We start from the raw sequence: 54784 nt of genomic DNA on the forward strand, positions 1-54784 counted from the left end.
GCGGGGATCCGGCAGCGTGTGCCACCGACGATGAGCGGTGGCGTGCGAGCTACCGTCTTGACCTCTCGACGTCACGACGGCGGCGGCGACCGACCATGGTGGAGTGAGCCGCCGCAAGACGACCGTGCACTTGAGCTCGGAGGTCCTGACCGCCACCAAGGCGCTGGCCGCTGCGCGTGGGTGCAGCGAGAGCCAGGTGGCCGAGGACGCGTTGCGGGCCTACCTGCGCGCCAGCGAAGCCGAGGCGGCGCGCGCCGACCTGCGCTCGCTGATGGATCGGCTCGCCCAGCGCACCGACCTCGACGACGACACGGCGGTGGCCGTCGCCGTCGAGGAGGTCCGGGCGGTTCGTCACGGCGGCTGACTGCCCGACCCAGGACGAGCTCGTCGTCGCCCTCGCCCGAGCCGCGGACGTCGCGCGCAGCCGACCCCGCGCCCGGCGGATCGGCGGACCGGCCCCGCGCCCGGCGGACCGGCACCCGTCCAGCACCGCCTAGGCTCGTGGTGCCGCCGTCCCCGACCGGAGAAGCTCCCCCCATGAGCACCATGCTGCAGAAGGCCGTCACGCCCCAGATGTCCGCCGCCTACCTCGAGCGCGGCCTGGACCGGGTCAGCGGCTACGTCGTGCCGGCGGCCGAGGCCGCCGCGGTGACCACGACGGAGGGCCTCTTCGAGCTGCACGGCCTCGGCTTCGACGGCACCCCGTTCGCCCCCGACAAGCCCATCGACGTCCTCCACCAGGCAACCTCCCCGACGGCGGTGGTCGTCCCCGCCGTCGGCGGCACCGACGAGGCCGGCCGACGGGCCACCGGCGGGCCGTTCCTGGAGCGCCCGCCCTTCGCCGGCACCGGGTTCGCCACCAGCGGCGAGGTCAGCGTGCCGCTGTTCTGGCTGGAGCACACCCGCCTGACCCCCGGCGCCCGGCTGTGGCGCTTCACCCCCGGCGCCGCCGAGCCGGAGCTGATCGGCACCTACCACGGGGTGGTCTTCGGCTGGCAGAACCACCTCGCCGGCGACACGTTCAAGGTCATCCCGGCGTCGAAGTTCGTCGGACCGGTCGCGAAGCTGGCGGACGGCACCTTCGCCGCGGACGTGCGCACCGACGACGACGGCGTGCCCACCGTGGTCACGATCGTCGCCCACGGCGCGGGCGCCGAGGAGCACGGCTTCACCCAGACCAAGGCCGGGACCTGGGCCAAGCAGCTGCCCGCCAGCCAGGTGCCCGAGCTGTTCGAGATCCACGCCGGGGCCCGCTGGCACGGCATCCCGGTCCGGGTGGTCGACCAGTGGCCCGGCCAGGACGGGGAGCAGTTCTGCCGGGTCTCCTCCCTCGCCCACGACGCCGACATCGCCGAGCGCCTGCACATGGACAAGCTCGACGCCGGGGTCTACGAGTCCACCGTCCCCCTCAAGGCCCTGACCGACGTCGTCTACGCCCAGCGCATCCCCAAGGCGTGGGCGAAGGAGGGGCAGCTGAGCAAGATCGCCGAGCAGCAGCAGCGCGCGGCCGCGGCGCAGACGGCTGCCCCGGCCGGAGCCCCCGCCGGCGCACCCGCGGCAGGCGCCCCCGCGCCCGGCGCCCCCGCCGGCGCGCCCGCGGCAGCCGCCCCCACGCCCGGTGCCCCCGCCGGCCCAGGCGGCAGCGGTGCCCCAGTGGTCCGCGTCGCGCCCGCCGGCGAGGCCGGCGCAGACCACCCGCTGAACCGGTTCGCCCCCGAGCTGCAGCGGGTGGCCCAGGGCCTCGTGCGGGTCGCCCCCACCGGCTGGACCCGGGCGCGGGTGCTGTGCCGGATGACCGGCAGCCGCGGGGAGATCCTCGCCGGCGCCACCCGGCCGGACGGGTCGGAGGTGGCGCTGCCGGCACTGCCGGGCGACGTCGGCAAGGCCCTGGCGGAGATGCGGCACAAGGGCTACGAGCCCGGCAAGGGTGCCTGGTTCGGCGCGCTCGTCACGCTGGAGTCCAGCGGCCGGCTGAGCGTGCGGCTGGACCACGAGCACGAGCAGCAGTGGGCCAAGCCGCTCGAGCCCGGCCAGTACACCGAGGACCTGCGCCGCTACCCCCGCGACCCTGAGCACATCCCCGACTGGCTGCGCCAGGCACTGGACCGGGAGGCGGCCAGCCAGCCGTCGGCCGGGCCCACCGCCGCGCAGCCCGATGGCACCGCCGGCGGCGCGCAGCCCGACGGCACCGCCGGCGCCTCCGAGTCCAGTACCGACAGCGCCCAGCAGCCCGACGGGACCCAGCGCAGCCAGCAGCCCGGCGACCCGGCCTGAGCCACCCGGGACGAACGTCCCGCCCGCGCGCGCCTCGCGACGGCGTAGCGTCCTCCTCGGAATACCCCCTACGGGTACTCTGTTGGCGCCGGTGGCGAGCGACCACCGACACCGAGGAGCAACCATGGCCGGCTACAGCGGCACCAAGGAGCAGTACCTCAACCGCATGCGGCGGGTCGAGGGCCAGGTCCGGGGCATCGCCCGGATGATCGACGAGGACACCTACTGCATCGACGTCCTCACCCAGATCTCGGCCGTCACCAAGGCCCTGCAGGCCGTCGGCATCGGCCTGGTCGAGGACCACCTCGGCCACTGCGTCGTCGACGCCGCCCGGTCCTCCGAGGAGGAGGGCCAGGCCAAGGTCACCGAGGCGGCCGACGCCATCGCGCGCCTGGTCAGGTCCTGAACCGGTCCCAGCCGTCACCCCCGCAGCCAATCCGGCAGCCAACCCCGCAGCACATCCCAAGGAGAAGCTCGATGAGCACCACCGACACCGCCCGCACCACCGTCCTCGACGTCGAGGGCATGACCTGCGGGCACTGCGTCCAGCACGTCACCACCGAGCTGACCGCGCTGCCGGACGTCCAGGACGTGGCCGTGGACCTGCACGCCGGCGGCCGCTCCCAGGTCACCGTGCACTCCGCCGTCGCCCTCGACGACGACGCCCTCCGCGCCGCCGTCGACGAGGCCGGCGGCTACACCGTGGCGGACATCCGCCGGGACTGACCGCCCGACGGCGCCGGCCCGGGTCCCGCCCGACGGCGCCGCCCCGGGTCCCGCCCGACGGCGCCGCTCGCGTCGCACCCACGAAGGCGCTCAGGTCCTTCGGCAGACGCCACGGACGGCCTGCACCCCCGCACGCTCTGGACCACCGGAAGAAGGCACCGTGCCCACCACCACCGAACCCACCGCCGCACCACTGGGTGAGGTCGACCTCAGCGTCGAGGGCATGACCTGCGCCTCGTGCGTGGCCCGGGTGGAGAAGAAGCTCAACCGGGTCCCCGGGGTCCGGGCGACGGTCAACCTGGCCACCGAGTCCGCGCACGTCGAGCTCGTCGACGCGGTCCCCGACGCGGACCTGGTCGCCGCGGTCGAGGCCGCCGGCTACGGCGCCACGGTCACCCGGCGCCGCGGCGCCGGGACGACGGCGGCCGCGCCAGTCGGCGGCACCACCGCGACCGCCGTCGGCACCGGCACCATCACCGGCACCCCGGGCGCCGCCACCACCGGCACCGCCACCGCCGGCGCCACAACCGCAGGCACCGCCGAGACCGACGCCACCGGCACAGCCAGCACCGCCGCAACCCCCACCCCTGACGCCCCCACGTCCGCCGAGCGGCGCACGGCCGACCTCCGCCGCCGCCTCGTCGTCTCCGCGGCGCTGACCGTCCCCGTGGCGGCGCTGTCGATGGTCCCGGCGCTGCAGCTGCCCGGCTGGCAGTGGCTGGTCGCCGCCCTGGCCCTGCCGGTCGTGACCTGGGGCGCCTGGCCCTTCCACACCTCCGCCGCCCGGGCCGCGCGGCACGGCGCCTCGACCATGGACACCCTGGTCTCCCTCGGCGTCGTCGCCGCCACCGCGTGGTCGCTGTGGGCGCTGCTGCTCGGCGGCGCCGGCGAGATCGGCATGCGGATGCAGCCCACCCTGATCCCGGCGGCCAGCCCGCACGGCGCGGCGCCCGAGCTGTACTTCGAGGTCGCCGCCGTCGTCACCACCTTCCTGCTCGCCGGCCGCTACGCCGAGTCCCGGTCCCGCCGCCGGGCCGGGGAGGCGCTGCGCGCGCTGCTGTCCCTCGGCGCCAAGGACGTCGCCCGGGTGCGCGTGGACGCCGCCGGGCACCGGATCGAGACCCGGGTGCCGATCGACGCGCTCGCCGTCGGCGACCTCTTCGCCGTGCGCCCCGGGGAGAAGGTGGCCACCGACGGCGTCGTCGTCGCGGGCACCTCGGCGCTGGACACCTCCCTGCTCACCGGCGAGCCGGTGCCGGTGGACGTCGGCGTGGGGGACGACGTCGTCGGCGCCACCGTCAGCACCGGCGGGTACCTGCTGGTGCGCGCCACCCGGGTCGGGGAGGAGACGACGCTGGCCCAGATCGGCCGGCTCGTCACCCAGGCCCAGACCGGCAAGGCGCCGGTCCAGCGCCTGGCCGACCGGATCTCGGCGGTCTTCGTCCCGGTCGTCATCGCGCTGGCGGTGGTGACCCTGGCCGCGTGGCTGGCGCTGGGCAACCCGGTGCAGGCCGCGTTCACCGCCGCCGTCGCCGTCCTCATCATCGCCTGCCCCTGCGCGCTCGGCCTGGCCACCCCCACCGCGCTGCTCGTGGGCACCGGCCGCGCCGCCCAGCTCGGCATCGTCATCAAGGGCCCGGAGATCCTGGAGTCCACCCGCACCGTGGACACCATGGTCCTGGACAAGACCGGGACCGTCACGGCCGGGCGGATGACGCTCGCCGACGTTTCCGTGCCGCTGGGTGTGACGGCGGGGGCCGGGGCGGCCGGGGCCGTGCCGACGGCGGCCGTGGTGTCCGAGGTCGGGGCGCCGGGAGCCGGGGTGGTCGGGGCGCACGACGGCGGCCGCTTCGCCGACGGCGACGGCGCGGCCTCCCTCGACGGCACCCGAGCCGAGGCCCTGCGGCTGGCCGGCGCCGCCGAGGCGGGCAGCGAGCACCCGATCGCCCGCGCCATCACCGAGGCCGCCGCGGCCGCTACCGCCGACGGCGCCGCACTGCCGCCGGCCACGACCTTCACCAACCACGCCGGCCGGGGCGTGGCCGCCACCGTGAGCGACGCCGGGTGCGAGATCACCGTCCTGGTCGGGCGGCCGTCCTGGCTCACCGAGGAAGGCGTGACCGGTGCCGGGCCGACCGACCCGGTGACCCAGGCGCACGCCCGGGCGCAGGACTCCGGCGCGACCGCCGTCGCCGTCGCCTGGGACGGGCAGGCCCGCGCAGTCCTCACGCTGCGGGACCAGGTCAAGCCCACCTCGGCCGAGGCGGTGGGCCAGCTGCGGGCGCTCGGGATCACCCCGTACCTGCTCACCGGGGACAACCGGGCCGCCGCCGAGCGGGTGGCCGCCGAGGTCGGCATCGACCCGGCGCACGTCGTCGCCGAGGTCCTGCCCGAGGACAAGCTCGCGGTGGTGCGCCGGCTGCAGGACGAGGGCCGGGTCGTCGGCATGGTCGGCGACGGCGTCAACGACGCGGCCGCCCTCGCCCAGGCCGGCCGGCGCGGCCTGGGCCTGGCGATGGGCACCGGCACCGACGTCGCGATCGAGGCCAGCGACATCACGCTCGTGCGCGGGGACCTGCGCGCGGCGCCGACGGCGATCCGGGTGGCCCGGCAGACCCTGCGGATCATCAAGCAGAACCTGTTCTGGGCCTTCGCCTACAACGTCGCCGCGCTCCCGCTCGCGGCGCTCGGGCTGCTCAACCCGATGATCGCCGGGGCGGCGATGGCGGCCAGCTCGGTCATCGTCGTGACGAACTCCCTCCGGCTGCGCCGGGCCGGCTGACCGGGCCGCGACCCCGGCGGCCGGGATCACCGCCGGCGGTGGGCGGGCTCGCCGTCCGGTCAGCGTCCGCCGAGCCCGGCGACGAGGTCGACGGTGACCTCGTCCAGGCTGCGGACCCGGGTGTCGGCGAGGGCCAGGGCGTCCTCCGCCACGGCGAAGGCGTCGTGCGGGACGACGATCACGTGCATGCCGGCGGCGGCCGCGGAGCGCACGCCGTTGGACGAGTCCTCGATCGCCACCGCCCGACCGGGCTCCACGCCGAGGAGCTCGCAGGCGCGGGCGTAGCCGTCGGGGGCGGGCTTGCCCGCGGCGACCTCCTCGGTGGAGACGGTGGCCCGGAAGCGGTCGGCAACCCCCAGCTCCGCCAGCACGGTGTCGATGAGCCGGCGCGGGGAGGAGGAGGCCAGGCCCAGGGGGAAGGCGGCGGCGAGCCGCTCGACCGCCGCCACGGCCCCCGGCATGAGCGGCAGGTGCTCGCGGTACCGCTCGGCCATGGCCTCGATGGTCCGCTCGGCGACCGCCGCCGGGTCCCCGCGCACGCCGACCGTCTCGGCCATGTACCGGGACCACTCGGGTGTGGACATGCCCATCATCGCCTCGGTCGCGCCGGCCGGCCACGGCACGCCGTCCTCGGCCGCCAGCCCGCGCCGGACGGCGTCCCACATGGTCTCGGTGTCGGTGAGCACGCCGTCGAGGTCGAAGACGACCGCGGCGATCGGGCCTGGTGCGGGCGGAGCGTCGGGCGCGGGCGGGCCGGCGGAGGCGTGGGAACTGTGGGGCGCGTGCGGGCTCATGCCGCCATCATGTCGCGCCCGGCGCAGCCCGCCGGCCGGGCGGTCGCATCCTCTGTGGTACTTGATCCGCAGATCCGGCCCGGGAAAGCGCTTCAACGACTACACAGGATGGGGCCGACCCGAGGCGGCTGCGGCTGGGGCTGGGGAGGAGGAGGTCGCCAGGGGACGCGCGCAGCGAGGCACACCGGGGTGCCACCGTCGGTAGACACTGTCCCGGTGACCAGCGAGCCCCGCCGCGCACCATCGGTCCCCGAGCCGCCGGCCGACACGCCGGCCGCCCCCACGCCGTCGGAGCCCGAATCGGCCGCCACCGAGCCGTCGGCCGACGTACCCGCCATGTCCCAGCCGTCCGGCCCCGGGACTGCCGCGCCCCTGCCCGCGGCCCCGGCCCCCGCCCAGCCGCGGGCCCGGCTGCGGGCCGAGGTCCTGATCGTCCTGGGCCTGTCGCTGGGCGCCTCGGCGGTGTACGCCGTCGTCAACATCGTCGCCCGCCTCACCGCCGGCACGCCGCTGTCCCAGCAATCCACCGCGCTGAACCCGTCCCGGTCCCCGCGGCCGTACCTGGACCTGACCTACCAGCTCCTCGAGATCGCCTTCGCGCTGGTGCCGGTGGCCCTCGCGCTGTACCTGCTCACCGAGCCCGGGCGGCGCGCGACCGACCGGATCGGCCTGACCCTGCGCCACCCCGGCCGGTCCCTCGCGGCCGGCGTCGGCCTGGCGGCCCTCATCGGGCTGCCCGGGCTCGGCCTCTACGCCGTCGGGCGCGCGCTCGGGGTGACCGTCGAGGTGCAGGCCGCCACGCTCAACGAGCACTGGTGGACCGTGCCGGTCCTGCTGCTGGCGGCCCTGAAGAACGCGCTGCTGGAGGAGGTCATCGTCGCCGGGTACCTGATTGAGCGCCTCGAGGAGCTCCGGTGGCGGCCGGCCGCCGTGGTCGCCGCGAGCGCCCTGGTCCGCGGGGCGTACCACCTCTACCAGGGCTTCGGGCCGTTCCTCGGCAACGTGGTCATGGGCGTCGTCTTCGCCGAGTACTACCGCCGCCGACGGCGGACCACGCCGCTCGTCGTCGCGCACACCCTGATCGACGTGGTGGCCTTCGTCGGGTACGCGCTCCTGCCCGCCGGGCTGCTGGACCTGCTGGGCGTGACCTGACCCAGGGGCCGAGCCGGAGCCTGGGCGAAACTCGCCATCGCCGTACTCCCCGGACGCACGACTCGGCCGCGAGCACCAGGCTGCAGCCTGGAAGCTGCCGCCGCGTGCCCGCACCTCCCGCGCGTGCCAACCCTCGACGACTACACCTCCACCCTCCGGCGCGGCGGGACCGCGCTGGCGGCCCAGGTGTTCGCCGAGCCGCCGCCGCGCACCGGAGCGGTGCAGGTCGATGCCGCGTTCGCGCCCTGGCCGACCACCTGGCTGAGCGCGACGGCTGGCAGGCACCCTCGTGGGTGCGCGACGTCACCCGCCGCACCAGTGGCTGGTACCCGGCGGTGCCGGACGTCTTCCGGGCAGAGGTGACCGGGAGAGCCCGCGCGCCTTCCGAGAGCGCGGCATTCTCATCACGGGACGGTCGCTGGATCGGGCATGAGCGCCCGCGGCGCGCCCCTCGACGCCGACGGCGTCCGCTCCGAGGAACAACCCGGCCGGCTGAGCGTGGGCGAAGCCGCTGAGCGCTTCGTCCGGCCGATGGGTCGCCAGTCCGCCAGGTCAGGCGGCGTCCACCCAGATCTCGATTCTCGTTCCGCACCTCGCCCGGCCGGTGCGTGGTTGGTAACCGGTGCTCCCCGGAGCCGGGTGGGCGGGCCCCACCCCCAACGATCTTGACCCCTAGTTCAAGTTGCCCTAGCCTTCTTGACCATGGCGTCAAATAGTGTGGTGAGCGACGGCCAGCCCGCTGTCGAGGCTCCTCGCAAGGACCGTGCCGACAGCGTCGAGGCAAGCCTGCCGTCGTTGCAGCTCCTTCCTGCGGGCGACGCGTTCGGCGTGTGCGATGTGAACGGAGAGTGCTCCTGATGACCGGTGAGACGTTCGAGCGGATCAGGGACCACCTGGTGGTGGATGTGTGGAGCGACGTGATGTGCCCGTTCTGCTACATGGGTGACGCGCTGCTCGCGCGGGCCCTGGAGCAGTTCCCTCACAAGGACGATGTCGAGGTGCATTACCACAGCTTCCTGCTCATGCCGGAGCTGTCCAGCGACACCCCGATCGACCTGAACGAGCTGCTGGCGGCCAAGCGCGGATTCCCGCGCGAGCAGGCCGCGGCGATGAACGAGCAGATCGCCGCCCGCGGACGCGAGGTCGGACTGGAGTACCGGTTCGACCGGGTGCTGGCGGTCAGTACGCGTACCGCGCACGAGCTCAGCCACTTCGCCGCGGCGCACGGAAAACAGCACGAGATGGTCCAGCGCCTGTTCCAGGCCTACTTCACAGACGGACTCAACGTTGCCGACCACCAGGTGCTCGCTGATCTGGCCACCGGGGTGGGCCTGGACCGGGACGCCACGCTGGCGGCGCTGGCCAGCGGCAGGTTTGCCGACGCCGTGGACGCGGACGTGGAGCAGGCGCGTCAGATGGGCATCTCGGGGGTGCCGTTCTTCGTGTTTGCCGGCAAGTATGCAGTCTCGGGTGCGCAACCGGTCGAGGTGTTCGGTCAAGCGCTCGAGACGAGCTGGAACGAGACAGTCGGGACCGCGGCCGGAGCAGGGCGATGACAGAGCCTGGCCCGCGGCTGCGAGCCGACGCGCAACGCAACGTCGAGGACATCCGCCGGGCCGCCCTCGACGTGTTCCGCATCGGTGGGCTGAGCAGCCCCCTCGGGGAGGTCGCGCGTGCGGCCGGGGTCAGCAAGGGCACCATCTACCACCGGTTCGGCGGCAGGCAAGGCTTGATCGATGCGGTGGTGGAAGACCTGGTTGCCGAGCGCATCACCGGGATCATCGCGACCGTGGACACGATCGCGGATCCAGTCGAACGGTTCGAGGAGTACCTCCGCCGGATCTGGCTGCTGCAGTACGACGAACCGGCCGCCAACGATGTGCTGCTACGCGCCCTGCCCGCATCGGAAGCTGTCAACTCGCTGTGTGAACACGCCAGCGAGGCTGCAGGTCGTCTCCTAGGAGATGCCCAGGCCACGGGTCGCATCCGGCACGACCTCACCCCGGACGACGTGTATCTGCTGATCTGGGAGCGCGGGATCATCGCCCGCGCCTGTGACCAGCAGCCGCGCGAGGGCTACCGCCGCCGCTTCGAATACACCCTCGCCGGGCTCCGCGCACCTGCTGAGCCGTCGCCATAGCTGCAGGCCCTCGGCGGCCCTCCACCCGCCGGCGCGGGGGCCGAGCTGGTGGCTCAGGCGTTCACCGAGCGGCCACCACGCACCGGAGCGGTGCAGCTCGATGCGGCGTTCGCCGCCGTGGCCGACCACCTGGCCGAGCGCGACGGCTGGCAGGCCCCCGCCTGGACGGTCGCTGGACCGGGCATGAGGGCCCGCGGCTTCACTTGAGAGCCCGGCGCCTCCGTGAGAACCCCCGGACCCAGCGTCTGACGGCGGACAGGTCGGTCCAGAGAACCCGCGAACCCGCCCGGGGCGGTCCCTCGGGCGTCGAGATCGCGCCCGTAGACTCGCCGCCATGGAGGAGGCGCCAGGCAGGACGGGCACGTCCGCGCCCGGCGGAGACGCCGCGGCGAACGGTGCCGGCGCGATGCACCAGGGCGGTGCGCCAGACGAGGCCGGCTCCGGCAAGGGCGGTGCGACGGCCGCGGCGCCGGCCACCGACGCCTCGCCGTCGGCCGCGCCCGACCACCACCGGACACCCTCGCGGCCGGACGTGGCCTCGCCGCGGCGGGAGGTCCTCCTCGTCGACCTGCCGCAGACCCGGGTGCGCCGGCCCGGGGACCTGCTCGCCCTGGTCCTGGCCGTGCTGGGCATCGGGGCCGTCCTGATCCTGGCCGTCTACGCCAACGCCACCACCCACGCCGTGACCGAGGACGTGCAGACCGCCGTCGCCGGCACGGTGCGCCAGGTTCTCCTGCTGCCGGTCACGGTGCTGGAGGGCCTGGTCACCTTCTTCCTGCCCATCGCCGTCCTGGCCGACCGCCTCCTGCGGCGCAGCTGGCGCTCCGCGGTGGAGGTGATCGTCGCCGGCGTCGGCGGCGCGCTGCTCACCGAGCTGGCGCTGCTGGGCCTGGACGCGCTGGGCCCGTCGAACCTGACCAACGGGCTGGCGGTGACCACCGAGGGCTCGCGCGTCATCGCGATGAACCCCTACGCCGCCGCTCTGGCCGGGCTGCTCACCGCCGTCGGGGACCGCTCCCGGCACCGGCTAGTGGGCTGGTCCTGGGGGCTGCTGTGGGTGGTGCTGGGCCTCGCCGTCGTGCAGGGCAACCAGACCCTGCCCGGGGTGCTCGTCACCGTGCTGCTGGGCCGCGTCGCCGGCCTGGGCGTGCGCTACGCCTCCGGCGTCCTGCACGACCGGGCCACCGGCATCTCCCTGGTCCGCGGGCTGCGCCGGGCCGGGGCGGACCCGGTCCGGGTGGTCCGGCTGGACCCACTCGGCCAGGCCGGGGCGCGGGCCTGGACGGTCACCACCGCCGCGCCGATCGGCTACACCGAACGCCTGCGGGAGCCGCAGCGCCCGGACCCCCGGGCGGGGCGGGAGCGGCCGGGAGCGCCGGACGAGCCGGCCCGCCGGGAGCGGACCGGCGCGACGGCCTACGCCGCAGCGGCGGCCGGCCGGGCGCCGTCGGCGGCGGCCGGCCGGGCGCCGTCGGCGGCGCCGGGCCTGACAACACCAACTCCGGCGACGGCGACCGCGGCGACGCCGACCTCGACCACCACCAGCCCCTCCCCCGCGGACCTGCTCGCCGCCGTCGACCAGGAGGCCGGCGACACCATCGTCCCCGACGCGCTGACCGACCCCGCCCAGGCGCTCGCCGAGGCCGCGCCCGCCGGGCTGCAGCACGAGGAGGACAGCCCGCACCGGGTCTACGCGGTGTGGGACGCCCAGGGCCGGCGGCTGTCCGTGTCCGTGCTCGACGGCGACCGGCACGTCGTCGGCATGCTCACCGGGCTGTGGGACTCCATCCGGCTGCGCGGGCACGACCGGCGACCGACGACCACCCTCCGGCAGGCCGCCAACCGGGCCGCGCTGCTGACGCTCGCCGCCCGGGCCGCCGGGGTCCGGACCCCTGAACTGGTTGGCATCACCGAGGCCCGCGACTCGGTCATCATCGTCACCGAGCACGTCCCGGACGCCCGCCGGCTGGACGAGCTGGCGCCGGCGGAGGTCGACGAGGACGTCCTGGACGACGTCTGGCGGCAGGTCACCGCCGCCCACGCCGCCGGCCTGGCGCACCGGGACCTGCAGGCCGCGGCGTTCTCGGTGGACCGGGCCGGCCGGGTGTGGCTGCGGGACTGGGAGAACGGGGAGATCATCTCCTCCGAGCTCTCCCGGCGGATCGACCTGGCCCAGCTCCTCGCCATGCTCGCCGTCCTCGTCGGCACCGACCGGGCGGTGGCTTCCGCGGCCCGGGTCCTCACCCGGGAGCAGCTGGCCTCGATCGCGCCGCTGCTGCAGCCGGTGGTCATGCCCTACCGCACCCGCGCGGCGAGCAGCGACCACCGCGCGCTGCTCGCCGCCCTGCGCGAGGAGCTGGTCGAGGAGGTGCCGCGGGCCGACGTCGCCCCGCTGCAGCTCAACCGGTTCTCGGTGCGCACGGTGGTCACCGTCACCCTCGCCGTGGTGGCGGTGTGGCTGCTGGTCAGCCGGTTCAACTTCGAGGAGGTCGCCTCCGCGGTGCGCGCGGCGAGCCCGGCGTGGATGGTGGTGGCCTTCGTCGCCGGGCTGCTGACCTACGTCGGCTCCGCCGTCGCCCTGGTCGCCTTCTCCCCGGAGCGGCTGGCGCTGTGGCGCACCGTCCTGGTCCAGATCGCCGCCTCGGTGGTCTCCCTGGTGGCCCCAGCCGGCATCGGGCCGGCGGCGCTGAACCTGCGGTACCTGAACACCCAGCGGATATCCACCCCGCTGGCGGTGGCGACCGTGGGGCTGGTCCAGGTCTCCCAGTTCGTCACCACGGTGCTGCTGCTCGTGGCCGTCGCGCTGGTCACCGGGTCCGTCGGCAGCCTCAGCGCCCCGAGCGGCTCGGTGCTCGCGGCCGTGGCGCTGGTGGTGGTGGTGCTCGGCGCCCTGCTGCTCGTGCCGCCGCTGCGGGCCTGGGTGTGGGCCAAGGTCGGCCCGACCCTGGAGCAGGTCTGGCCCCGGCTGGTGTGGGTCTCCACCAACCCGCGCCGGATCACCGCCGCCGTGCTCGGCAACCTGCTGATGACCGCCGGGTACGTCACCGCCTTCGGGGCCTCCCTGGCGGCGTTCGGGCAGTCCCTGCCGCTGACCTCGCTGGCCATCACCTACCTCGCGTCGAACTCGGTGGGCGCCGTCGTGCCCTCCCCCGGCGGCATCGGCCCGGTGGAGCTGGCGCTGACCACCGGGCTGAGCGTGGCCGGCATCCCCTACGCGACGGCGCTGTCCGTGGCGATCCTCTTCCGGCTGCTAACCTTCTGGGGCCGGGTGCCCATCGGCTGGGCGGCGCTGCGCCACCTGCAGAAGCGCGGGGTGCTGTGACCGCACCCGGCGAGGCTCGCGGTGGCGGGGCACGCACCGCCGGGCGCCACACCGCCGTCGGGAGTACCGCCGCCGGGAGCACCGCCGTCGGCAGCACCGCCGCCGGCCGGCCCCGGCCGCCGCGCACCGCCGCCGACCGGTGGGTGCCGTGGCTGGTGGCCGCCGCGGTCACCGCCGTCTACACCACGTTCGCCTGGACCCAGTGGCGGCTGCTGGAGTCGCCGTCGTGGGACCTGGGGATCTTCACCCAGCTCGCCAAGGCCTACGCCCACGGGCAGGCGCCGGTGGTGACCATCAAGGGCGAGGGGTTCAACCTCCTCGGCGACCACTTCCACCCCCTCCTGGTCCTGCTCGGCCCGCTCTACCGGCTCTTCCCCTCCGGGCTGACGCTGCTGGTCACCCAGGCCGTGCTGCTCGGCGTCTCGGCGGTGCCGCTCACCTCGGTCGCCCGGGACCTGCTCGGCCGGGCCCGCGGCACGGTGGCCGGCGCGGCGTACGGGCTGAGCTGGGGCCTGCAGGGGGCTGTGGCCGTGCAGTTCCACGAGATCGCCTTCGCGGTCCCGCTGCTCGCCGCCGCGCTGGCCGCGTTCCTGCGCGGGCGGTGGTGGGCGACGGCGCTCTGGGCGGCCCCGCTCGTCCTGGTCAAGGAGGACCTGGGCCTGACCGTGGCCGCCCTCGGCCTGGTGCTGGTGTGGCGGGGCTGGCGGGCCGGCGGCTGGCGCACCGCCCCGGCCCGCGCCGGCGCCGCCCTGACCGCCTGGGGCCTGGCGTGGACGGTGCTGGCGATCGGCGTCGTCCTGCCCGCGCTGAACCCCCGCGGCCGGTGGGACTACGCGGGCCGGCTGAGCGGGACGGACCAGGGCGGGGCGGACCAGGGCGGGCTGCTCGGGACGCTGCTCGGCGCGTTCGTGCCCGGGGAGAAGTGGGTCACCGTGCTCCTGCTGGTCGCCGCGGCCGGCGTGGTCGGGCTCCGCTCGCCGCTCGCCTGGCTGTGGCTGCCCACGCTGGCCTGGCGGTTCCTCGGCGACGTGGAGCACTACTGGGGCTGGGGCTGGCACTACTCCGCGGTCCTCATGCCGGTGGCCGCGGCGGCCCTGATCGACGCCGTCACCCCCGGGCCCGGGCGCCCGGCCCGGCCGGCGGGACGGGCGAGCCTCGCCGTCGTCGTCGCCGCGCTGACCACCGCCCTGATGACCCCGGCCCAGCCGCTAGCCCGGCTCGCCGACCCGCAGACCTACGCGCTGCCCGCCCGGCACGCGGCCCACACGGCCGCGCTCGACGCCGTCCGGCCCGGCGCCACCGTGGAGACGGACGTCTACCTGATGGCCTACCTGGTGCCGCGGGCGCAGGTGTACTGGGTCGGGAACGAGGGCAACCCCGCGCCGGACTACCTGGTCCTGGACACCTGGCGCGGCACCTGGCCGGGCCGCGACGCGGACCTGGCGGCGCTCGCGGAGGAGCGGCACCCGGGCACCCGGTACGAGGTCGTGCTCGACGACGACGGGTTCGTCGTGGCCCGCCGGGTCGGCTGACACGGGGCCGGGCCGGTTCGCCGGGTCGCTGACCGCAGGGAAAGACACCCGGAGGCGGGCCGGACCATCGGCTCGCGCCGGCAGGCGCAGGACAGCACCGGACGGGTGGTGTCGGCCCGTCCCTACACTGGCGGCATGCCCACCTCCTCGTCCGTCGGTTCCCGCGCGCCCGCTCCCCGGAGCGCGGCCTGGTCGGCGCTGCTGGCGGCGCTCCTCGGCGGCCTGCTGCTCCTGGCCGCCGCCGCGCCAGCGCGCGCCCACGACGTGCTCCTCGAGTCCTCCCCGGCCGACGGCGAGACCCTGCCGGCGGCCCCGGCCGAGATCGTCCTGACGTTCAACAACGAGCTGCTCGACGGCGGCCAGGCGATCGTCGTCGCCGACGCCAGCGGGGCGACGGTGGCGGAGGGGTCGCCGGTGCTCGCCGGCCGCACCGCGACCCTCGCCCTGCCCGACCTTCCCGGCGGGCAGTACGCGGTGACCTGGTCGGTGGTCTCCTCCGACGGGCACCGCATCGACGGCGAGCTCGGCTTCACCGTCGAGGGGACCGCCGCGACCGGGACGCCGGACACGGCAGGGACCACCGCGCCCGGGGCGGCCACCGCGGGGCCAACGGACCCGGGCACGGCAGCCCCGGCCGACACCGCCGACGGCGGCGCGGAGGCCGCCGGCGACGCCGCGGCGGGCGGCGTCCCGGGCTGGGTGTGGCTCGTGCTCGCGGTCGGCGCGCTGGGCGGCGTCGTCGCCCTCGCCGTCCGCCAGTGGCGCGGCTGAGCACTGGCCCGGCGGGCGCGCGCGCCGCTAGGTGAGGACGCGGAGAGCCCCCGTGGCGCGCGGGGCGAGCCGGCCCGGGTGCGGTCAGTCGGTCAGGGCTCAGTAGTCCTTGAGCTGGTCCAGCACCTCGGCCAGCACCTCGCGCGGGGAGCCGGTGTTGGTCACCTTGAACCCGTTCTCGTCCGGCTCGAGCTCCTCGAGCGTGGCGATCTGGGAGTCGAGCAGGCTGGGCGGCATGTAGTGGCCCTGCCGGTGCTTCATCCGGTCCAGGGTGAGGTCGGTGGGCGGGGCCATGTGGACGAAGACGGTGCGGCCCTCGGCGCCGCGGAGCACGTCGCGGTACTTCTTCTTCAGGGCCGAGCAGGTCACCACTGTGGAGTGCCCCACCCGCGCCTCCGCGGTCATCCACTTCTGGATCGACGCCAGCCACGGCGCCCGGTCGTCGTCGTCCAGCGGGGTGCCTGAGGCCATCTTGTCCCGGTTGGCCTGGGGGTGGAACTCGTCACCCTCGGCGAAGACGTAGCCGAGCTTGCCGGCGAGCATCATGGCCAGGGTCGTCTTGCCCCCGCCGGAGACGCCCATGACGACGAGGTGGCGCGGGCCGGCGGCCCGGCGCGGGACGGGGAACATGACTGTGGGTGCGGGCTGAGCCATCGGGACGCTCCGATCTGGGGACTCCTCCGAACGTACCGCGTCCCGCCGGTCCGGCCCGGCCCGGAGGTCTCATCGGGGCGTGGAAGCCGGGGCGTCGCGTCGACCACCGGGCGTGGAAGCCGCGCCAGGGCGTCGCCCTCCCGTAAGCCGGAACTCAGGTGCCGCCCTCCCGGGCGATCACCAGGGCCTCGGCCCGGGCGAGGTCGGGGTCCAGGTACCGGCCGCCGGGGACCAGCGGACGCAGCCGGTCGCCGTCGGCGAAGTCGTAGCGCAACGGCCGGGCGTTGGGGAGGTTGAGCTCGCGCAGCTGGGCGGGTGTGAGGTCGTCCAGCAGGGCGCACAGCGCCCGCAGAGAGTTGCCGTGGGCGACGACGAGCACGTCCCGGCCGGCGTGGACCAGCGCGGCCAGGTCCGCTATCCAGGGCCGCAGCCGGTGCACGACGTCGGCCAGCGACTCGGTGGCGGTCAGGGCCTCGGCGGGCAGCCGGTCGAACGGGCTCAGCCGTCGCCACAGGGCCAGCGTCTCCGCCGGCAGCGGGGGCGGCCGGCCGGTGTAGGAGCGGCGCCAGTGCAGGAACCGCTCGGGGCCGTACCGGGCCAGCACCTCGGCCTTGGGGTAGCCGGACAGCGCCCCGTAGCTGCGCTCGTTCAGCCGCCAGGTGCGCAGCACCGGCGCGTCGGTGCCCACCTGCGCGGCGACGAGCTCGGCGGTGCGCCACCCGCGGGAGAGCTCGGAGGTGACGATGAAGTCGGGGCGCCAGCCGGCGCCGGCCAGCCGCAAGCCCGCCTCGTGGCAGGCGGCCTCACCGGCCGGGGTGAGGTCGACGTCGAGCACGCCGGTGAACAGGCCGCGCGCGTTGCCCACCGACTCTCCGTGCCGGACGAGCACCACGGTGCCAAGACTGCCCACCGCACCACTGTGGCAGGACCGGGCGGGGTGCGGACGGGGACGTCCGTCACCCTGCCGTCATCGAGGTCGCCGCGTCGCCGAGGAGCCCGGGGCTACCCGACCCGGACGCGCGCGAGGTCGTCCGGGTCGGGGGTGAAGATCGCCTCGATCGGCGTTCCGAAGACCGCCGACAGGCGCATCGCGACCTTCAGGGTCGGCTCGTACCGGCCGTTCTCCAGGGACACGATCGTCTGGCGTGACACGTTGATCCGGTCCGCCAGCTCGGCCTGGCTCCAGCGCCGCTCGGCGCGCAGGACCGGAAGACGGTTCGCGATCACTCCGCCGCACCGCGATCCCGGGCCCACGCGAACGCGATCACCCAGACCAGCGCGGCGGCGGCAGCCGGCACCGCGGCCGTCACCCGCGGCAGCCCGGCGAATGCCTCCAGCAGCGCATACCCGAGCCCGGCGACCACGATCACCAGCACCGTGACCATGGACGCCCGCGCAGCGTCCTGACGCTCCACGCCCTCGGTGTCGCCGCGCAGCAGCGCCTTCACCGTCGTGGCCACCAGCAGGACCAGGCCGAGGACTGCGGCGACGGCCAGGGCCCAGCCCGCCCACGGCGGCAGCGCATCGCGCGCGTACAGCACGCCCGCCAGCACCGAACCAACGAGGAACACCACGGTCCCGGCGACCACCGCGACCCACTCACGAATGCTGAACGTCGTCACGGCCACGACCGTACAGTTTGCTTGTCTAGATGACAAGTGACCTTGTCACGAGCAGGGCGGGTGACGCCGTCGACCCCATGTCGTAGGTAGCGTCTGGAGGACGAGCCTCCACCCGCCAGCCGCCCACCGGTCGCCGGGGCGAGCCGGCCGCTCCCCACGAGGTCGACGCCGGCCCCTTATCACCGCCGCGCCGCCGATCGGCCAGCACGAGGCCCCGCCGCTACCCTGCGGCACATGGGAGCCGCAGCGCCGGGGCCGCCGGCCGCCCCCGGGCCAGTCCCCGCGCAGCTGCTCACCGTGGGCCACGGCGCCCTGCGCCGCGACGGGCTCGCCAGCCTGCTGCGCTCGGCCGGCGTCGCCGAGGTGGTGGACGTGCGCCGCTACCCCGCCTCCCGGTCCAACCCCGACGTCGCCCGGGAGGCGCTGGCGGGGTGGCTGCCGGCCGCCGGCGTCGACTACCGGTGGGAACCCCGGCTGGGCGGCCGTCGGCACCTCACCGCCGCCGACCGGGCGACGTCCCCGGACACCTGGTGGCAGGTGGAGGCCTTCCGGGCCTATGCCGGCTGGACCCGCACGCCCGACTTCCGCGCTGCGCTGGCGCAGGTGCTCGCCGGGTCGGCGGAGGCCCGGGTCGCGGTGATGTGCTCGGAGGGGGTGTGGTGGCGCTGCCACCGCCGGCTCATCGCCGACGTCGCCGCCCTGGCGCACGGGACCGCGGTCGTCCACCTCATGCCCGACGGTGCCCTGCGCCCGCACCAGGTGGCCACCGGCGCCCGGCTGCTCGCGCCAGGCCAGGTCGTCTGGGACGGGGCGACGGCGGGGGTCCAGAGCCGCTGACCGCCCCGCCCGTCCGGTCCGACGGCGGCCCCGCGGCTGCGCGCGCCCGCTCCCGTCCCCCGCCGGGCGTCCGGCGGCGACCACCGCGGCCGGGCGCCCCGGGAAGCTCCTGCGTAGGTGCCCGCTCAGCTCTCGGCGAGCGCGGCGTCGGAGGAGAAGACCATCCCCAGCGCCACGTCCCCGCCGGTGACCGCCTGCTTGGTCAGCGGGCCGCCGGCGTCGAGGGAGACGAACTCGGTGATCGTCAGCCCGTAGGTCTGCTCCAGGCCGGGCTGGCAGAACGGCCGGTCCGGGCACTCGACCGGGCCGCCCAGGGACACCCCGCCGTCGCAGGCCTCGGCGAGCTCGCTCAGGGTGCTGACGTCGTGCTCCTCGGCGAAGGCGGTGGTAACGGCGTAGGCGTTCTGGTCGGCGGCCTCGGCCGGGGCGCCGAAGACCAGCCCGACCTGCTCGCCGAGCGTGGTCAGGTTGGTCACGGTCTCCTGCAGGTCCGCGCTGGCCAGCGGCGCGTCGTCGGTCGCGTCGGGCCCGTTGACCTGCTTGTTGAGGTACTCGGTGAGCGTGCCGGCGTACTCGGGCACCACGGTCAGCTCCCCGGAGGTCAGGGCGGGCTCGTAGGTCTCGCGGTTGCCGATCGTGCGCACCTCCACCTCGTAGCCGGCGTCGGTCAGCGCCAGGGCGTAGAGCTCGGCCAGGGTGGCGGCCTCGGCGAAGTTCCCGGCGCCGACGACGACGCGGCCGCTGCCGGAGGTGTCGGGGACCTCGACGCCGGCCTGCTCGTAGAAGGCCTGCGCCGCCTGGCGGGAGGTCTCCCGCTCGACGTCGACCTGCTTGTTCAGGGCGATGAGGTCCCCGGTGGTCAGGACCGCCGAGACGGCGTCGAGCGCGGAGATCAGGGCCGGCTGCGCCGCGTCGGCATTGACCGCCGGGATGACGTTGTCGACGGTCTGCAGGCGCTGGTCGTCCTCCAGCACGACGAGCTCCTCGCCGGCGACCGGTTCGCAGACGACGCCCCCGCCGTCGCCGGTGGCACCGGTCTCCGGGGCGGAGCCGCCGCCGGCCGAGCCGGGCTCCCCGCAGGCAGCCAGGGTCAGGGCGGCTGCGGCGAGGACGAGGGTGAGCCGGGGCGTGCGCAAGGGTGACCTCCGAGGGTCGGACGGGCGCGCGGGCTGGACCATTCGACAGCGCTGGCGGGGCCGGCGCAACCGGCCGGCGTGGCGTGGCCGGCCGGGCAGCCGGTGGCGAGGCGCCCGGGCCGGGCAGCCGGACGTGTGGCGGGCTGCCCGGGGCTCGTCGGCCGCCTGCCGGCCCGGCCGCCGTCGACGGCCGGCCGCGGACGGCTACGCCGCCCGACCGGCGGCGGTGACCCGCAGTGGCGCCGGGGTCAGGGCCCGCTGGGCCAGCGCGAGCAGCCCCTCGACGGCCAGGCACACGACGACCACGAGCAGGGCGCCGGCCAGGGCCTGGCCGAACCGCTGGGTGAAGATCCCGTTGGTGATCACCAGCCCGAGCCCGCCGCCGCCGGCGAGCGCGGCGAGGGAGACGGTCGCGATCACCTGGACGACGGCGGTGCGCACCCCGGCGGCGACCAGCGGCAGCGCCAGCGGCAGCTCCACGGCGGTGAGCAGCCGCGCCGGTGACATCCCCATGCCCAGGCCGGCGTCCCGGGCGGCCGGGTCGACCGCGCGCAGCCCGGTGACCGTGTTGGCCAGGATGGGCGGTACGGCGAACACCGCGACGGCGAGGATCGTCGGGGTCTGCCCGACGCCGAGCCCGGCGGTGAAGATGTAGAGCAGGGCCAGGGTCGGCAGCGCCCGGGTGAGGTTCACCGCCCCCACCAGGGTGTCCCCGCGGCCGGTGCGGCCGAGCCACAGGCCCAGCGGCAGGGCCACGACGGCGGCCAGGACGACGGCGGCCAGGGTCATCCACAGGTGGTCGCCGAGGAGCTGCAGGATGCCGCCGGACCCGGTCCAGCTCAGCGGGTCGTTGAGGTAGGTGAAGGCGTCGCCGATGATCTCGCTCATGCCCGCCGCCACGGGGTGAGGGCCTTCTCCACGGCGAGCAGGACGACGTCGGCGAGCAGCGCGATGGCCAGGCACAGCAGGGTGGCGGTCATGATCTCGGCCCGGTAGGCGGAGGTGAAGCCCCGGAACATGAGCTGGCCGAGCCCGCCGTAGCCGACCACCACGCCGACGGTCACCAGGGCCACCGTCGTCACGGTCGCCAGCCGCACCCCGGTCAGCACTGCCGGCAGGGCCAGCGGCAGCTCGACGGTGAGGAAGCGCCGCGCCGGGGAGTACCCGAGGCCCCGGGCGGCGTCGACGACCGCCGGCGGCACCCCCCGCAGCCCGACCAGGATGTTGCGGACGAGGACGAGCAGGGCGTAGGCGACCAGGCCGATCAGGACGGTGGTGCGGCCGATGCCGGTGACCGGGGCGAGCAGCCCGAACAGGGCGAGGGAGGGGACGGTGTACAGGACGGCGGAGGTGCCGAGCAGCGCGCCGGACAGCGCCGGGCGGCTGCGGGCGAGGAGGGCGACCGGCACGGCGATGACCAGCGCGATGGCCACCGCCTGCAGGGTGAGGCTGACGTGCTGGCCGGTCAGCCGCACGAGGTCGGCCCAGTTGTCCTCCACGTACCGCCAGGACAGCCACGGGTTGTCGGCAGCCATCGGCATCACGGCGACGACGGTACCGGCGCGCCGCCGCCCCGGCCCCCCGGTACCGTCATCGGGTGCCGGACACCTCCCCGCCCACGGCCCACATCCGCTTCGACGGCGTCCGCAAGGCCTACGCCGACGGCACGGTCGCCGTCGCCGGGCTGGACCTGGACGTCGCCGCGCACGAGCTGCTCACCCTGGTGGGGCCGTCCGGGTCCGGGAAGTCGACCCTGCTGCGGATGGTCAACCGGCTGGTCGAGCCCACCGCCGGGCGGGTGCTCCTGGACGGCACCGACGTCGCGACCGCCGACGCGGTGCGGCTGCGCCGCGGCATCGGCTACGTCATCCAGGACGTGGGCCTCTTCCCGCACCGCACGGTCGCCGACAACGTCGGGACCGTCCCCGGGCTGCTCGGCTGGGACCGGGGGCGGACCCGGCGGCGGGTGGCCGAGCTGCTCGAGCTGGTCGGGCTCGACCCGGCGGTCTACGGCCCCCGCTACCCGCACGAGCTCTCCGGCGGGCAGCGCCAGCGGGTCGGCGTGGCCCGCGCGCTGGCCACCGACCCGCCGGTGATGCTCATGGACGAGCCGTTCGGCGCCGTCGACCCGGAGGGGCGGCGGTCCCTGCAGCACGAGTTCCGCCGCATCCACGACGAGCTGGGCACCACCGTCCTGATGGTCACCCACGACATCGACGAGGCGGTCGCGCTCGGGGACCGGGTGGCCGTGCTCAGCCAGGGCGGGCACCTGGAGCAGCTCGCGGACCCGGTCACGCTGCTGACCCGGCCGGCCAACGACGTGGTGACCGGCCTGGTCGGCGACGCGCGCGCGGTGCGGCTGCTGCCGATCACCGACCTCACCGCCGCGGACCTGGAGCCGGTGACGGGGCCGGGCGGTGGCGGGCCGCCGGGGCCGGCCGACAGCGGGGAGTCGAGGGGGCCCGACGGCGGGGAGCCGGGGGCGCCCGACGGCGGTTCGGCGACGGGGCCGGCGGACGGCAGGCCCGCGGCGGGGCCGGCGGGCGACACGCCCGGCCGCGTGCGGCTCGGGCAGAGCCTGGACGCCGCGCTCTCCGCCCTCGCCGTCGCCTCGGGCGGGGTGGCCACCGTGGTCGACGACGCCGACCGGCCGGTCGGCGCGCTCACCCCGGCCGGGCTCGTCCGGGCGCTGCGCCGCTCCGCGCTGGCCAGGCCCGGCCCGGCCCGGTCGACGGAGGAGGCAGGCCATGCCGAGCGCCACCGGGACGGACCCGGACGCGGATAACAACAGGGCGCTGACGCTCGGTGACGGCGCTGACGGCTCGGCGATGGCGCTGACGGCTCGGCGATGAGCCGATCCCGCTCGCCGGGCCGGGCGTCCCGAGTTGCAGCACGGGGGTGTGCGCGGACCACCACAAAGTCCCTTTCGGACCGAGTCCTGCCGCATCTTGGACTGCGGAATCTCGCCAGTCCGGCCGTCCCGGTCCGGGGCCCGCGCAGCGCTTTGTGGTCGTTCGCGAGCAGCTCGGCTGCCGGCCGAACCGGCCATGCGGGTGCGGGTCGCCGGAGGACGGGGTTCCATAGGTGGATGAAACGGACATTCGCTACCGCCACAGCGGTCGCGCTCGCCGTCGCGCTGGCCGGGTGCGGCGAAGACTCCCCGGACGACCCGGACGACGGCACCACCGCCACCGTCACCGCCACCACGGGCGGCGCCACGACGACGGCCGCCACCGAGACGCCGTCGCCGACCGGAACCGCCGACGGCACCGGGACCGGGACGGGCGAGACCGCCGGTGACGTCGCCGGCGCCGTCGCGGCCCTGCAGGCGGCGGCCGGCGCGGTGCCGGACGGCCAGCCGTTCGACATGGAGACCGAGAGCCACCAGGGTCAGCAGGTCTGGGAGATCCTGGTCGCCTCGGGCGGCCAGCAGCACGAGGTCTTCGTCGCCCTGGACGGCTCCGAGGTGGTCGACCAGCACGAAGAGGCCGAGCCCGACGACGACGTGCAGAAGGTCGAGGAGGCCCAGGTCGACGCCGTCCAGGCGCTGCAGACGGCGGCGGAGCAGAACGGCGGCACGCTGTCGGAGATGGAGATCGACTCCACCGAGGACGGCACGGTCGTGTGGCAGGTCGAGCTCCGCCAGGACGACGGCTCGACCGTCGAGACGCTGGTGGACGCCACCACCGGTGACCTCGTGCCCGCCCCGGCCGGGGACTGACCCGGCGACCCCAGCCGCGCGGCGTCAGCTCGCCGGGACGATGATGCCCTGGTACTCCTCCTCGATCCAGGCGCGCATCTCCTCGGAGGTGAGCAGCGTGAAGAGCTTCTTCACCCGCGCGTCCTCGGCCAGCTCGGGCGTGGTGGCCAGGACGTTGTAGTAGTCGGAGTCGGTGCCCTCGGCGAAGATCTGCTGGTCGACCGTCAGCCCGGCCGGCAGGGCGAAGGCGGCGGTGACGATGGCGGCGTCCTGGTCGGCCACCGCCTGCGGCAGCGAGGCGTTCTCCAACTCGGTGAATTCCAGGCCCTTGGGGTTGTCGGTGACGTCGGCGACCGTGACCGGCTCCTCGGTCACCTCGATCAGCCCGTGCTCGGCGAGCAGCTTCAGCGCCCGGCCCTCGTTCGTCGGGTCGTTGGGGACGGCGATGCTGGCCCCGTCCGGGATCTCCTCGACGCTGCCGAGGTCCTCCGAGTACAGCGCCATCGGCGGCAGGTAGACCGGTCCGAGGCTGACCAGGTCCTCGTCGTTGGCCTCGTTGAAGGTCTCCAGGAAGGTGGTGTTCTGGAAAAGGTTGGCGTCGACGTCGCCGTCGGCCAGCGCGGCGTTCGGCGTGTTGTAGTCGCTGAACTCCACGAACTCCAGGTCGATGCCGGCGTCCGGGGCGAGCTCTTCGTCGACGAACCGGAGCATGTCCCCGGCCGGGACGGCGAGCGCGCCCACCCGGAGCGGGGCCTCGGGGTCGGCCGCGCCGCCGCCGTCGGCGTCCCGGGCGCAGGCGCCCAGGGCCAGGGCGACGACGAGCGTGAGCGCGGCGGAGGCGAGGGAGGTGCGCATGCAGGCTTCCTTCAGCTGGTGGGACGGGACCGGGCCGGGGGCGGGTAGGTCGCTGGCCGGGGCGGACGAGACGGGACGAGACGGGACGGGATCAGGATCGGGGCAAGACGGGACGGGCGCAGGAGCGGGGCGGGACTGGGCGCCGACGCCCCGCGGCGGGGCGGCTCACCGGTGCGAGAACCGGCGGGCGGCGGCGTTGCCCAGGCTCTGGAACACCTGGACGATGACGACGAGCAGCACGACGACGACCACCATGTACTCCACCGAGTAGCGCTGGTAGCCGTACCGGAAGGCGACGTCGCCGAGCCCGCCGCCGCCCACGACGCCGACCATCGCGGAGTAGGCGACCAGGGACACCAGCGTCGTCGACAGCCCGAGCAGGAGCGCCGGCACCGCCTCGGCGACGAGCACCTTGGTCAGGATCGTCCAGCGCGACGCCCCGAGGGACTCCGCGGCCTCCACGACCCCGCCGGGCACCTCCCGGACCGCGATCTCCACCAGCCGGGCGAAGAACGGGACGCCGGCCACGGTGAGCGGCACGATGGCCGCCGTCGGGCCGATGAACGTGCCGACCAGCAGCCGGGTGAGCGGGATGAGCAGGATCATCAGGATGATGAACGGGACCGAGCGGCCCACGTTCACCACGACCTCCAGCCCGCGGTTGACCGCCCGGCCGAGCGCCCGGGAGCCCAGCGGCCGGGAGAGCAGCCCGCCCGGCTCGGTGGTCACCAGCAGCACGCCGACGGCGAGCCCGAGGACCACGGTGAGCAGCAGCGCGACGGCCACCATGTAGAACGTCTCGCCGGTGGCGCGCAGGACGACGGCGGCCAGGTCGGACCAGAAGGCGGGGTCGGACCTGTCGATCACCGGACCACCTCCACGAACAGGCCCTGGCCGCGCAGGTCCTCGACGGCGGCGCGCACCTGCTCGGGCGTGCCGGGGATCTCCAGCCGGGTCCGGCCGGTCTGGGCGCCGTCGTGGATGGTCTCGACGGCGGCGCCGAGGATCGTCACGTCCAGCCCGTGCCGGCGAGCGAGCTGGGCGACCACCGGCCGGGACGCCGTCGTCCGGGTGAAGGTGATGTCCACGATGGTGGTGCCCCGCTCGGGCGGCAGGGAGCCGAGCTGGAAGAGCTCGGCGGCCAGCCGGGAGCCGGGGGTGGTGAGCAGGGCGTCCACCGGCCCCTGCTCCAGGACGCGGCCGTCGGCCATCACCGCGGCGGAGTCGCAGACCCGCTTGATGACGTCCATCTCGTGGGTGATGAGCAGGACGGTCAGGCCGAGGCTGGCGCTGAGGGACTTGATCAGGTCGAGCACCGCGCGGGTGGTCTCCGGGTCCAGCGCCGAGGTGGCCTCGTCCGAGAGCAGCACCGCCGGCTCGGTGGCCAGCGCCCGGGCGATGCCCACCCGCTGCTTCTGCCCGCCGGAGAGCTGGGCGGGGTAGGCGCCGGCCTGCTCGGCCAGGCCGACCAGCTCGAGGATCTCCCCCGCCCGGCGGCGCCGGGCGCGCCGGTCCTGCCCGGCGATCTCCAGGGCCAGCTCGACGTTGCCGCGGACGGTGCGCGAGGCGAGCAGGTTGAAGTGCTGGAAGATCATCCCGGTACGCCGGCGGGCCCGGCGCAGCGCGGCGCCGTCCAGGGCGGAGATCTCCTCCCCGTCCACCGAGACGGTCCCGGTGTCGGGCCGCTCGAGGGCGTTGACGGTGCGGACCAGCGTGGACTTCCCGGCCCCGCTCTGGCCGACGATCCCAAACACCTCCCCGCGCGACACGTGCAGGTCGACCCGGTCCAGCGCTCGCACCTGGCGGCCGGGGGCGGCGAAGGTCTTGGAGACGTCGACGACGTCGATCATCTGCCTTCTCCTTCCGGTGCCGGTGGTCGGTGCGCTGGTAGCGCACTGGTGCGCCGGTGTCCCGGCACCCAGCCCGTGGCCGGGGCTGGCCCTGGCTGGGCGGTTCCCCGGGCGTCGCGCGTGCGCTGGCCGGCCGCAGTGGTGCCGCGGCGAGCCGGTCCAGGGTCGCCCGCGCGGCGCCGTCCCAGCCACTCGGTGGACGGTCATCTCAGATGCTGGCTAGAGGGCGTCGTCACACTCGGCGGGCCCCAGGCCGCGGGCCGCGGACCGCAGACCGGCGGACACGGTGCTCCGGTGCGGGCCGACCGGCCGTGGGTGGCGACCGAGGTGGCCCCGGGGGTGACGGAGGTACGGCACCGTAGCCGCATGACGAGCGGACCCGCCGTGCGGTGGAACAACAACATCCACTATCACCGGCGCATCCTCGACGCCGTGCCCGCGGGCGCCCGGACGGCTCTCGATGTCGGCACCGGCAACGGGCTCCTGGCGGCCGAGCTGCACCAGCGCGTGCCGGAGGTGACCGCCGTCGACCCGGACGCCACCGTCCTCGCATCCGCCCGCACAGAGGACGAGGGCGTGCGCTGGGTCCAGGGGGACGTGCTGACCTATCCGTTCCCGCCGGCCTCGTTCGACGTGGTGGCATCCGTGGCGGCACTCCATCACCTGCCCGACCTCGATCGAGCGCTCGCGCGCCTCGCGGAGCTGACCGCGCCGGGCGGGGTGGTCGCGGTGGTCGGCCTCGCCAGGTCCTCACGACCGCTCGACGCGCTGTACGACGTCGCCGGGCTCGTCCAGCAGCGCCGCTACCGGCGCCGCTACGGCATCTGGGAGCACTCGGCCCCGATGGTCTGGCCACCGCCGCACACCTACGCCGCCGTGCGGCGCAGCGCCGCGCGGGTGCTACCGGGAGCCGCGTGGTCCCGCCTGCCCATGTGGCGCTACTCCCTGGTCTGGCGGAAGCCGCCGCCCGCGTAGTGACGCACGGCTCGCCACGGGCCGGGCGGGTCAGGACGAGAGCGTGCGGCCGAGGGCATCGAGGAGCAGGCGGCTGCCGTGCTCGCGGCTCGCTCCGTCGTCGAGGCCGTCGAGATGGACGCCGTGCTCGGTGTGGGTCAGGCGAGCCTGGTCGCCGAGATCCTCGAACTCGAAGGATGCCACCGAGGTGGAGATGTGCCGGCCGTCGATCCACATGTCGTAGCTGGTCACGATCCGCGTGAGCTCGACGATGTCGGTGTAGCGCGCCTCGTAGCGCGAGAGCACGCCGTCGTGGAAGCGTGCCTCGTCGACGTCGAGCCCGCCGACCCGGAAGTCGAAGCGCCACTCGCCCGGTGTCCACTCGTCCCCGCCGCCGAACCAGGCACGCTTGCGCTCTTCGACGGCGAAGGCGGCCCAGAGCTCGGCGATCGGCACCGGGTAGTCGCGGGTCAGCGTGAACCCGGCGTGCGCGACGGTGATCATGAGCGGTCCTCGCGGCGGAAGGTGATATGCGTGACGCCATCCGGTGCCGCCTCTGACATGACCCGATAGCCCGACTCCAGACCGCGCAGGCCGTCCCACAGTCGCACGCCGCGCCCGAGGAGGATCGGGGCGATGGCGACGTGGAGATCGTCAACGAGGCCGGCGCGGAGGAAGTCACGCACCGTCGATGCGCCCCCACCGACGCGCACGTCGCCGTCGTCGGCCGCCGCGACGGCGGCACGAAGTGCCTCCTCGGGCGAGGCACTGAGGAAGTGGAAGGTGGTCCCCCCGGCCATCTGGATGGACGGACGGGGGGTGTGCGTGAGCACGAAGACGGGCACGCGGAAGGGCGGCTCGTCGCCCCACCATCCGCGCCAGTCGGGATCGTCGGGGTTCGCGTGCAGTCCGAACATCCCCGCGCCCATGATCTCCGCGCCGACGCCTTCGAAGTAGCGCGCGGCGTAGCGGTCGTCGACGCCCGTGGTTCCCTCCCCGCTTGCGTCGTGCAGCACCCGCTCACGGAAGGTGCGCGTGGCGACGTAGGCAGCGGTGAGGCGTCCCCAGTCGTCGCCGAACGGGTTCTCCGGGGTCTGGTCGGTCGTGGTGGCGAAGCCGTCGAGCGAGATGTTTAGGTCGACGCGGACACGGGTCATCAGTGGCTCTCCAGAGTGTGACGGGCGAGGTGGACGCCGAGCCGGTCGGCTCGGCGCTCGGCCGGCGTGCGCTGCTCGCCGAGCCAGAGGTGGAGCACGTCGAGAGCGCCCGGGCGGAGACTCACCGTGCGGACGCGACCGTTCTTCTCCGACGTGACGACGCCCGCCTCCTCGAGCACCCCGAGGTGCTGGAGCATCGACGGGAGCGTGATCGAGAAGCGACCAGCGAGGGTCGACACCGCGGCCGGGCCCTTCGCAAGGATCTCGACGACGGCGCGCCGCGTCGGGTCGGCGAGCGAGCGGAGCACCAGATCGACTTCCGCTCGATAGTTTGGCATGTACCTAAGTGTCACGAGCGGCGGGGGGACTGTCAATCCGTGGGAGTGGGAGTGCTCGACCAGCCCTGATGGGGGCACCAGCGGGCGGGCAGCCGCGCCGGCTGCCCGGCTCAGTCGCCCAGCGCCGCCAGCCGCCGGGCCGCCTCGGCCACCAAGGGCTCGGACTTGACGTAGGTGAAGCGCACCCAGGACGCCAACGCGCGCGCCACCGCGCCGCCCGGCGTGCAGAACGCCGAGACCGGGATGGCCACCACGCCGGCCCGTCCGGGCAGCTCCCGGCACAGGTCCACCGCGTCGGGGTAGCCCAGCGGGGCGCCGTCGGCCACGACGAAGTACGTCCCCTCCGGCGCGACCGGGACGAACCCGCCCGCCCGCAGCCCGGCGAGCAGGACGTCCCGCCGACCGGCCAGCGCGGCGGCCTGGTCGGCGACGTACCGGGCGGTGGCGCCGTCGGCGTCGTCCAGCGCCGCCGCGACGGCGTGCTGGAACGGGCCGGAGGCCACGTAGGTGAGGAACTGCTTGACCGTGCGCACGGCGGTGACCAGCGCGGCCGGGCCGTGCACCCAGCCGACCTTCCACCCGGTGACGGCGAGCGTCTTGCCCGCGGAGGAGACGGTCAGGGTCCGCCCGGCCAGGCCCGGCAGGGTGGCCATCGGCACGTGCCGGGGGCCGTAGGTGAGGTGCTCGTAGACCTCGTCGGTGAGCACGACGGCGTCCGCGGCCGCGGCGGCCCGGCCCAGCAGCCCGAGCTCGTCGGGGGTGAGGACGATGCCGGTGGGGTTGTGCGGGCTGTTGACCAGCAGCAGGCGGGTCCGCGGCCCGACGGCGGCGTCGACGTCGGCGGCGTCCAGGCGGAAGCCGCGCGGGCCCGGGCGCAGCGGGACGGTCCGGTGGGTCGCCCCGGCGAGGGCGATGACCGCGGCGTAGGAGTCGTAGAAGGGCTCCAGGGTGACGACCTCGTCGCCCGGCCCGGCGAGGGCGAGGACGCTGGCGGCGAGCGCCTCGGTGGCGCCGGCGGTGACCAGGACCTCGGTCTCCGGGTCGACCTCGAGGCCGTAGTGCCGGCGCTGGTGGGCGGCGACCGCGGCCCGCAGGGCGGGGATGCCCGGGCCCGGCGGGTACTGGTTGTGCCCGGCGTCGACGGCGGCCATGGCGGCCGCGCGCAGGTGCGCCGGGCCGGGGGCGTCGGGGAAGCCCTGGCCGAGGTTGATCGCGCCGGTGCGCTCGGCCAGGGCGGACATCTCCGCGAAGATCGTCGAGGCGACGGTGCCGTCGGCGCCGAGGAGCCCGGTGGCCCGTGCCACGTCCTGCCAGTGCCCGTGCGCCGCGAGCGGATGCGGGTCGGTCATGCGGCGATTGTGCCCGAGTGCGGCAGCGGGCCCCCGACCGAGGTCGGGGGCCCGCGACGCGCTGTGGGGTTGCTCGGCTGGGCGGTCAGCCGCCCTGGACCTGGCCGCGGGCGTCCTTGGCCTGGTCGGTGACGTCGGAGCGCGCCTGCTGGGCCTGCCCCCGGACCTCCTCCGCCCCCGCCTTGGCGGTGTCCTTGACGTTCTCGGCACCGGCCTGGGCGGTCTCCTTGACCTCCTGGGCGGCCTGCTGGGCAGGCTCGCGGAGGTCGTCGGCCATCTCCTTGCCCACCGCCTTGGCGCCCTCGGTGACCTGCTGGAGGGCGTCGCTGTCCTTGGCCTGGCGGACCAGGTCCTGCTCCTTGCGGCTGGCCGGGATGAGGGACGCCGCGAGCAGCCCGAGCCCGAAGGCCACGAGGCCGGCGGCCAGCGGGTTGCCCTGCGCCTGCTCCTTGGCCCGCTGGGGGGCGGAGCGGGCGGTGTCGGCGACCGACCCGGCCGTGTCCCGCACGGTCCCGCCCATGTCGCTGGCCCGTTCGCGGGCGTCGTCGGCAGCGCCGAAGACCTTGTCCTTCACGCCGGAGACGGCGCCCTTGACCTTCTCGGTCTGCCGCTCGGCGATACGGCCGGGGCTGACCTTGTCGGTGAGGGCGTCGACATCGTCGCTGAGCTCCCCGCGGGTGCGGGCGATGTCGGCGCGGATCTGGTCGGGGTCGTTGGTCGTCATTGCTGCTCCTGTCCTTTGAGCGCGTCCGGGATCTTCTTCACGGTTTCGGCGGTCTGCGGGAGGCCCCTGACGCGCTGGACCTCTCGCCGGCCGGTCAGGGCGAGGACGGCGGCGATGATCGCCCAGATCACCGCGACGATGAGGGCGGACCAGCCCAGCGCGGGCTGGGCGTCGCCGGCCCCGATCATCGCGCCCAAGGCCCACCACAGGGCGAGGGAGAGGAAGAGCAGGACGAAGTGCGTCGACCAGGCGGCACCGGCGAACATCCCCGCGCCCTTGCCGGCCTGCTTGGCCGACTGCGTGGTCTCCGCCTTCGCCAGCGCGATCTCCTGCCGGACGAGGGTGGAGAGGTCCTCGCTCACCCGGGAGAAGAGCTCGCCGACGGAGGCGTTGTCCCCGTCCCGCCCGCCGGCGGCGTACGCGCCGGCGTCGTACGCGCCCTGGCCGCGGGGGTCAGGCTCGTACGGGGTGCTCATCGGCCCTCACCCGCCAGCGGGTCCTCGGGCCGGTTGGTCCAGCCCGAGCCGCCCGGGGCGGTCTCACCCTCGATCATGGCGCCGGTGCTCGGCCGGGCGTCGTCCGGCTCCGGGCCGGGGCTGCTGGGCCGCGGGGAGGCGGCGGCGCCCACGCCGCCGGCGGTCAGGCCGCCGTCGTCCGGCTCCGGGCCGGGGCTGCTGGGCCGCGCGGACGTGGCGGTGCCAAGGCCACCCGTGGTGGTGCCGACCCCACCGGCGGTGCCGAGGCCCGCGGCCGTGGTCCCGAGCGGTCCGGGGCCGGGGGCCACCGGCGGCTCGACGGTCGCCGCACCGTACCCGCCCCCGTAGGTCGTGGTGCCCTGGTCGTACTGGCCGCCGGCGTATCCGGCGGAGTAGCCGCTGCGGGGGGACGTCGCGGCTCCCTGCGCCGCGGTGTCGTCGGAGCTGGCGTCGCGCAGCCCGCGCGCCACCCGCCCGACGAGCAGGCCCAGGCCGCCGGCGATGGCCATGAAGGCCCCGGGGTGGCGGCGGGCGTACCTGCTGACCTCGCTCAGGACGTCGCCGGGCTCGCGCTCGTCCAGCCAGCGGCCGGCGCGCTCGAGGTAGTCCGCGGCCTGCCGGGTGAGGTCGGTGGCCATGCCCTCCTGCTGCTCGCCCCGCGTCATCGAGCTGAGCTCGCCGGAGAAGCTGCGCAGGCCCTCGGCCAGGCGGCTCTGCTGGGTCGAGGCCTGCTCGGTCAGCTGCTGGCGGCCCTGGTCGTAGAGGTCGCGGGCCTGGTAGCGGACCTCGGCCACGGTCTCCTTGGCGGTCTCCTTCGCGGCTCCGGCGGTGTCCTTGGCCTGCTCCTTGGCCACGCCGCCGACCTCGCGGGCACTGTCCCCGGCCTGCTGGGCGACGTCCGTCGCGGCGTGCTTGGCGGTGTCAGTGGTCGACGTCGAGGCGGTCCCGGAGGTCGGGGCGGTCCCGGAGGGTGCCGTGGAGCCCTGCGGCGGGATCACCGGGGGCAGGTCCGAGCGCTCGGGCCGATCGGCCGGGCGGTCAAGTCCTTCGGTCATGTTGGTCCAGTCCCTTCCTGTGAGACGGCGCGTGATCCGTTGGGCCCGCGCCGAGGGGGTGGTGCCAATGATGCGGGAGCGATTGCGATCCCGCGCGTCGAAACTGGCGGGGGTCGGCGCATTCGCGCGGGGCGCGTTCTCGTGGGACGACGTCGGCCGCGTCGTGACCCGCCGACGGCGGCCCTGCCGCGGCCGGGAGCGCGACCGGCCCCACGCGCCACCGCCCTCGACCGTGCTGGCGCGGACCGCGGATCCGCCGCCCACCGTCCTGGCCGGCCCGCCCCGCCCCGCCGCCGACCGTCCTGGTGCGACCCGCCGACCCGCCGCCTACCGTGGACACGTCCCGGTGCCACCGGCCCCGCAGACCGGGGTGCCGCCGTCGTGAACGGAGACCGCCATGCCCGACGCCGGCGCAGGCACGAGCCTGTGGCTCGACCGCCCGCGGCCCACCTACCCCAGCGCCCCCACCCGCCGCGACTTCGACGTCGCCGTGGTCGGCGGCGGCCTGACCGGCCTCACCACGGCCCTGCTGCTCGCCCAGGCGGGCTGCGCCGTCGTCGTCCTGGAGGCCCGCCGGCTGGGCGTGGTGACCACCGGCAACTCCACCGGGAAGGTGACCCTGCTCCAGGGCACCAAGCTCGCCCGGGTGGCCCGGCGCCATTCCGCGGCGACCCTGCGCCGGTACGTGGAGGCGAACCGGGAGGGCCAGCAGTGGCTGCTGCGCTACTGCGCCGAGCACGACGTCCCGGTCCAGCGCCGCACCGACCTCACCTTCGCCTTCACCGAGGACGGGCGCGACGACGTCGCCGCGGTGCACGACGCCGCCCGCGCGGCCGGGCTGGACGTGACCTGGCGCGACGACGCCGGGCTGCCCTTCCCCACGACCGGTGCCGTGGCGCTGCCGGACCAGGCCCAGATCGACACGGTGGACCTGGTGCTGGCCCTCGCCGCGGACGTCGTCGAGCACGGCGGGGAGATCGTCGAGGGCGCCCGGGTGACCGGGGTGTCCGGCCGCGGGCCGCTCACCGTGCGCACCTCCACCGGCGAGGTGCGGGCGGAGCGGGTGGTACTGGCCACCGGCACGCCGGTGCTGGACCGCGGCGGGTTCTTCGCCCGGCTGGAGCCCTCGCGCAGCTACGCGGTGGCCCTGACCGTGCCGGGGCCGCTGCCCGAGGTCACCGCCATCTCGGCCGACTCCCCCGGCATCTCGCTGCGCACCGCGCCGGTCCCCGGCGGGGTGGAGCGGCTGGTGGTGGCCGGCGGCAGCCACGTGGTCGGCCGGGCCGCCGCGCCGCGCGAGCACGTGCGGGGCCTGGAGCGCTGGGCCGCCGCCCACTTCCCCGGCGCGCGCACCACGCACACCTGGTCCGCCCAGGACTACGGCGGGGTGGACGCGCTGCCCTCGGTCGGGCCGCTGCTGCCCGGCGGGGACCGGATCCTGGTGGTCACCGGGCTGGACAAGTGGGGGATCGCGATGGGCACCGCGGCCGCGCTGGCGCTGTCCGCCCGGATCCTCGGCGGCCAGGTGCCGTGGGCGGCGGCGGTGCGCACCTGGCGGCCCGGGGGGCTCGCCGGGGCGGACCAGGCCGTGCGGCTCAACGCCGGCGTCGCCGCCCGGCTGGTCGGAGACCGGCTCAGCCCCCGGGTGCACGCCGCCGGGGTCCGACCGCCCGAGGGGCAGGGCCGGGTGGAGCGCGACGGCGTCCGGGACGTGGCGGTGAGCACCGTCGACGGCGTCACCCGCCGGGTCTCGGCCACCTGCACCCACCTGGGCGGGGTGGTGTCGTGGAACGACGCCGACCGGTCCTGGGACTGCCCGCTGCACGGCTCCCGCTTCGCCGCCGACGGCACGGTCCTGGAGGGGCCGGCGACGTGCGCGCTGCGGTCGGTGGGGCAGCCCTGAGGGACTCGGCGCCCCGGCCGCCTCGTCCTGGACCGCCTGCGCCACCTCGGCCGCCGCCGACCACCGCACACCTCGACCGCCCCGCCCTCGGGTGGCAGGCTCGAGCCATGGCCAACCAGCTCGCGCGCAGCCTCTCGCCCTACCTGCGCCAGCACCAGGACAACCCGGTGCACTGGCAGGAGTGGGGCGAGGCGGCGTTCGCCGAGGCGCGGGAGCGCGACGTGCCGGTCCTGCTCTCGATCGGCTACGCCGCCTGCCACTGGTGCCACGTCATGGCGCACGAGTCCTTCGAGGACGAGGACATGGCCGCCGCGATCAACCCCCGGTTCGTGGCCGTGAAGGTGGACCGGGAGGAGCGGCCCGACGTCGACGCCGTCTACATGCAGGCCACCCTCGCCCTGACCGGTCAGGGCGGCTGGCCGATGACCTGCTTCCTCACCCCGGACGGGCGGCCCTTCTTCTGCGGCACCTACTACCCGCCGGCCCAGTTCCGCCAGGTCCTCGACGCCGTCGCCAGGACCTGGGCCGAGCGCCGCGCGGAGGTCCTCGCCGCCTCGGCCGGCATCGCCGGCGCGCTGGCCGCCGAGGCCCGGACCGAGCCGGCCACGGGGCTGGACGCAGGCGCCCTGGACGAGGCGGCCGACCGGCTCGCGACCAGCTACGACGAGGCGCGGGGCGGGTTCGGCGGGGCGCCGAAGTTCCCGCCGTCGATGGTGCTGGAGTTCCTGCTGCGCCACCACGCCCGCACGGGCCGGCCCGGCCCGCTGGGAATGGTCGAGCGCACCTGCGAGGCGATGGCCCGCGGCGGCATCTACGACCAGCTCGCCGGCGGCTTCGCCCGGTACAGCGTGGACGCGGACTGGGTGGTGCCGCACTTCGAGAAGATGCTCTACGACAACGCCCTGCTGCTGCGGGTCTACCTGCACCTGCACCGCGCCACCGGCTCCGCCCTCGCCGCCCGCGTGGTGCGCGAGACCGCCGAGTTCCTGCTCCGCGACCTGGGCACCACGCAGGGCGGCTTCGCCTCCTCCCTCGACGCCGACGCCGCCGGCGCGGAGGGCCTGACCTACGTGTGGACCCCGGACCAGCTCACCGACGTCCTCGGCCCCGACGACGGCGCCCGGGCCGCCGTGCTGCTGTCCGTCACCGCGGACGGCACGTTCGAGCACGGCACCTCCACCCTCCAGCTCCGCCACGACCCGGCGGACTGGGCCTGGTGGACCGGGGTGCGGGAGCGGCTGCTCGCCGCCCGTGCCGCCCGCCCGCAGCCGGCCCGGGACGACAAGGTCGTCACCGCCTGGAACGGGCTGGCCATCGCCGCGCTGGCCGAGGCCGGGGCACTGCTCGGCGAGGCGGGCTGGGTCGCCGCAGCCGTGCGGTGCGCCGAGCACCTCGTCGGCACGCACCTCGTCGACGGCCGGCTCCGCCGCGCCTCGATGGACGGCGTCGTGGGGGCGGCGCCCGCCGTCGCGGCCGACCACGGCGACCTGGCCGAGGGCCTGCTCGCGCTGCACCAGGCCACCGCCGACCCGCGGTGGCTGACCGCGGCCGGGGCGCTGCTCGACGACGCCCTGGACCGCTTCGCCGACGGCGCCGGCGGGTTCTACGACACCGCCGCCGACGCCGAGGCCCTCATCGCCCGGCCCCGGGACCCGGCGGACAACGCCGAGCCGGCCGGGCAGTCGGCGCTGGCCGGGGCGCTGCTCACCTACGCCGCGCTCACCGGCTCCGGCCGGCACCGGACCGCCGCCGAGTCCGCCGTCGGCGCCGCCGGGACGCTCGCCCACGGCCAGCCCCGCTTCGGCGGCTGGACCCTGGCCGTGGCCGAGGCGGCGCAGGCCGGCCCGCTGCAGGTCGCCGTCGTCGGCGACGACGACGTCGCCGCCGGGCTGCTCGACGTGGCCCGGGCGGGCACCGCGCCCGGGCTGGTGCTGGCCGCCGGGATGCCGGACGCCCCGGGCGTGCCGCTCCTGGCCGACCGGCCGCTGGTCGACGGGGGAGCCGCGGCGTACGTGTGCCGCGGGTTCGTCTGCGACCTGCCGACGACGGACGCGGAGGTGCTGCGCCGGCAGGTGGCGGGCCGACCTGCCGAAGCCGCGCCGGCGGGCTGAGCCGCCGAAGCCCGGTGGCTGGGGGGCCTACCGCCCGGGTCGGTCAGGAGCCGGCGCGGACGAGGAACTTCGCGCCCTTGCCCTCCCGCAGGGTCTGCAGGGCGGAGGCGACGCCGTCCAGCCCGATCTCGTCGACCCATCCCGTGGTGTCGTACACCCCGCGCGCCATCGCGTCGATGACGGCGTCGAAGTCGGCCGGGAGGTAGGCGAGCGCGCCCCTGATCTCGGTCTCCGCCATGACGAGGGCGGTGGGCAGGAACTCCATCGGCCGCTCGTGGATCGCGACGACGACGAGGTTGGCGCCGGGGGCGAGCAGGGGCAGCGCCGAGGCGATCGCCGGCCCGGCGCCGGCGGCGTCGAACGCCGCCTCGACCCCGTCCCCGCCGGTGAGGTCGGCGACCCGGGCGGGAAGGTCCTCGTTGACCGGGTCCAGGACGTCCGCGCCGAGCGCACCGATGGTGGCCCGCCGCGGCGCGCTGGGCTCGGAGACGATGACCCGGTCGACGCCGTGCGCCTTCAGCGCGAACCAGACGCCGATGCCGATCGGCCCGGCCCCAGCGACCAGGGCGCTCTGGCCGGGCCGGATGCCGCTGCGCTCGACGGCGTGCCAGGCGACCGCCATCGGCTCGACGAGGGCGCCGAGCCGGAGGTCGACGGCGTCCGGCAGCTTGTGCAGCTGGGACGCGGGGACCGTGGTGAACTCGGCCATCCCGCCGCCGTCGGCGGTCAGGCCGTGGAACCCGATCATCCGGCAGGCGTTGTAGCGGCCCTGCCGGCAGGCGGCGCACCGCCCGCAGTAGTAGACGGGCCAGACGGCCACGCGGTCACCCACCGCCACGCCGTCGACGTCCGCACCGAGCTCGACGACGGTGCCGGAGAACTCGTGGCCGAGGACCTGGGGCAGCCCGGCGCCGGTGAGCGGGTGCTTCGGGTACTCGGACCCCTCGGGCAGCGGCGCGAAGTACATGTGCAGGTCCGAGCCGCAGATCCCGGCGAAGGCGTTCTTGAGCTTCACCTGCCCGCGGCCCGGGGCCGGCTCGTCGATGTGGTCGACCCGGAGGTCCTGGGTCCCGTGGAAGCGCGCTGCGCGCATGCCTGTCCTCTCTGCCTGACGTTCAGCTCATGAACTTGCGAAGATCGGGGTAGCCGCTGGTCGCCCAGGCCCCGTCGACGACCAGGTTGTCCCCCGAGATGTAGGACGCGTCCTCGCTGGCGAGGAACAGCGCGGCCGCGGCGACCTCCTGGGGCTGGGCCGCCCGGTTCAACGGGATCCGCTCGAGGAACGCGTCCCGCACGGGCGGAGCCTGGGTCATGGCCGCGGTCATCGGGGTGTCGACCAGCCCGGGCGAGACCGCGTTCACGCGGATGCCGTGCTCGGCGAGCTCCAGCGCCGCCTGCTTGGTGAGCATCACCACGGCCGCCTTCGACGCGGAGTACCCGGCACCGAACTGGAGCGGGACGAAGGAGTTCAGCGACGCGACGTTCACGATCGCGCCGGGCTTGCCCTCGGCGATGAAGTGGTTGGCGGCGAGCTTCGTGCCGAGGAACGCGCTGTAGAGGTTCAGGCGGATCGTGAAGTCCCAGTCCGCGTAGCTCATCGCGACCAAGGGCGCGGCCTTGGAACCGCCGGCAACGTTGAACACCATGTCCAGCCCGCCGAGCTCGGACACGGCGCGGGCGATGGCTCCGTCGTACGCGCCCTCGTCCGTCACGTCCGCAACGTGGCCCGTGACGGACGGCCCGAACGTGTCGGTCGCCGTGCCGGCCAGCTGCTCGTTGATGTCGACGGCGAGCACCCTCGCTCCCTCGGCGGCGAGCCGCTCGGTGATCGACGCACCGATCCCGGAGACACCTCCGGTGACCACGGCGACCTTGTCGCGGAACCTCTCGGACATCCTTCGCTCCTTCGCGCTGCTTCGTGGTCGAGCGTCGTGGTCGAGCCGGACGACGGTTATGAGCTGCTCACCCGCCCCGGGTACTGGTCGATCATCGACCCCATCTCCCGGATAATAGAGGCCTTCCGTCCCGTCCCCGGTAGTAGATGGGTGCGGTGATGACGGTCCCCGGCTCGTCGTGGCTCGCCAGGCGACGGCGGTAGCTGCCGCCGGGCCCGGTCAGGCGGAGCGGCGCATCAGGTGGTTGCTCGCGCTGGCGCCCGACGGCGGCGGTCACCCTGTGTGTCCCAGCCGACCGCAACGACAACGCCGAGCGGCGGGCAGCGGAAGGCCCGGCGGGATGCCGCGGCCCGGGTTGACCGGTGCGGCACCGCGCCGGGCCCTCCCGTGGGTCATGGCCCGGTCGGTCGCTGTCAGCTGCGCTGCAGCCGCGAGGCCAGGAGCTTCTTGCCCATCTCGGCGCCCTTCTTGCTGTCGGACTGCGCCTTGCGGAAGAACTCCGCGAGCTCGTTGTCGCCGTCGCGCTCCGCGTCCTGGATGTAGGTCTCCAGGCGCAGCACGTTGTCCAGGCACGTCTCGGTGAACCAGAGGATGTTGTAGTCCTTGTCCTTGGTGCCGGTGACCTGACCCGTCTCGCTGGTGCTCATCTCGCACTCCTCTCCTCGGTGGAACGTTGGTGTGACCACGCTCACGCAGGAGCTACCGGACCGCAACCGGAGGTTGCCGGAGGCCCGGCTCTGCGCGGGTTGCAGCGGGGCTCCGGCGCGCCGAGGAGCAGTGATGACGCGTCCGGCACGCCGTGCTCGTCCCGGGCGCAGGCCAGCGCGGTCAGGGCCGGCAGCGAGCGCCCGCGCGGTTCGCCGGCTCGCTACGGGTGCGCCCGGCGAGACCGGCCCGCAGGCTGGGAGCCAGGCAGCACACGACCTTCGGGAAGGGAAGGGACCGCCATGTACACGATCACCCGCCGGTCCGAGCACCTGCCGCCCGGGGAGCGCACCGCGCTCGTCGAGGGCGAGCCGTACGGCGCCGGCGTCTCCTTCTTCTGGACCGACGCCGCGCCCGGCGAGGGCCCGCCGCGCCACCACCATCCGTACGCCGAGACGTGGGTGGTGCTCGCCGGGACGGCCAGCGCCACCGCCGACGAGGAGACGTTCGACTTTGCCGCCGGTGACATCGTTACGGTCCTGCCCGGCACCGTGCACCGCTTCGAGGCCACCGGCACCGACCGCCTCCACATGCTGTGCATCCACCCCTCACCGCGGGTGGTGGAGGAGGAGGTCGACGGCTGAGGCCGCCGTCGGGAGGCACCGGCCGACGGCTGGGGCCGCCGTCGGGAGGAGGTCGACGGCTGGGCCGCTACCGGGAGGGACCGGTCGACAGTCGGGGCCGCCGCCGGGAGGGACTGGTCGACAACTGGGGCCGCCGCAGGAAGGCACCCGGGAGGTGGTCAGGGCCAGGCGAGCCGTGACCACCGGTAGGCGTACCGCCGCAGCCGGGCCGCCCACGGGTACGGCGGCAGGCCCGCTGGGCTGTGCTCGACCGGGTCGAACCGGATGAGCCGGTCCGGCGCGGCGGCGGGGTCGGCCAGCAGGACCAGCCGGCCGAGCGGGTGCCACGGCCCGCGGGGGCCGGCCCACCGCAGCGCGAGCCGCAGCGGCTGGTGCGCCGGCAGGGCCGCCAGGTAGACCGGCCCGTCCGGGCCGGCGAACGGCATCAGCGTGGTGAGCGGGCCGGCCAGCGGGCGGCGGCGCGGCCGGAGGAGGTAGCGGCCCCAGCGGCCGGTGCCGGTGGAGGCGAGGAGCAGGTCGTTCGGCCGGCCCTGGTCGTGCCAGCGCACGGCGAGTCCCTGGATGTCCGGCCACCCCGACGGCAGCCCCGTCGCCCGCGAGACCCGGGCCACGGCCTCGAGGGAGCGGGCCTCGCCCAGCGCGCCGACCGCCGGGCCGGCGCCGGCGAGCTCGAGGCGGGCGGGGACGACGGCGCCGCGCGGGTGCAGCGGCTTGCTGCGCCGCACCCGGGCGACGGTCGCCATGACCGCACCGAGCACCAGCCCAGCCGCGAGCGCCGGCACCGCACCTGCCGCCGCTGCCGCCGACCCGGCCGGTCCCGTCCGCCGCACGCGCTCAGTCCTCGGCACCTGCTCACCGTGACGCATCGGTGCCCGCCCGGCAAGGTAGCAGGGTCGACGGCGGCCGCGGCGCCACGCCGAGCCCGGTGGCGCCGGGCAGGTCGGCGACGGCGACGGCGGTCCGACGCCCGGCTGCCCCGACGTCACGGCGCGCACGCCGCACTCCGGTGTCGTGCCGGCACCCGCCGACTGGGGCAGGGGGCACGCGTGGCAGGCACCCGCCGACTGGCGCAGGTGTCACGCCGGGCGCATCCTGCCAGGACCACGGCACCCGGGAGGCCCTCATGACCGTCTCCGCCAGCCCCGCCGGTGCGGCGCCGTGGCCGGGTCCCGCGCGTCCGGCTGGCCCCCTCCGGGCGGGCACTGACCCTGGCCCCGTGCGGGCGCGCAATGACTACCGGCTACCAGGCCATGGCTGAGGACGAGGACCAGATCCGCGCCGGCGGCCTGCACGGCCTCCCGAGGCTGCACACGCTGGACGAGGTCGCCGAGCTCCAGCGCGCCGTCGGCCGGGTCTACCTGCGCTACAGCGCCGGACCGGCGGCGGACACGGGCACGAGCCGGGACAAGGAGAGCGGCTGCGTGCTGCCGGGGCTGAGCACCAACCCGGTGACCCCGGAGCCGTGGTGGGACCGGCCGGCCCGGGAGTGGGTGGCCCGCCAGCTCTGCCAGTACGCGCACCTGGCCACCGGGTCGAACGTCGGCTGGCTGCTCACCGGGACCGAGGTGGGCCGCGGCCCGGACTGCGAGCCCCTGCTCGCCGACACCACCGCCCTCGCCGTCATCACGGATGACTGCCTGGAGCAGGCACGCGCGGTGTACCGCACGGCGTTCGACCCCGGCCGGCGGTAGGCCCCGCCGGGGTCGGCGCCGCGGTGGGGAGGTCGGCGCGCGCTCAGCCAGCGTCGAACCGGTCCTCGCCCTCCTCGTCGGGGTCGTCCTCCGGGTTCGCGCCCGGCGCCGCCTCGGCTGAGTCCGGGACCCCCTCGTAGCCGTCGTCCCGCTCCCGCACGGGCGGGCCGCCCGCCGGACCGCCGCGGCTGCCGTCGGTGGGGCCGGGGATGGCCTCCTCCCGCTGCTCGGGCGTCACCTGCTCGCCCGGCCGGTCCTGCTCGCTCATCGGTGCCTCCTCGGGTGCTCGTCACGGTCTCCTGGCATCGAGCAGACCACGGCCGACGGCGGCCGGCATCTCGGGCGTGGTGGACCGGCCGGTCGTCGTCCTCGGGTACCGGGAGCCGCCGGCGCCGGCGAGCGCCACCGTCGAGAACGACAAAACGGTTGCTCTGAACAACGACTTTGGCAGTCTCGACGCGCGAAGCACGCCCAGCACCCCGAGCGCCACCGTCGAGAACGACAAAACCGTTGCTCCGAACAACCACTTTGGCAGTCTCGACGCGAGGGCAAGGGGCAAGGGGCAAGGGGCAAGGGGCAAGGGGCAACCGTCCGCCGAGCCGGGCTGCCGGCGCTGGCCGTCCTGGGCGCGCCGGGCGTGCGGGCTGGATCGTCGCCCGGGGACCACCCCGGTCAGGGCCGACCGAGCTCGCCCACCGCCGCGTCGAAGACCGGGGGCAGGGCGCGGGCGGCCGGCACCAGCGCTCGCCGCAGCGCCGCCGGGCCGGACGCGGCGAGGAGCGCCTCGGTGAGTAACCGGTAGCGGCGCCCGATACGTCGCCAGGCGGCCTCGTAGTCCCCGGGCCGGCCGGCCACCATGGCGGCGACGGCGGCCTCGGCCTGCGCCAGCGCGAGCGAGATGCCCTCCCCGGTCAGCGCGTCCACGTACCCCCCGGCGTCGCCGACCAGCAGCACGTGCCCGGCCACCCGCCGTCGGGCCCGCTGGCGGAGCGGGCCCGCGCCCCGGACCGCGCTGGTCGGCTCCCCCCGCAGCCGGTCGGCGAGGGCGGGGAAGGCCAGCAGGTGCTCCGCGTACGGCAGCCGGCGGGAGGTCAGGACGGCGACGCCCACCTCGGCCGGCCCCACCGGCGTCACGTACGCCTCGGCGTGCGCGGACCAGTGCACCTCGACCAGGTCGGTCCACGGCGCGACGGCGACGTGCCGGCGCAGCCCGTACCGGCGTCGGCCGCGGGCCGGGGCGTCCAGGCCGAGGTGGCGCCGCAGCGGGGAGTGCAGGCCGTCCGCCGCCACCAGGTAGCGCGCGGGCGTGCCGTCGACCACCACCCCGTCGGCGCGCAGGTCGACCTCGCGCACCGCCCGTGGCTCGGTCACCACGCCGGCGTCGGCGACGGCGGCGCGCAGCGCCTCGTGCAGGACGGTGCGGCGCACCCCGCGGCCGGGCGGGCCGGGGAAGCGCGCCTCGGCGCGGACGGCGCCGGACTGGTAACGGATCCCCCGCAGCGGCTGTCCGGGAGGGTCCACGCCGAGCCGCGCCAGCCGGGTCACCGCGCCGGGCATGAGCCCCTCCCCGCAGGCCTTGTCGATCGTGCCCGTGCGGGGCTCGCGGACCACCACGGACATCCCGGCCCGGGCGGCGTGCAGCGCGGTGGCCAGGCCGGCCGGCCCGCCGCCGGCGACGACCAGGTCGATCACGGCCCGGTCTCGCCTGTGCCGGGCGATTGCGGCGGCCCGCCCGTCCCGGCCGGGGTCCCAGGCGTACCGGTGCCGTTTCGTGACGCGCCGGCCTGGGTCCCGAGCGTCCCGGGGCGGCCGCGCGACTCGGCCGCAACGTGCGAGCGGGGCGACGTGGCCGCCCGGAGCGCCTGGTTCTCGGTGCGGATGCGCACCGTGAGCAGGGCGGCGTTCGCCACGGTGAAGACCAGCGCGGTGATCCAGGCCGAGTGCACGAGCGGCAGGGCGATGCCCTCGAGGACGACCGCCACGTAGTTCGGGTGGCTGAACCACCGGTACGGCCCGCCGGTCACCAGCGGCAGCCCGGGCACCACGATGACCCGGGTGTTCCACCGCGGACCGAGCACCGTGATGCACCACCAGCGCAGCGCCTGGGCGGCGAGCGCGAGGGCCAGCATGGTCCAGCCCAGGGCGGGGACGAACGCCGGCTGCCGGGTCCACACCTCCACCAGGGCGCCGACGAGCAGGCCGGTGTGCAGCACCACCATCACCGGGTAGTGGCCCCGCCCGCTCTCCACCCCGCCGCGGGCGAAGCTCCACCGGGCGTTGCGGGTGGCGACGACGAGCTCGGCGAGCCGCTCGAACCCGACCGCCACCACGAGGACGGTGAACCAGACGAGCGAGGTCATGCCACCGGCCCCATCCCGCCCCCGCCCGCCTGCTGACCGGTGCGCACGTCAGGCCCGCAGCAGGACGAGCTCGAGGCTGAAGCCGGGACCCATCGCCATCATCACCCCGGGCGAACCGGGGGCGGGCGGGCGCCGGTCGAGGGTGTCGCGCAGGATGTGCAGCACCGAGGCGGAGGACAGGTTGCCCACCCGGCGCAGCGAGTCGGTGGTCAGGGCGAGCGCGTCGGCGCCGACGGCGAGGGCGTCGGCCAGGGAGTCGATCACCTTCGGCCCGCCCGGGTGGCACACCCACCACCCGACGTCGCCGATGGTCAGGCCGTGCTCGGCGAGGAAGGCCGCAACGTCCTCCCCGACCCGGCCGCGGACGAGCTCGGGCACCTCGGCGCCGAGCACGATCCGCAGCCCGGTGGCGCGCACGTCCCAGCCCATCGCGGCCTCGGTCCCGGCGTAGAGGTGGCTGCGGCTGGCGACGACGGTGGGCCCGGCCGCGGCGCGAGCCACGCCGTCGCCGTCGCCCGCGGCCGTGCTGCCGGCCACCCCGCCGCCGTCACCGGCGGTGCCGTCGGTCCCGCCGTCGCCCGTGCGGGCCAGCGGGTGCTCGGCGCCGACCGCCACGACCGCGCCCGCGCCGTCGCCGAACAGGCCGCTGGCGACCAGGTTGGCGGTGGAGGTGTCGCCCCGCTGGATGGTCAGCGAGCACAGCTCGACGGCGAGCAGCACGCCGACGGCGCGGGGGTGGCCGAGGAGGTAGTCGTGCAGCCGGGCGGTGCCGGCGGCGCCGGCCATACAGCCCAGGCCGAACAGCGGCACCCGCACCACGTCCGGGCGCAGCCCGACCCGGGCGGCGACCCGCGCCTCCAGCGAGGGCACCGCCACCCCGGTGATGGTGGTGGACAGGATGAGGTCGACGTCGCCCGGGGCCAGGCCGGCGCGGTCCAGCGCGGCCGCCAGCGCCCGGGCGCCGAGGTCGACGGCGGCGGCGATGAAGGCGTCGTTGGCCTCCCCGAAGTCGGCGAGCTCGGCGTAGCGCTCGAGCGGCAGCGCCAGGTGCCGGTGCTCGACGCCGGCGCTGGCGTGCACGCGCCGCAGCAGGGCGGCGGTGCGGCCCTCGGCGCCGGTGAGCTCGGCGATGGCGGCGGTGACGTCGCCCTGGGGGTAGCGGTGCTCGGGCACCACCGCCTCGACGGCGACGAGCTGGGTCATCCCGCGAGCGTACGTGCCGGCCCGGTCGCTGTCGCCGGAACCCGGACGGGCCGCCCGCGGCACCGCCGCACTCACACCCCGCGCAGGACGAGCATGACGACGTCGAGCAGCGCGATGCCCATGGCCGCCCGGAACAGGGCCCGGCCCCCGGCGCGCACCGCGACGGCGGCGAGGAGCCCGACCATCGCGAGCACCGCCCACGCCCAGCCCGGCGTCGGCCCGGCCGGTCCGAGCACGGCCACCGCGGAGGCCGCCGTCAGGCAGGCCAGGGCGAGCAGCACCGAGCGGCGGGCCCCGAGCCGGTGCGGCAGCCCGCGCACCCCGGTGGCCGCGTCGTCGGCCAGGTCCGGCACCACGTTGACCAGGTGGGCGCCGGCCCCCAGCAGGCTCCCGGCGGCGACCATCCACCCCGGCGGCAGCCGAGCCGGGTCCTGGGCGAGCCAGGCCAGCGTGGGCAGTGCGCCGAAGGCGACGGTGTAGGGCAGCCAAGACAGCAGCGTGCCCTTCAGGCGCAGGTTGTACGCCCAGCCCGCGGCGACGGCGAGCAGGTGCACCAGCCCGGCGGCCAGCCCCACGGCCAGCGACGCGACGACGCAGACCACCAGCGCCGCGGCGACGGACCGGCGCACCAGGCGGCGCGAGAGCGCCCCGGTCACCAGTGGCTTGTCCCGCCGGCCCACCCGGGCGTCCCGGTCGGCGTCGAGCAGGTCGTTGGACCAGCCGATGGAGAGCTGCCCGGCCAGGACGGCGAGCGTGAGGACCGCGCCGGTGCGCGGGGAGAGGCCGGCGGCGGCCGCGAGCAGCGCGGCGACGGTGGTGACGGCGAGCGTCGGCGCGAGGTGGCTGGCGCGCAGCAGCGCCCCGGCCGTGGCCACACCGGTCCCCGCCATGGCGGACATCATGGCGTGCGCGGCGGCGGCGCCGTCACCACCCGCCGCGGCGCCGCGGTCGCCACCCGACCGGGCGCCGTCGCCCGGGTGCCGTCGTCCGCACGCGACCGGGCGCCGTCGCCCTCACGGCCCGCCCGGGCGCCGTCGTCCGCACGACCCCCGGGCGCCGTCGTCCTCACCGGCCGCCGGCGGACCCCGGGGGCTCCACGTGCACGGTCTTCAGCGCGGTCATCGCGGCCAGCAGGTCCGGGCCGTACCCGGCGCCCATCCCGGAGTCCCGGCGCGGGTCCGCGGAGCCGCCCGGCGCGCCGCCGAAGACCGCGTTGACCTTCACCGTCCCGACGTCGAGGTCGTCGGCCGCCTGGAGCGCGTGGCCGAGGTCGGGGGTCAGCACGGTCGCGGCCAGGCCGTACCGGCCCCGCCCGGCCAGCTCCAGGGCCGCGGCGAAGTCCGGCACCCGGGTGACCGCGGCGACCGGCCCGAACGTCTCCTCCCGCATCACCGCCATCTCAGCGGTGCATTCGTCGAGCACGGTGGGCGGGTAGAAGGTGCCCGGGCCGTCCGCCTGGGCGCCGCCGGTCAGGCACTCGGCGCCGGCCGCGCGGGCGGCGGCCACCTGGTCGGTGACGACGGCGAGCTGCTCGGCGTCGACCAGCGGCCCAAGGTCGGTGGCGCCGTCGGCCGGGTCCCCCACCGTCATGTCCTCCGCGATGCGGACGAGCTCGGCGAGGACGTCCGCGGCCACCGCCTCGTGCAGGTAGACCCGCTCGACCGAGGTGCAGATCTGCCCGGTGTTGGTGAAGGCGCCGGTGGCGATCTGCGCCGCCGCCCAGGCCGGGTCCACGCCGGCGTCGACGACGATCGGGTCCTTGCCGCCGTTCTCCAGCAGCACCCGGCCACCGTGGCCGGCCACCGTCTGCGCGATCGCCCGCCCGGCCGCCGTCGACCCGACGTGCGCGGCGAGCGCCACGCGGGGGTCGGCGACGAGCGCGGCGCCGGTCTCGCCGTCGCCGTTGACCACGTTCAGCACCCCCGGCGGCAGGGCCGCGGCGACGAGCCGGGCCATCTCCCACCCGGGGGCGGCGCTGCGCTCGGAGGGCTTGTGCACGACGGTGTTGCCGGTGACGAGCGCGGCGGCGAGCAGGCCGGCGGCGGTGGGGAAGGGGTCGTTCCACGGGGTGAGGACGGCGACGACGCCGTGCGGCTCGCGGCGAACGAGGTCCAGCGCCGCGGGGGCGCCGGCGAGGGTGCGGCCGGTGGGGCCGAGGCCGGTGACGGCGGCCTCGTCGAGGAGGTCGGCGGCGACCCGGGCGGTCTCCCGGGCCTGCCCGCGCAGCCGGCCGGTGGTGGCGGTGAGGAGGTCGCCGAGGTCGTCGGCGGCGGCGCGGACCGCGGCGGCCGCCTGCGCCAGGGCGGCGGCGCGGTCGGCCGGGGCGGTGGCGCGCCAGGCGCGGAAGGCGTCGGTAGCGGCGTCGACGGCGGCGGTCACCTCCTGCACGGTGGCGGCGGCGACGGTCCAGGCCGGGGCCCCGGTGGTCGGGTCGTGGCGGACGAAGGTGCGCCCCGCGGCGGGGACCTCCCGGCCGCCGACGAGGTGGGTGGCGAGCCGGCGGGGCTCGGCGGTTCCGGCGGTGGTGGGCTGGTTGTGCTCGGTGAGGGTCACGGGATCTCCTGTCGGCAGGGGGCACGGGTCGGGCGCCGGGGCCTGGTGCGGCGGAAGGGTGCGCGCACGCACGTCCGGGCGTCTAGAGCCTGGCACGCTCGGCGCTCGACGCCGGCCGCTAGCCGTTGGGCGTTGGCGCGTCCCCGACGCCTGATCCGACCTTCCAGCAAGCCGGCGCGAGCCGCCACCGGTGCTCCACCTCGGCGCCGGCGTCAGATCCGGTGCGGCGGCCTGTCACGATGCCGGGTGCGCGGCCCTGTCACGATGCCGGTGCACGGCCCTGTCACGATGCCGTGCCGGGTTCGGCCCTGATGCTGGTGGCGGCTTTGTCACGATGCCGGTGCCTGCTTGTCTGTACTCGTTGTGGCGGCTTGAAGCCCGGTTCAAGCCGCCACAACGAGTACAGACAAGCAGGCACGGAGTCAGGTCCCGGCAGCGCACGCCGCGCCTGCGGCGAGGCCCTCAACCTGGCGCGACTGCGGCGCGGGCCGCCGTGGCGGCGGAGGCACGGTCGCCGTCGGACGGTCCGCCGATGGGGACGACGTAGCCGCCCCGTTCCCCTATCGTTCTCGGCACAGTGCCTCTCGCATGTCGCGCGGGGCCGTGAGAAGAGGAAGCAAGACATGGCAACAGGCACCGTGAAGTGGTTCAACGCTGACAAGGGCTTCGGGTTCATCGCGCCCGACGACGGCAGCGCTGACGTCTTCGTGCACTACTCCGCGATCACCACCCGGGGCTACCGCACCCTGGAGGAGGGCCAGAAGGTCGACTTCGACGTCACGCAGGGCGCCAAGGGCCCGCAGGCGGAGAACGTCAGCCCCCGCTGACCGCGGCTGGGCGGGCGAACGGGCCTTGAGGGGTCCGCTCCCCCAGTTCGTCGCCGGGCCGCGCGGAGCACCGAGCACGTCTCCGTCCGCGACCGGTCCCGGCCGTTGATCACTGCCTCGGCACCACGGTGCGCCGCGGCACTCCAAGGATGACGGGCGCCCAGGGATACCCGGGGTGCCCGTCGGCCTTCGGGCCAGCGTGAGCCTGCACCCGGCCGAGTCTCACCAGGACCAGGTTCACCGTCGTCACGAGCGACCCACCTGCGCGCACAATGGTCTGCATGGTCACGCTGCAGGTCCCTGGCGTTCCCGACGACGTGCGGCAGGCGCTCGCCGAACGGGCCCGTGCGCGGGGCCAGTCACTGCAGGAGTTCGTGCTGTCCCTGCTGGAGGACGAGGCGCGGGGGTCGGCCAACCTGGCCCTGCTCAACCGCTTCGCCGATCGGAAGGACGGCTCCCGGCTCTCCGTCGACGACGCCACCGGCGCGCTGGAGAGCGCACGCGCCGGGCGGGACGCCGAGGGCGCCGGAGGCGGTGCGGTGGTTGGCGTCCCGTAATCGTCGTTGACGCATCGGCACCGACCAGCGCGTTCGCCGACGCGCAGCGGCCGGGCAAGCCGGGGGAGCGCGGCTGACCTGGCCGAGGGTGAATAGGCTTCGGCAATGCCGACGGCTCCCGCACCGCCCAACCCCACCGCCGCCATGCTCGTCATCGGCGACGAGATCCTCTCCGGGCGCACCCGCGACGCGAACGCCTACCACCTCGCCGGCGAGCTGACCCGGGTCGGGATCGACCTGCGGGAGATCCGCGTGGTGCCCGACGACCACGACGTCATCGTCGACGCCCTCGACGCCCTCCGCGGCGCGTACACCCACGTGTTCACCTCCGGCGGGATCGGGCCGACCCACGACGACATCACCGCGGACGCCGTCGCCGCCGCCTTCGGCGTGGGGATCGACGTGCGCGACGACGCCCGCGAGATCCTCGAGACGACGCTCGCCGCCCGCGGCATGACGGCCACCGCGGACCAGCTGCGGATGGCCCGCATCCCCGACGGCGCCACGCTCATCGGCAACGAGCTGTCCGGCGCGCCCGGGTTCAGCATCGGCAACGTGCACGTCATGGCCGGCGTGCCGAGCATCTTCGTCGCTATGGTGGCGGCCCTCCTGCCGACGCTCCGGGCGGGCACGCCCCGGCAGTCCCGGGAGGTGCGCTTCGAGGTCGGCGAGGGCCGGATCGCCGCCCCGCTCCGCGAGCTCGCCGCCACCATGCCCGAGCTGAGCATCGGGTCCTACCCGTTCCGGGAGGGCGACGTCCGCGGGACCAACGTCGTCGTCCGCGGCACCGACCCGGCCCTGCTCGACGCGGCCGTGACGCGGCTTGAGGCGATCCGGGCCGCGACGACATGACCGAGCACCGGGCGCCGAGCGCTCCGCCTGCGCTAGGGCCGCCGGTCAGAAGGTGATGCTCTTGAACTCCTCCGTCTGCGCGCGGATCCCGCGCTCGGTGGGCAGCCGCTCGATCGAGGAGGCGCCAAAGAACCCGACCACACCCTCGGTATGCTGGAGGATGTACTGAGCGTCTGCCGGCTCGGCGATCGGACCGCCGTGGCACAGCACAAGAATGTCGGGGTTGAACTTCTTCGCGGCGTCGTGCGCCTCCTGCACGCGCTGGGCGCTCTCCTCCAGCGTGAGCGCGGTCTGCGCACCGATGGTCCCGCTGGTGGTCAGACCCATGTGCGGCACGAGGACGTCCGCGCCCGCCTCAGCCATGGCCGTGGCCTGCTCGGCGTCGAAGACGTAGGGGGCGGTGAGCAGGCCACGCTCATGAGCTGCGGCAATCATGTCGACCTCCAGCCCGTAGCCCATGCCCGTCTCCTCGAGGTTCTGGCGGAAGACGCCATCGATGAGCCCGACGGTCGGGAAGTTCTGCACACCGGTGAAGCCCGCGCGCCTGACGTCGTCGAGGAAGGTGGTCATCACCCGGAAGGGGTCGGTGCCGTTGACGCCGGCGAGCACCGGGGTGTTCTTGACCACGGGCAGCACCTCGTTGGCCATCTCCATGACGATCGCGTTCGCGTCACCGTAGGCCAGCAGCCCCGCGAGCGAGCCACGGCCGGCCATCCGGTAGCGGCCCGAGTTGTAGATGATGATGAGGTCGATCCCACCAGCCTCCGCGGCCTTGGCGGACAGCCCGGTACCGGCTCCCCCGCCGATGATCGGCCTGCCGTCCTCCACCGACGCCCGCAGTCGGGCAAGTGCTTCCTCGCGGTCCATAGTTCTCTCTCTCCCTAGTTCCGTCGTGACGTTCGCTCAGCGGCGGACGAGCGCGTGCAAGGCGTCGGCCGCCGCCGCGCCGAAGCCCGGGTCATTGATCGCGCAGTCGAGCTCGTGAACGACGACGTCGCTCCCCGCCAGCTCCTTCTTCAGCGCCGCGAAGCAGGCTGCGTCCGCCTCGGGGTCGAAGAACGGCCCGCCGCTGACATCGATGCCCGACAATCCGCGCAATGGGAGGTACACCTCCACCGGACCCGTCGCTGCCTTGAGCTTGCGCCCGATCCGCCGTCCGAGCTCCGCCATCTCCTCCGCCGTCGTCCGCATCAGGGTGACTGTGGGGTTGTGCACGACGAAGGCCCGGCCCGCGTACTTCTCCGGCACGGTCTCCTTTGGCCCGAAGTTGCACATGTCCAGAGCACCGACGCTCACCACCTGCGGGAGCCCGGCGGCGCCGACGGCCTCGAGCCGGTCGGGGCCGGCGGAAAGGACGCCACCAAGCAAGTCGTCGACGAGCTCGGTGGTGGTCAGGTCAAGCACGCCGTCGAGGAAGCCGTCCACGGCGAGGGCCTCCATCCCCCGGCCACCGGCGCCGGTCGCATGGAAGACCAGGACCTCGTAGCCGAGCTCGGTCAGCCGCTTGCGGGCCTCATCGACGGCGGGGGTGGTCAGCCCAAACATCGTCGCGCCGATGAGGTGCGGCTCGTCGCCGGGCTCCTGCTCCGCTGCGCGCTCGGCGTAGGCCTCCGCCATTGCCGCAATGGCGGCAACGGCGTTGCCCAGGATCGAGCGGGAGATGCGGTTGATCCCCGCAACGTCCACAACCGAGGGCATGATCGTCACGTCCTTGGCGCCGACGTACGGGCTGACATCCCCCGCCGCCATCGTCGTCACAAGCAGCTTGGGCACGCCGACTGGCAGCGCTTGCATCGCCCGCCCGGCGACGGACGAGCCACCCGAGCCGCCGACGGCGAGCAATCCGTGCAGCTGCCCCTCACCGTGGAGACGCTCGACGACGACAGCGGCGCCCCGGCTCATCGTGGTCATCGCCGCACCGCGGTCGTTCGCGTCACGGAGCCCGGCGATGTCGGCTCCGGCGGCCTGGGCCACGTCACCGGCGGCGATGTCGGCGATGCCCACGCCGTCGGAGAACGTCCCCACGTCGATGAGCACCGTCTCGATGCCGCGCTCGGCGAGCGCGTCCCGGAGCCAGATGTACTCCTCGCGCTTGGTGTCCAAGGTGCCGACCAGACCGACCGTTGCCATGTGCTGACCTCCTCAGCGTCGGGAATCGCCTCCCCTCCCATCATGGAGGCTGCCGGAGCGCACCTCGGGGCGTTTCGTCCCGGCTGCCCGGCTGGCGGTCTCCTGCAGGGGTTTCGGCGACGGTGAGCCTTGGGTGGTGACGGTCCTGGCCTGCCTCCGCCACAGGGTGGGCGTGCGCCGGGCCGCGGACGGTGCTCTCCCGGGTCGTGTCGACCCCCAGCTGCTCGAACGGCGCGATGCTGGCGAACAGGGCACGGCCCATCGATGATCGTGGTGTCGATATCGGTAGCCAGCACGCACGCCACCGGGTGCGCAGCCCGGCCGCTCGGCCGGTGCCATGCTGGGTCGGTGACCGCTCCCGGCCCCGCCCCGCTCGTCGGCGCCGCCCTGCCGGTGCGCACCGAACGGCTCGTGCTGCGGGCGGCGACCGCCGCGGACACCGAGGCGGCCTGGCGCTACCACCGGCTCGAGGCCGTCAACCGGTGGCTCACCCGGGCCCCGCAGACCCTAGAGAGCTTCCGCGCGGCCTTCGCCGAGCCCGCCGCCCTGGCCAAGACGCTCATGCTCGAGCGGGACGGCGAGGTGATCGGTGACCTCATGGTCGCGGTCGAGGACGCCTGGGCCCAGGCGGAGGTCGCCGACCGGGCCTGCGGGGTGCAGGCCGAGCTCGGCTGGGCGCTGCACCCCGGCCACGCCGGGCACGGCTATGCCACCGAGGCGGTCCGCGCGCTGCTCCGGCTCTGCTTCGAGGACCTCGGGCTGCGCCGGGTGACCGCCAACTGCTTCGCAGACAACGAGCCGTCGTGGCGGCTGATGGAGCGCGTCGGCATGCGCCGCGAGGTCCATACCGTGCGGGAGTCCCTGCACCGGTCGGGCGCGTGGCTCGACGGCCTGGGGTACGCGCTGCTGGCCGACGAGTGGCGCAGCCAGCAGTAGCGCCGGCGCGGGCGGGACCGTCCTCGACGGTGGCGACGGCGGCGAGGCGCCTGGCGCCGGCCGGCCACCGTGCGTCGGTTCGCGAGCAGAACAACTGAGGCACGCGGCCCGTCTCGTGAGCACCTCGGGTGAGACCCGGCGTCGACCTGCGCACCCGCGACCGGTAGCGGTACGCTGCTGGGCGCAAGGCCGGAAGGCCACCGCGGACGTGCGGAGTGCACACGCCCGTCAGCGGCACGGCCGACCGGCACGGCGCGAGCGCAGTCAGAGGTGATGCGTAGCAGTGAGGTACCCCACCACCGCTACCCGGCCGTCCGGCGCCCCGCGACACGCTGGCCGATGATGCTCCCGACCGGGATGCACCGGCACCGCCGATAAGACACAGGGCGGGCGACCAGACCCACCGAGTAGCGCACCGTAGACGGCCCGGGCCATCACGGCCCGGGCCGTCTGCTGCCCCCGCCGGATCTCCCGCGCAACCTCGCCGCTCCGGCCCGCCCGGCGGGGCTGCGGCCGGCTCGCCCGCGGCCTGCCGGCCGACCAGGGCGCGTCGGTATGCAGCGCGTCGACCCGACGACGTCGGCCCCGCCCCCGGCGTGGCCGCGGGCGGGTCGCCTCGACGACGGCCGCGCCGCCGCCCGCGCCGTCCGCGGGACGAGAAGAAGTGCGAGAAGTGGAGAAGTACTCCACAGTGGCCGGGAGAAGCAGATCACCTACAGGTGATTCCCGAGCTCTGGAGGTCAGTGTGCACGTGCCCGGCATCGCCGCCCAGTCCCACGACCCCCACCACTCCGTGACCGGTTCTGGCCAGGAGGCGAAGGTCCGCACCGGCGCCGCCCGATGACGCCCGCCGCGGACGCCGTCGCCCCCGCACGCCACCGCCTCGGCTCCACGGCCCCGGTGCGGGCCGTGCTGCTGGACCGCGACGGCACGATCGTGGTAGATGTGCCCTACAACGGCGACCCGGAGCGGGTCCGCCCGGTGCCCGGCGCCCGCGCCGCGCTGGACCGCCTGCGCGACGCCGGGCTGGCGCTGGGCGTGGTGTCCAACCAGTCCGGCATCGGCCGCGGCCGGCTCACCCGCGGCCAGGTGACGGCCGTCAACGCCCGCGCCGAGGAGCTGCTCGGCCCTTTTGGCACCTGGCAGGTGTGCCCGCACGCCCCCGAGGACGGATGCCCGTGCCGCAAGCCGGCGCCCGGCCTGGTCCTCGCCGCCGCGGCGGCGCTGGGGGTGGCACCCGCGGAGTGCGTGGTGGTCGGGGACATCGGCGCCGACGTGGGCGCCGCCGTCGCCGCCGGGGCCCGCGCGGTCCTCGTGCCCACCCCGGTCACCCGGCCGGAGGAGGTCGCGACGGCGGCCCGCATGCCGGGCGTCGTCGTGGTCACGGACCTGGCGGCCGCGGCCGAGCACGTGCTCGACCTGGTGGGTGACCCGGCTGCGGTCGACGCCGGCCACGGCACGCCCGGCGACCCGGACCACCCGACCGCGCTCGCCGCCCGGCCGGAGGCCGCCCGGTGACCCGGGTGCTGGCCGTCCGCCTCGACAGCGACGGCGACGTCCTGCTCGCCGGGCCGGCGGTGCGCGCGCTGGCGGCCACCGCCGCGGAGGTGGACCTGCTCGTCTCCCCCGCCGGGCGTGCCGCCGCCGAGCTGCTGCCCGCCGTCCGCGCGGTGCACGTCTTCGACGCCCCGTGGAGCGGGTACGCCCCGCCCCCGGTGGACCCGGCCGGGACCGCCGACCTCGTCGCGGCGCTCGCCGACCGCCGGTACGACCGGTGCCTCATCTTCACCTCCTTCCACCAGAGCCCGCTGCCGATGGCCCTGCTCGCCCGGCTCGCCGGCATCGGGTACGTCGCGGCCACCAGCGAGGACTACCCCGGCTCGCTGCTGGACCTGCGCCACCGCCGCCTGCCGGGCCTGCACGAGGCCGAGGCGGCGCTGGACCTCGCCTGCGCCGCCGGCGGGGCGGTGCCGGCCGGCGACGACGGCCGGCTGGCCGTGCGCGGCCCGCTGCCCGACGTCGCCGCGCTGGTGCCCGCCGGCCGGTACGTCGTGCTGCACCCGGGCGCCTCGGTCCCGGCCCGGGCCGTGCCGGCCGCGCACGCCGCCGCGCTGGCCGCCGCCCTGCGCGCGGCGGGCTGGTCGGTCGTCGTCACCGGCGCCCCGGCGGAGGCGGCGACCACGGCGGCCGTGACCGCGCTGGCGGCCGACGGCGCCCCCGCGGCCGACCAAGCCGGCACCTCCGCGGCCGATCACGACGGCACCCGCCCCGCGGGCC

55 protein-coding genes and 1 pseudogene (1 of these 56 cut by a window edge) are annotated in these 54784 nt (G+C 75.7%); 26 read left to right on the plus strand and 30 right to left on the minus strand.

The features are described from left to right. Positions 1-103: 103 nt before the first annotated feature. The 5 genes from MF406_RS00005 (at position 104) to MF406_RS00025 (ending at position 5782) form a co-directional block, all read left to right on the plus strand. Positions 104-364 carry a hypothetical protein gene (locus tag MF406_RS00005; protein ID WP_242895960.1) on the plus strand — a complete coding sequence of 87 codons (261 nt, stop codon included), beginning with the start codon at positions 104-106 and terminating at the stop codon, positions 362-364. A gap of 173 nt (positions 365-537) precedes the next feature. After that, on the plus strand, positions 538-2274 hold the full coding sequence (locus MF406_RS00010) for a hypothetical protein (RefSeq protein WP_242895961.1): 1737 nt from the start codon (positions 538-540) through the stop codon (positions 2272-2274). A gap of 124 nt (positions 2275-2398) precedes the next feature. Continuing rightward, complete coding sequence (locus MF406_RS00015) at positions 2399-2680, plus strand: metal-sensitive transcriptional regulator (RefSeq protein WP_242895962.1); 282 nt, start codon at positions 2399-2401, stop codon at positions 2678-2680. 71 nt (positions 2681-2751) lie between these two features. Next, positions 2752-3000: a heavy-metal-associated domain-containing protein gene (locus MF406_RS00020; protein WP_242895963.1), complete on the plus strand. Its 249-nt coding sequence runs from the start codon at positions 2752-2754 to the stop codon at positions 2998-3000. Positions 3001-3223: 223 nt separating this feature from the next. Continuing rightward, positions 3224-5782, plus strand: a complete 2559-nt coding sequence (locus MF406_RS00025) for a cation-translocating P-type ATPase (RefSeq protein ID WP_242897876.1) — start codon at positions 3224-3226, stop codon at positions 5780-5782. Positions 5783-5841: 59 nt separating this feature from the next. Here the strand turns inward: MF406_RS00025 and MF406_RS00030 are convergent, their stop codons facing one another. Further along, on the minus strand, positions 5842-6576 hold the full coding sequence (locus MF406_RS00030; RefSeq protein ID WP_242895964.1) for an HAD family phosphatase: 735 nt from the start codon (positions 6574-6576) through the stop codon (positions 5842-5844). Positions 6577-6912: 336 nt separating this feature from the next. Between MF406_RS00030 and MF406_RS00035 the strand changes: the two genes are divergently transcribed. From MF406_RS00035 to MF406_RS00065, 7 genes are all read left to right on the plus strand, one after another. Then, positions 6913-7728, plus strand: a complete 816-nt coding sequence (locus MF406_RS00035) for a type II CAAX prenyl endopeptidase Rce1 family protein (RefSeq protein WP_242897877.1) — start codon at positions 6913-6915, stop codon at positions 7726-7728. A gap of 857 nt (positions 7729-8585) precedes the next feature. Continuing rightward, positions 8586-9284 carry a DsbA family oxidoreductase gene (locus MF406_RS00040; protein WP_242895965.1) on the plus strand — a complete coding sequence of 233 codons (699 nt, stop codon included), beginning with the start codon at positions 8586-8588 and terminating at the stop codon, positions 9282-9284. Beyond that, positions 9281-9868, plus strand: a complete 588-nt coding sequence (locus MF406_RS00045) for a TetR/AcrR family transcriptional regulator (RefSeq protein WP_242895966.1) — start codon at positions 9281-9283, stop codon at positions 9866-9868. The genes MF406_RS00040 and MF406_RS00045 overlap by 4 nt, the downstream gene beginning before the upstream one ends. A gap of 48 nt (positions 9869-9916) precedes the next feature. Further along, the gene (locus MF406_RS00050) at positions 9917-10075 is read left to right on the plus strand and encodes a hypothetical protein (RefSeq protein ID WP_242895967.1); all 159 of its coding nucleotides are present in this window, start codon (positions 9917-9919) and stop codon (positions 10073-10075) included. Between the two features lie 127 nt (positions 10076-10202). After that, positions 10203-13190 carry a lysylphosphatidylglycerol synthase transmembrane domain-containing protein gene (locus MF406_RS00055; protein ID WP_242895968.1) on the plus strand — a complete coding sequence of 996 codons (2988 nt, stop codon included), beginning with the start codon at positions 10203-10205 and terminating at the stop codon, positions 13188-13190. Next, positions 13187-14722 carry a DUF2079 domain-containing protein gene (locus MF406_RS00060; RefSeq protein ID WP_242895969.1) on the plus strand — a complete coding sequence of 512 codons (1536 nt, stop codon included), beginning with the start codon at positions 13187-13189 and terminating at the stop codon, positions 14720-14722. The genes MF406_RS00055 and MF406_RS00060 overlap by 4 nt, the downstream gene beginning before the upstream one ends. A 135-nt stretch (positions 14723-14857) precedes the next feature. After that, complete coding sequence (locus MF406_RS00065; protein WP_242895970.1) at positions 14858-15493, plus strand: copper resistance CopC family protein; 636 nt, start codon at positions 14858-14860, stop codon at positions 15491-15493. A 99-nt stretch (positions 15494-15592) separates the two neighbouring features. Here MF406_RS00065 and MF406_RS00070 read toward each other — a convergent pair whose 3' ends face one another. The 4 genes from MF406_RS00070 to MF406_RS00085 form a co-directional block, all read right to left on the minus strand. Next, positions 15593-16147, minus strand: a complete 555-nt coding sequence (locus MF406_RS00070) for a gluconokinase (RefSeq protein WP_242895971.1) — start codon at positions 16145-16147, stop codon at positions 15593-15595. 154 nt (positions 16148-16301) lie between these two features. Continuing rightward, positions 16302-17057 (minus strand): 2,3-bisphosphoglycerate-dependent phosphoglycerate mutase, encoded by a 756-nt coding sequence (locus tag MF406_RS00075; RefSeq protein ID WP_242895972.1) that lies wholly within the window; start codon positions 17055-17057, stop codon positions 16302-16304. A 92-nt stretch (positions 17058-17149) separates the two neighbouring features. Beyond that, positions 17150-17374, minus strand: a complete 225-nt coding sequence (locus tag MF406_RS00080; RefSeq protein ID WP_371744548.1) for a helix-turn-helix transcriptional regulator — start codon at positions 17372-17374, stop codon at positions 17150-17152. Then, the gene (locus tag MF406_RS00085; protein ID WP_242895973.1) at positions 17371-17769 is read right to left on the minus strand and encodes a hypothetical protein; all 399 of its coding nucleotides are present in this window, start codon (positions 17767-17769) and stop codon (positions 17371-17373) included. Before MF406_RS00085 ends, MF406_RS00080 begins: the two co-directional genes overlap by 4 nt. Positions 17770-18003: 234 nt before the next feature. Here MF406_RS00085 and MF406_RS00090 point away from each other — a divergent pair, with 234 nt between their 5' ends. Further along, positions 18004-18606, plus strand: coding sequence for a DUF488 family protein (locus tag MF406_RS00090; protein WP_242895974.1), 603 nt, complete (start codon positions 18004-18006; stop codon positions 18604-18606). Positions 18607-18731: 125 nt separating this feature from the next. Here MF406_RS00090 and MF406_RS00095 read toward each other — a convergent pair whose 3' ends face one another. The 3 genes from MF406_RS00095 to MF406_RS00105 form a co-directional block, all read right to left on the minus strand. Beyond that, positions 18732-19742, minus strand: coding sequence for a glycine betaine ABC transporter substrate-binding protein (locus MF406_RS00095; RefSeq protein ID WP_242895975.1), 1011 nt, complete (start codon positions 19740-19742; stop codon positions 18732-18734). A 204-nt stretch (positions 19743-19946) separates the two neighbouring features. Further along, positions 19947-20630: an ABC transporter permease gene (locus tag MF406_RS00100; protein ID WP_242895976.1), complete on the minus strand. Its 684-nt coding sequence runs from the start codon at positions 20628-20630 to the stop codon at positions 19947-19949. Further along, on the minus strand, positions 20627-21283 hold the full coding sequence (locus tag MF406_RS00105; RefSeq protein WP_242897879.1) for an ABC transporter permease: 657 nt from the start codon (positions 21281-21283) through the stop codon (positions 20627-20629). The genes MF406_RS00100 and MF406_RS00105 overlap by 4 nt, the downstream gene beginning before the upstream one ends. 56 nt (positions 21284-21339) lie before the next feature. Here MF406_RS00105 and MF406_RS00110 point away from each other — a divergent pair, with 56 nt between their 5' ends. Further along, complete coding sequence (locus tag MF406_RS00110) at positions 21340-22527, plus strand: ABC transporter ATP-binding protein (protein WP_242895977.1); 1188 nt, start codon at positions 21340-21342, stop codon at positions 22525-22527. Positions 22528-22830: 303 nt separating this feature from the next. Continuing rightward, positions 22831-23463 (plus strand): PepSY domain-containing protein, encoded by a 633-nt coding sequence (locus MF406_RS00115; RefSeq protein WP_242895978.1) that lies wholly within the window; start codon positions 22831-22833, stop codon positions 23461-23463. 24 nt (positions 23464-23487) lie between these two features. Here MF406_RS00115 and MF406_RS00120 read toward each other — a convergent pair whose 3' ends face one another. From MF406_RS00120 to MF406_RS00130, 3 genes are all read right to left on the minus strand, one after another. Further along, complete coding sequence (locus MF406_RS00120; RefSeq protein ID WP_242895979.1) at positions 23488-24297, minus strand: MetQ/NlpA family ABC transporter substrate-binding protein; 810 nt, start codon at positions 24295-24297, stop codon at positions 23488-23490. Between the two features lie 165 nt (positions 24298-24462). After that, on the minus strand, positions 24463-25164 hold the full coding sequence (locus MF406_RS00125; RefSeq protein ID WP_242895980.1) for a methionine ABC transporter permease: 702 nt from the start codon (positions 25162-25164) through the stop codon (positions 24463-24465). Next, entirely contained in the window at positions 25161-26147 is a 987-nt protein-coding gene (locus tag MF406_RS00130) for a methionine ABC transporter ATP-binding protein (protein ID WP_242895981.1), read from the minus strand. Before MF406_RS00130 ends, MF406_RS00125 begins: the two co-directional genes overlap by 4 nt. A 366-nt stretch (positions 26148-26513) precedes the next feature. Between MF406_RS00130 and MF406_RS00135 the strand changes: the two genes are divergently transcribed. After that, positions 26514-27122, plus strand: a complete 609-nt coding sequence (locus MF406_RS00135) for a bifunctional 2-polyprenyl-6-hydroxyphenol methylase/3-demethylubiquinol 3-O-methyltransferase UbiG (RefSeq protein ID WP_242895982.1) — start codon at positions 26514-26516, stop codon at positions 27120-27122. A 30-nt stretch (positions 27123-27152) separates the two neighbouring features. Here the strand turns inward: MF406_RS00135 and MF406_RS00140 are convergent, their stop codons facing one another. The 7 genes from MF406_RS00140 to MF406_RS00170 all read right to left on the minus strand — a co-directional run bounded on the left by MF406_RS00140 (position 27153) and on the right by MF406_RS00170 (position 32200). Beyond that, positions 27153-27605, minus strand: coding sequence for an SRPBCC domain-containing protein (locus MF406_RS00140; protein ID WP_242895983.1), 453 nt, complete (start codon positions 27603-27605; stop codon positions 27153-27155). Then, the gene (locus tag MF406_RS00145; RefSeq protein WP_242895984.1) at positions 27602-28258 is read right to left on the minus strand and encodes a dihydrofolate reductase family protein; all 657 of its coding nucleotides are present in this window, start codon (positions 28256-28258) and stop codon (positions 27602-27604) included. Before MF406_RS00145 ends, MF406_RS00140 begins: the two co-directional genes overlap by 4 nt. Further along, the gene (locus tag MF406_RS00150) at positions 28258-28596 is read right to left on the minus strand and encodes a helix-turn-helix transcriptional regulator (RefSeq protein WP_242895985.1); all 339 of its coding nucleotides are present in this window, start codon (positions 28594-28596) and stop codon (positions 28258-28260) included. Before MF406_RS00150 ends, MF406_RS00145 begins: the two co-directional genes overlap by 1 nt. A gap of 110 nt (positions 28597-28706) precedes the next feature. Next, positions 28707-29945 (minus strand): aminotransferase class I/II-fold pyridoxal phosphate-dependent enzyme, encoded by a 1239-nt coding sequence (locus MF406_RS00155; RefSeq protein ID WP_242895986.1) that lies wholly within the window; start codon positions 29943-29945, stop codon positions 28707-28709. Between the two features lie 85 nt (positions 29946-30030). After that, positions 30031-30669 (minus strand): DUF3618 domain-containing protein, encoded by a 639-nt coding sequence (locus tag MF406_RS00160; RefSeq protein ID WP_242895987.1) that lies wholly within the window; start codon positions 30667-30669, stop codon positions 30031-30033. Further along, positions 30666-31145 carry a phage holin family protein gene (locus MF406_RS00165; RefSeq protein WP_242895988.1) on the minus strand — a complete coding sequence of 160 codons (480 nt, stop codon included), beginning with the start codon at positions 31143-31145 and terminating at the stop codon, positions 30666-30668. Before MF406_RS00165 ends, MF406_RS00160 begins: the two co-directional genes overlap by 4 nt. Continuing rightward, positions 31142-32200, minus strand: coding sequence for a hypothetical protein (locus MF406_RS00170; RefSeq protein WP_242895989.1), 1059 nt, complete (start codon positions 32198-32200; stop codon positions 31142-31144). The genes MF406_RS00165 and MF406_RS00170 overlap by 4 nt, the downstream gene beginning before the upstream one ends. A gap of 397 nt (positions 32201-32597) precedes the next feature. Here MF406_RS00170 and MF406_RS00175 point away from each other — a divergent pair, with 397 nt between their 5' ends. Together MF406_RS00175 and MF406_RS00180 are read left to right on the plus strand one after the other, a co-directional pair. Further along, positions 32598-34103, plus strand: a complete 1506-nt coding sequence (locus MF406_RS00175; protein WP_242895990.1) for an FAD-dependent oxidoreductase — start codon at positions 32598-32600, stop codon at positions 34101-34103. A gap of 107 nt (positions 34104-34210) precedes the next feature. Beyond that, a complete protein-coding gene (locus MF406_RS00180) occupies positions 34211-36214 on the plus strand; it encodes a thioredoxin domain-containing protein (RefSeq protein ID WP_242895991.1) in 2004 nt (667 codons plus the stop codon). A 43-nt stretch (positions 36215-36257) separates the two neighbouring features. On the opposite strand, the gene MF406_RS00185 is transcribed toward MF406_RS00180, so the two are convergent. The 3 genes from MF406_RS00185 to MF406_RS00195 all read right to left on the minus strand — a co-directional run bounded on the left by MF406_RS00185 (position 36258) and on the right by MF406_RS00195 (position 38756). Beyond that, the gene (locus MF406_RS00185; RefSeq protein WP_242895992.1) at positions 36258-37307 is read right to left on the minus strand and encodes a 2,3-butanediol dehydrogenase; all 1050 of its coding nucleotides are present in this window, start codon (positions 37305-37307) and stop codon (positions 36258-36260) included. Between the two features lie 22 nt (positions 37308-37329). Then, positions 37330-38109, minus strand: a complete 780-nt coding sequence (locus MF406_RS00190) for an SDR family NAD(P)-dependent oxidoreductase (RefSeq protein WP_242895993.1) — start codon at positions 38107-38109, stop codon at positions 37330-37332. Between the two features lie 413 nt (positions 38110-38522). Beyond that, positions 38523-38756: a hypothetical protein gene (locus tag MF406_RS00195; protein ID WP_242895994.1), complete on the minus strand. Its 234-nt coding sequence runs from the start codon at positions 38754-38756 to the stop codon at positions 38523-38525. A 300-nt stretch (positions 38757-39056) separates the two neighbouring features. Here MF406_RS00195 and MF406_RS00200 point away from each other — a divergent pair, with 300 nt between their 5' ends. Beyond that, positions 39057-39398, plus strand: coding sequence for a cupin domain-containing protein (locus MF406_RS00200; RefSeq protein WP_242895995.1), 342 nt, complete (start codon positions 39057-39059; stop codon positions 39396-39398). A gap of 158 nt (positions 39399-39556) precedes the next feature. On the opposite strand, the gene MF406_RS00205 is transcribed toward MF406_RS00200, so the two are convergent. After that, positions 39557-40141 carry a phosphodiesterase gene (locus MF406_RS00205; protein WP_242895996.1) on the minus strand — a complete coding sequence of 195 codons (585 nt, stop codon included), beginning with the start codon at positions 40139-40141 and terminating at the stop codon, positions 39557-39559. Positions 40142-40648: 507 nt separating this feature from the next. Between MF406_RS00205 and MF406_RS00210 the strand changes: the two genes are divergently transcribed. Beyond that, entirely contained in the window at positions 40649-41089 is a 441-nt protein-coding gene (locus tag MF406_RS00210; RefSeq protein ID WP_242895997.1) for a DUF6098 family protein, read from the plus strand. Between the two features lie 43 nt (positions 41090-41132). Here the strand turns inward: MF406_RS00210 and MF406_RS00215 are convergent, their stop codons facing one another. The 6 genes and pseudogenes from MF406_RS00215 to MF406_RS00240 all read right to left on the minus strand — a co-directional run bounded on the left by MF406_RS00215 (position 41133) and on the right by MF406_RS00240 (position 47205). Continuing rightward, on the minus strand, positions 41133-41357 hold the full coding sequence (locus MF406_RS00215) for a hypothetical protein (protein ID WP_242895998.1): 225 nt from the start codon (positions 41355-41357) through the stop codon (positions 41133-41135). Positions 41358-41761: 404 nt separating this feature from the next. Beyond that, the gene (locus MF406_RS00220; protein WP_242895999.1) at positions 41762-42781 is read right to left on the minus strand and encodes an NAD(P)/FAD-dependent oxidoreductase; all 1020 of its coding nucleotides are present in this window, start codon (positions 42779-42781) and stop codon (positions 41762-41764) included. A gap of 158 nt (positions 42782-42939) precedes the next feature. After that, a pseudogene (locus MF406_RS00225) lies at positions 42940-43449 on the minus strand (isoprenylcysteine carboxyl methyltransferase family protein); the annotation flags it as partial. A 48-nt stretch (positions 43450-43497) separates the two neighbouring features. After that, positions 43498-44652, minus strand: coding sequence for a type III polyketide synthase (locus tag MF406_RS00230; protein WP_242896001.1), 1155 nt, complete (start codon positions 44650-44652; stop codon positions 43498-43500). A gap of 71 nt (positions 44653-44723) precedes the next feature. Then, positions 44724-45542 carry a UbiA family prenyltransferase gene (locus MF406_RS00235; RefSeq protein WP_242896003.1) on the minus strand — a complete coding sequence of 273 codons (819 nt, stop codon included), beginning with the start codon at positions 45540-45542 and terminating at the stop codon, positions 44724-44726. Between the two features lie 175 nt (positions 45543-45717). Next, positions 45718-47205 carry an aldehyde dehydrogenase gene (locus MF406_RS00240; protein WP_256463915.1) on the minus strand — a complete coding sequence of 496 codons (1488 nt, stop codon included), beginning with the start codon at positions 47203-47205 and terminating at the stop codon, positions 45718-45720. A gap of 623 nt (positions 47206-47828) precedes the next feature. Between MF406_RS00240 and MF406_RS00245 the strand changes: the two genes are divergently transcribed. From MF406_RS00245 to MF406_RS00255, 3 genes are all read left to right on the plus strand, one after another. Then, complete coding sequence (locus MF406_RS00245; protein WP_242896004.1) at positions 47829-48032, plus strand: cold-shock protein; 204 nt, start codon at positions 47829-47831, stop codon at positions 48030-48032. A 281-nt stretch (positions 48033-48313) separates the two neighbouring features. Further along, on the plus strand, positions 48314-48589 hold the full coding sequence (locus tag MF406_RS00250; protein ID WP_242896005.1) for a hypothetical protein: 276 nt from the start codon (positions 48314-48316) through the stop codon (positions 48587-48589). A gap of 105 nt (positions 48590-48694) precedes the next feature. Beyond that, positions 48695-49441, plus strand: coding sequence for a molybdopterin-binding protein (locus tag MF406_RS00255; protein WP_242896006.1), 747 nt, complete (start codon positions 48695-48697; stop codon positions 49439-49441). Positions 49442-49486: 45 nt separating this feature from the next. On the opposite strand, the gene MF406_RS00260 is transcribed toward MF406_RS00255, so the two are convergent. Next, the gene (locus tag MF406_RS00260) at positions 49487-50308 is read right to left on the minus strand and encodes a phosphoenolpyruvate hydrolase family protein (protein WP_242896007.1); all 822 of its coding nucleotides are present in this window, start codon (positions 50306-50308) and stop codon (positions 49487-49489) included. 36 nt (positions 50309-50344) lie between these two features. Continuing rightward, a complete protein-coding gene (locus MF406_RS00265) occupies positions 50345-51571 on the minus strand; it encodes a Tm-1-like ATP-binding domain-containing protein (protein ID WP_242896008.1) in 1227 nt (408 codons plus the stop codon). Between the two features lie 348 nt (positions 51572-51919). On the opposite strand from MF406_RS00265, the gene MF406_RS00270 reads away from it, so the two are divergent. From MF406_RS00270 to MF406_RS18810, 3 genes are all read left to right on the plus strand, one after another. Beyond that, entirely contained in the window at positions 51920-52507 is a 588-nt protein-coding gene (locus MF406_RS00270; protein ID WP_242896009.1) for a GNAT family N-acetyltransferase, read from the plus strand. A gap of 840 nt (positions 52508-53347) precedes the next feature. Next, entirely contained in the window at positions 53348-54025 is a 678-nt protein-coding gene (locus MF406_RS00275; protein WP_242896011.1) for an HAD-IIIA family hydrolase, read from the plus strand. Further along, positions 54022-54784 carry the 5' portion of a glycosyltransferase family 9 protein gene (locus MF406_RS18810; protein ID WP_305852975.1) on the plus strand. The gene runs 446 nt beyond the window's last position, so the window shows 763 of its 1209 coding nt (coding positions 1-763); it begins with the start codon at positions 54022-54024; its stop codon lies beyond the right edge, outside the window. Before MF406_RS00275 ends, MF406_RS18810 begins: the two co-directional genes overlap by 4 nt.

Origin of the sequence: Georgenia sp. TF02-10, assembly GCF_022759505.1 — a bacterium.
Classification (GTDB): domain Bacteria; phylum Actinomycetota; class Actinomycetes; order Actinomycetales; family Actinomycetaceae; genus TF02-10.

Excerpts from the sequence above, each read along its gene's own strand:
- MF406_RS00010 (WP_242895961.1), top strand. The coding sequence starts at position 538 with ATGAGCACCATGCTGCAGAAGGCCGTCACGCCCCAGATGTCCGCCGCC.
- MF406_RS00030 (WP_242895964.1), bottom strand. The coding sequence starts at position 6,576 with ATGAGCCCGCACGCGCCCCACAGTTCCCACGCCTCCGCCGGCCCGCCC.
- MF406_RS00055 (WP_242895968.1), top strand. The coding sequence starts at position 10,203 with ATGGAGGAGGCGCCAGGCAGGACGGGCACGTCCGCGCCCGGCGGAGAC.
- MF406_RS00205 (WP_242895996.1), bottom strand. The coding sequence starts at position 40,141 with ATGGCGACCGTCGCCCGGGTGCGGCGCAGCAAGCCGCTGCACCCGCGC.
- MF406_RS00210 (WP_242895997.1), top strand. The coding sequence starts at position 40,649 with ATGGCTGAGGACGAGGACCAGATCCGCGCCGGCGGCCTGCACGGCCTC.
- MF406_RS00170 (WP_242895989.1), bottom strand. The coding sequence starts at position 32,200 with ATGACCGAAGGACTTGACCGCCCGGCCGATCGGCCCGAGCGCTCGGAC.
- MF406_RS00025 (WP_242897876.1), top strand. The coding sequence starts at position 3,224 with ATGACCTGCGCCTCGTGCGTGGCCCGGGTGGAGAAGAAGCTCAACCGG.
- MF406_RS00150 (WP_242895985.1), bottom strand. The coding sequence starts at position 28,596 with ATGCCAAACTATCGAGCGGAAGTCGATCTGGTGCTCCGCTCGCTCGCC.
- MF406_RS00195 (WP_242895994.1), bottom strand. The coding sequence starts at position 38,756 with ATGAGCACCAGCGAGACGGGTCAGGTCACCGGCACCAAGGACAAGGAC.
- MF406_RS00275 (WP_242896011.1), top strand. The coding sequence starts at position 53,348 with ATGACGCCCGCCGCGGACGCCGTCGCCCCCGCACGCCACCGCCTCGGC.
- MF406_RS00155 (WP_242895986.1), bottom strand. The coding sequence starts at position 29,945 with ATGACCGACCCGCATCCGCTCGCGGCGCACGGGCACTGGCAGGACGTG.
- MF406_RS00165 (WP_242895988.1), bottom strand. The coding sequence starts at position 31,145 with ATGAGCACCCCGTACGAGCCTGACCCCCGCGGCCAGGGCGCGTACGAC.
- MF406_RS00070 (WP_242895971.1), bottom strand. The coding sequence starts at position 16,147 with ATGGCTCAGCCCGCACCCACAGTCATGTTCCCCGTCCCGCGCCGGGCC.
- MF406_RS00105 (WP_242897879.1), bottom strand. The coding sequence starts at position 21,283 with ATGCCGATGGCTGCCGACAACCCGTGGCTGTCCTGGCGGTACGTGGAG.
- MF406_RS00140 (WP_242895983.1), bottom strand. The coding sequence starts at position 27,605 with ATGATCACCGTCGCGCACGCCGGGTTCACGCTGACCCGCGACTACCCG.
- MF406_RS00020 (WP_242895963.1), top strand. The coding sequence starts at position 2,752 with ATGAGCACCACCGACACCGCCCGCACCACCGTCCTCGACGTCGAGGGC.
- MF406_RS00135 (WP_242895982.1), top strand. The coding sequence starts at position 26,514 with ATGACGAGCGGACCCGCCGTGCGGTGGAACAACAACATCCACTATCAC.
- MF406_RS00130 (WP_242895981.1), bottom strand. The coding sequence starts at position 26,147 with ATGATCGACGTCGTCGACGTCTCCAAGACCTTCGCCGCCCCCGGCCGC.
- MF406_RS00180 (WP_242895991.1), top strand. The coding sequence starts at position 34,211 with ATGGCCAACCAGCTCGCGCGCAGCCTCTCGCCCTACCTGCGCCAGCAC.
- MF406_RS00215 (WP_242895998.1), bottom strand. The coding sequence starts at position 41,357 with ATGAGCGAGCAGGACCGGCCGGGCGAGCAGGTGACGCCCGAGCAGCGG.
- MF406_RS00120 (WP_242895979.1), bottom strand. The coding sequence starts at position 24,297 with ATGCGCACCTCCCTCGCCTCCGCCGCGCTCACGCTCGTCGTCGCCCTG.
- MF406_RS00255 (WP_242896006.1), top strand. The coding sequence starts at position 48,695 with ATGCCGACGGCTCCCGCACCGCCCAACCCCACCGCCGCCATGCTCGTC.
- MF406_RS00230 (WP_242896001.1), bottom strand. The coding sequence starts at position 44,652 with ATGACCCAGCTCGTCGCCGTCGAGGCGGTGGTGCCCGAGCACCGCTAC.
- MF406_RS00015 (WP_242895962.1), top strand. The coding sequence starts at position 2,399 with ATGGCCGGCTACAGCGGCACCAAGGAGCAGTACCTCAACCGCATGCGG.
- MF406_RS00040 (WP_242895965.1), top strand. The coding sequence starts at position 8,586 with ATGACCGGTGAGACGTTCGAGCGGATCAGGGACCACCTGGTGGTGGAT.
- MF406_RS00045 (WP_242895966.1), top strand. The coding sequence starts at position 9,281 with ATGACAGAGCCTGGCCCGCGGCTGCGAGCCGACGCGCAACGCAACGTC.
- MF406_RS00250 (WP_242896005.1), top strand. The coding sequence starts at position 48,314 with ATGGTCACGCTGCAGGTCCCTGGCGTTCCCGACGACGTGCGGCAGGCG.
- MF406_RS00235 (WP_242896003.1), bottom strand. The coding sequence starts at position 45,542 with ATGGCGGGGACCGGTGTGGCCACGGCCGGGGCGCTGCTGCGCGCCAGC.
- MF406_RS00035 (WP_242897877.1), top strand. The coding sequence starts at position 6,913 with ATGTCCCAGCCGTCCGGCCCCGGGACTGCCGCGCCCCTGCCCGCGGCC.
- MF406_RS00065 (WP_242895970.1), top strand. The coding sequence starts at position 14,858 with ATGCCCACCTCCTCGTCCGTCGGTTCCCGCGCGCCCGCTCCCCGGAGC.
- MF406_RS00090 (WP_242895974.1), top strand. The coding sequence starts at position 18,004 with ATGGGAGCCGCAGCGCCGGGGCCGCCGGCCGCCCCCGGGCCAGTCCCC.
- MF406_RS00145 (WP_242895984.1), bottom strand. The coding sequence starts at position 28,258 with ATGACCCGTGTCCGCGTCGACCTAAACATCTCGCTCGACGGCTTCGCC.
- MF406_RS00260 (WP_242896007.1), bottom strand. The coding sequence starts at position 50,308 with ATGGACCGCGAGGAAGCACTTGCCCGACTGCGGGCGTCGGTGGAGGAC.
- MF406_RS00100 (WP_242895976.1), bottom strand. The coding sequence starts at position 20,630 with ATGAGCGAGATCATCGGCGACGCCTTCACCTACCTCAACGACCCGCTG.
- MF406_RS00190 (WP_242895993.1), bottom strand. The coding sequence starts at position 38,109 with ATGTCCGAGAGGTTCCGCGACAAGGTCGCCGTGGTCACCGGAGGTGTC.
- MF406_RS00245 (WP_242896004.1), top strand. The coding sequence starts at position 47,829 with ATGGCAACAGGCACCGTGAAGTGGTTCAACGCTGACAAGGGCTTCGGG.
- MF406_RS00160 (WP_242895987.1), bottom strand. The coding sequence starts at position 30,669 with ATGACGACCAACGACCCCGACCAGATCCGCGCCGACATCGCCCGCACC.
- MF406_RS00115 (WP_242895978.1), top strand. The coding sequence starts at position 22,831 with ATGAAACGGACATTCGCTACCGCCACAGCGGTCGCGCTCGCCGTCGCG.
- MF406_RS00265 (WP_242896008.1), bottom strand. The coding sequence starts at position 51,571 with ATGGCAACGGTCGGTCTGGTCGGCACCTTGGACACCAAGCGCGAGGAG.
- MF406_RS00175 (WP_242895990.1), top strand. The coding sequence starts at position 32,598 with ATGCCCGACGCCGGCGCAGGCACGAGCCTGTGGCTCGACCGCCCGCGG.
- MF406_RS00185 (WP_242895992.1), bottom strand. The coding sequence starts at position 37,307 with ATGCGCGCAGCGCGCTTCCACGGGACCCAGGACCTCCGGGTCGACCAC.
- MF406_RS00200 (WP_242895995.1), top strand. The coding sequence starts at position 39,057 with ATGTACACGATCACCCGCCGGTCCGAGCACCTGCCGCCCGGGGAGCGC.